Consider the following 57,671-nt stretch of genomic DNA (forward strand, 5'->3'; position numbering starts at 1 on the left):
ACATTAAGTTTAGAAAAAGGAAAGAGCGAAACATTAAAAGCAACAATATCGCCAAGTAATGCAAGTAATAAAGGAGTAACTTGGACAAGTAGCAATAGTAAAGTAGCAACAGTAGATAAAAATGGAAAAGTAAAAGCAATATCAAAAGGAACAGCTACAATTATAGTAAAAACAAAAGATAAGGGAAAAACAGCAAAATGTACAGTAACAGTGAATGATATAAGTAAAGCAAGACAAAAAATACTGGATAATGCAAGAAAGATGGTTTATTTTGAGTGGTCTCCTAAATACCAATTTAGTGCTTGGCGTGCACAGAAGACTTTTAAGCCTGGAACTAAGTATAAAGGAATACCATATACTCAAAATGTACAAGTCAAAAATACTAGTGAATTTATAAGTAAGATTAACTCTAGAAAAGATTTAACTGTAGTAATTGGAGGTATTACTATGCCTAGATATGGAAATGATTGTAGTGGATTTATTAGTGCTGTATGGCAAATACCAAGACAAACTACACCTAATCTTAAAAATGGTAATTATACGACTAAGTTAAATAATTTTAATGAATTGCAACCTGGAGATGCAATTGTTACTATTACTCCATGGGAAAAGAGACATGTAAGATTATTTGTTAGATGGGCTGATAGTTCAAAAACTAAGATGGTTGTATATGAACAAACACCGCCGCAAGCAAAAGAATCCACATATTCAGTTTCTGATCTTAAAGTCAAGGGATATACACCTATTCGTTTAAAGGATGAATATTTAAATAAAATAAAATAAATTAATTATTTGGCAAGTAGTGATGATAAAATAGCAATAAAAAAATGGTAGAAAATTAATTCTACCATTTTTCTATTTATCTAATCTTAGCCTAGATTAAAAATTATTTAATTTTATTTTCGTATTGTTCTACCATTCTTTTTACCATTTCTCCGCCAACGCTTCCGCATTGTTTTGAAGATAAGTCTCCGTTATAGTCTGTAAATGGTACTCCCATTTCATTAGCTACTTCATTTTTGAATTTTGCTAATCCTTCTTTAGCTTCTGGTACTAATTTTGTTGATGAACTTCTTCCCATCGTTCATTCCTCCTTATATATAATATGTTTCGTAAAGTTTATTTGATTTACTTTACACTCATATTTTGTGTCCTTTTAATTTTTATAAACTATAATGTTATAACCAATATTGGAAATAAAATATATATAAGGATAAAAGTTGATATAAAAATATATTAAATTAATATATCTTAGAAAAGAACTTTTTTATTATATGATTTTCTAATTATATTATTCTTAAAAAATATTATATTTTATAAATCATTAAAAGATAAAACACCATTTAAGGTTTTAGCTTCTTTAATTGCTCTTAAAACTGCTTTTTCCATGACATTAGCTGCAATCATACCGACAGTTGTTAAATCTGCATCAACCTTATTAGTAGCCATAGTAAAGATAGTGTCACCATCAAACATTGTATGTGCAGGTCTCATTGTTCTTGCAAATCCATTATGTGCCATTGAAGATATCTTTTTTGCTTGAGCTTTTGAAAATTTAGCATTAGTTACTATTAATCCAATAGTTGTATTACCCTTAAAAGGATTACTTGGATTTTCAAGATTATTTATTAATATTTTTTCACTATCTAAAAATTTATTTGTTTTTCTATCTAATGCTCCTGCAAGAATATTTAAGTTTTTAGGATCTACAACATCACCTAAACAATTTACAGCAACGATTGCACCAACTTTAAGGTCTCCAACTTGAACTGCATAAGTTCCAAGTCCACCTTTCATACAAGTAGAAGGACCAAGAATTTTTCCAACAGTTGCTCCATAGCCAGCGCCTATATTTCCATTTATATCATCTTTATAAGTTTCACTATTTAAACATGCTTTGTATCCCATTTCTTTATCAGGTCTTGCTTTTGGATTCCCAAAGGCTAAGTCAAAAAGTACAGCTGAGCAAACAATAGGCACTTTAGCTACATTAACATCAAATCCTATATCCCTTTCTTCAAGATATTGCATAACGCCAGATGATGCATCAAGTCCAAAGGCACTTCCACCTGCTAAAACGACTGCATGAATTTTTTCAACCATTTCAGATGGATCTAAAAGATCAGTTTCACGAGTTCCAGGTGCGCCACCACGAACATCAACACCGCCTGTTGCACCTTCTTCACATATAATTACAGAACAGCCTGTACAGCCATTTTCATTTTGTGCATGACCAAGTTTTATATCATCTATATCAGTAAATTTTATTTCTTTCATAAATTAAACCTCCGCTATATATTAAAAGCTCCTATATACATATAGGAGCATAAATTTATTACTTTTTAATCTTTTTTAATGTAGTAATTACTGGTATTGTAATTACAGCTGATAATATTGCTTCAGGAATACCATTTGTAACTCCAACAGTAGCAATAGCTGCTCCTGCTGCAGAAGGTTCTATACCTAAAACATGAGCATACTTGTCTAAATAAAAGACATAAGTTAAGCCTAAAACACCTATAGTATTAGTTAATGTTGCAAGCACTGAAGCTATACCAATTGCTAAAGATTCCTTTTTAAGTTTATTTTTTAAGAACTTATAAACATAATATGCAACGATTGCGATTAAAACTCTAGGAACAATTGCAATTATTGGATTATAAAAAATAAATGATGTTGGCATTGGAGCTGTAAATGCTTGATATATTGAAAATAATCCAAATACCCCTCCGACTAATGCTCCTACAATAGGACCTTCAACTATTGCACCAATTATAGCTGGGATATGCATTATAGTAGCTTTCATAAATGGTAGAGGAATAAATCCAAGTCCTGTTAAACCCATAAATATTGATATACCTGATAGCATACCTACTATAACCATTTGTCGAAGACCTAATACCCTTTTTGTTGTACTTCTTTCCATCTTGTACCTCCGTTCTTATTCCATTTTTAGGATATAATTCGGCAAAAAACAATTATAATTTTTTGATTTTTGCGTTCAGTTTCTTTGTAAGAATACCGACAGTATATATTTTACAATGAAGAATATATAGTTTCAATAGATATTGTTAAAAATTTATCGAATTCATTTATAAATAAAAATAAAATGAGAGAATAAGCTAAATAGAGGGGGAAAAGAAAATATATTCTGAAAATTTAAAAAAGATAAAGTAGTATTGAAAATATATGTATGAATAAATTGGTTTTCTATAGAGTTTTATGGAGAATATTATTTTATGAAAGTTTTTTAGAGAGTATAATATAAGTTATATGGTAATTATGGAGGATTATATGAAAAGAGAAAGTTTTTTAATTAAATCGTATCCAGAAAAATCTTGGAGCACATCAAGAATGAAAAGTATAAAGTCTTGTTTAAGAGAATATTATTATAGTTATTATGGCTATTATAGGGGTTGGGATTATGAGGCTTCAGAAGATAGAAAAATAACTTGGAGATTAAAGAAGCTAACAAATATATGGATTGCTTTTGGAGATGTAATTCATGAAGGAATAAAGGCTGTAATTAAATATAAAATTAATAATAAAGATAATGAGATAGATATAGATAAATTTAAAGAGTTTATAAGAAAAAGATTAAACAATATTGTTTTTAAAAGTAGTAGAAGAGATAGTAAATTTAAGTGGGATGAATATCCAAGTGGGGAGATGTTACAAGAATATTATTATGAAGGTAAATTGGATAAAGAAGATATAGATGAAATAAAAGAAAGAATAGAACAATGTGTAGAAAACTTTTTTGAAAGCAAGACGTTTTTAGATATAAAGCAAGGAAATTATTCAAACATACTTGAAGTTGATGAAAAGACTTTTAATTATATACTTATAGATAAAGTTAAAATTTTTGCTATAATAGATATGCTTTATATTGATAATTCTGGAAATTGTATTATAGTAGATTGGAAAACTGGAAAATATGATGAAGATCATGAGGAGCAATTATTAGTATACTCACTTTATGTTATGGAAAAGTATAAAATTCCGGTTGAAAATATAAGAGGAAGGATAGAATATCTATTAACAGGTGAAAATGTTGAATTTAATGTTACTAATGAAGATATTGAAGCTATAAGATCTAGAGTAAGACAAGAGATTAATGTTATAGATGCTATGCTTTGTGATAAAGAACTTAATAAGCCACATGATAAAAGTATGTTTATAATGACAGATCAAGATTATAAATGTAAAAGGTGTAAATATAAAAGATTATGTGAAGAGGAAAAAGGAGAAGGTTATGAAGAGGTTAGGAATTAAAAAACAAACAAATAATAAGTATTTAAATATGTATGAATTAGATCTTGAAAATAAAAAGGGAAATTTAAAAAAATACTTCTTTGCAAGTAGAAGAAATGATGATGAACTTGCATGCAAAACTAAAGATCATACAAAAGCAGATGGTGTAATGATAATACCAATCACAAAAGAAGGAGAGGTTGTTTTAGTTAAACAATTTAGACCTGTAATTGATGATTATATATATGAGTTCCCAGCTGGCATTATAGATCCAGGAGAAAGCATGGAAGAAGCTGCAAAGAGAGAATTATTTGAGGAAACTGGGCTTACTGCAACAAGCTATGAAGTATTTTTAAAACCAAGTTATACTTCTGTTGGAATGACTGATGAAACAACAGCAATTGTAAAAATGGATGTATGTGGAGAAATTAGTACAGAGAATATAGAAGAAAATGAAGAAATAGAAGTTATTAAGGTAAATATTAAAGATTGTAAGGAATTTGCTAAAAATAATAATATTTCAATAAAGGGCGGTATAATATTAAGTTTAATAGATAGCGTAATATAAAATATTAATTATGAATGTATTTAAATAAAATACAGTTGTATTTTTATAGAGAGCATGTTACTATTGAAAAAGAACTTTGGCAATAAGCAATGATATACTTAATTATATCTTAAATAATGAGGGCGCTTTGTTATAAAAGGTGGTAATTAATGAAAGGTAATTATTTAGTTGTAGACAAAAAGGTTTTACCTGATGTATATGAAAAAGTGTTAGAAGTTAAGAATATACTTAAAGAGGGAAAAATCAAAGAAATAACAGAAGCAACAAAAGTAGTTGGAATAAGTAGAAGTGTATATTATAAGTATAAAGATCATGTATTTGAATTTTCAGAAAGTATACAAGGTCGTAAGATGACTTTTAATATGATTATAAATCATAAAAAAGGTGTTTTATCAGATGTTTTAAACTACATTTCAGATAAAGGTGGAAATGTACTCACAATAAACCAAAGTATACCTATAAATGATTCTGCAAATTTAAGTATAACAATTGATATGTCAACTTTAGAGTGCGATATATCATCACTTCTAGATGGATTGGAAAAAATGCCTAATACTTTAAAAGTTAGTTTTATAGCAATGGAATAAGAGTTTAAAAAAGTAATGCATACGTGTATTACTTTTTTATTTTAAATTGTAAATATTAGAATTAATAGTTTGAATTTAATTGAATTAGCTTTATAAAAATAGTAGTATTTAATAGTAATTTATATTTTATTATTAAGGAGAATATCAGTGAAGTGAAAAGAAAGGTTATAATTATAGCAATTGTAATACCAGTATTTTTAAGTGGGATATATTTTATAAATCATAGTAAAAATTTAGGCAAAGTATTTGAAAATACCGATAATAAAGAAAAAGTTGTACAAGCATTACAAAATTATAATAAGATTGATGGAAATACAAATAAGCAAAATGTGAAAAATATATCATTTAATACTGAAGAGATATTAGAAAATATTAAAGGTATATGGGGAAATGGTGTAATCTGTAGTTATAAGCTAGATTCTAAACCAACAAATGATGTCATTAAAAAATATTCAAATTTAGCTAAAAAAAATATTATAATATCAAATAAAAGATATTTTAATGTTTTCGATAGTGTTTCTTATAATAAAGTTTTTAAGAATCCATGTTATAAGGTAAGTAAAATAAATGATAGCCTTATAAATTATAATAATAAGGATTTAAATATAATAAAATCATCACTTGATGGCTTATATACTGATGGAGATGTATATAAAATAACTGTTAATAGTAAAAATTTAGAATATGTACCTGTGTTCTATACTAATGGGAATGTACTTAGAGTTGATTATAAAGATTGTTCTTTTATATATACAAAGCTTAATTAAATGAATTTTTATATAAAATAATGAGAAAAATAAGCTTTGAAAGGAGCGTGGTGATATGCCAAAGAAAGATAACCTTGGAAATCCTATGCAAAAAGGTAAAAGAAGACAAAGATTACATGAAAATCAAAACAATGTAGGTAATCAAAAAAATCCACCAAAATATAAAAGTTTTGATGGCGAATACCTATAAATAGGCAAATAAAGTAGTGTATATTATTTATACACTACTTTTTATATGCAAATTGTTTACTATTTATCTTTTATCACTTATTATTATATAATTATATTAGTAAGTAGAAAAGTTTTATAATTGCTCAGTATAATTGAAAATATAGTAGGTGATAAATTTGATTAAAATATATTATTTTACATCTACAGGCAATAGCTTGTATGTTGGAAAAGAAATTAAGAAAAAGATAAATGAAGTAGAATTAATATCTATTAAAGAAGCAATGAAGGAAAAGAATTTTGTGTGTGATAGTGATATTGTAGGTATAATATATCCATTACATTGCATGTGTCTTCCAATCATTGTTGAAGAATTTTTAGAAAATCTAGAGTTAAAAGGTAATCCTTATATATTTGCTATTCAGGTTACAGGTGGAGGGAAATCTAGAAATGGATTTATAAGAATAAATGAAATATTAAGCACTAAAGGTTTTAAGCTTAATAATTTTGAAGAAATAAAATATATTTCTAATTATACAAGGATGGGGAAAAATCCAACAAGAGAAAGAGCTATAAAATCTATAGAAAATGAAAAAGATAAACTTGATAACTTTATAGCATCAATACAAAATAAAGAAGATAAGAACAAAAAACTTAGAAAACAAGCTGTTAATAGTTTGCTTTATTCTCTTTGGAAAAATAAATATAAAAATAAGGATAAGCATTTTAATGTAAATAGTAATTGTACAGGCTGTAAGACTTGCGAAAAGATTTGTCCAGTAGATAACATAAAATTAAATGAAAACAAACCAACTTGGAATGGAAACTGCATAGATTGTATGGCATGTATAAATATATGTCTAAGTAAAGCAATCAATATAGGAAATAAAACAGTTAAAAAGAATAGATATATTAATCCATACATAAAAAGAAGTGAATTAATTAGATAATAAATGGCGAGGGTATTATGGAATGGAAAAAGCAAATAGAAGAATATGTTCCTGTAAATGAACAAGAAACTAAGGATAAAGAAAGTATTCTTATGTGTATAAATAATTTTAATGATGTATTTACGAGAGAAAATGTAGTTTGTCATCTTACAAGTTCAGCATTTGTAGTTAATAAGCAAAAAGATAAGGCTCTTATGATATATCATAATATTTATAAGTCATGGTCATGGACAGGCGGACATATAGATGGAGATACAGATTTTTTAAAAGTTGCATGTAAAGAACTTGAGGAAGAGACGGGTTTAAAAAATGCAAAACTTCTTTATGATGGAATAGCTTCTTTAGATGTGCTTACTGTAAATGGACATATAAAAAGAAATGAATTTGTTTCACCACATTTACATTTATCAATAGCTTATCTTTTTGAAGGTGATGAAAGTCAAAAGATTAGAATTAAGGAAGATGAAAATAGTGGTGTGAAATGGATTCCTATAAAAGACCTTAAAAAATACACAGAAAAAGAACCATTTATGCAAAAAGTATATCAGAAGATTTTATATAGAATAAATGTAAAAATGTAAAAAAAACCTAACACAAAAGTGTTAGGTTTTTTTATTGTAATACTGTCTCTTTTAACTTTTCTATTTCTTTATATGAAGATAGTATATCAGTTATTAAATTATGCATGATTCTACCTATCTTGTAGTATTCATAGTCATCTAAATTAGCAAGAGATACTCTAACTGACCATTCTGAATCATCAAAACCACTTCCAGGTAATAAGACAACAGAATAATCTCTAGCCAAATGATAAAGTATATAAACTAAGCTATAGTTTTTAGAAAGGTAGTTTGCAAACTCAGCTCCAAAACTTTTTTCTACCCATTCTAGTATATTAAATTCTACATAATAATAAGCACTATATGGATCATCTTTTAATTTAAGATCTAATCCATCAAATAATAATTGTTTACGACGATGACAAATATCTATTGTTAAGTTTTTATAATTATCATCTTTATCTAATAAAGCAAATGCACAGAAAAAGGCCATTTGTACTTGTTGAGGAGTTGAAAGTCCTGCTGTATGGTTAAGGGCAACTTGTCTACTATCTGCAACTATTCTATCTATAAATGGTATATTTTCATAATCAGTACATAAATTTTCATAACGTGATTTTATAAGTTCTTTTTTATCATGAGGAAGTTCCTTTATTAATTTATCAATTACATTATCTTTATGAAGTGCTATCGTTCCAAGTCTATATCCAGTTACACCAAAATATTTTGAGAATGAATAAACACCTATTGTGTTATATGGAAGATCTGCCATTAATGATCTAAAGTTAGGTACAAATGTTCCATAAACATCATCAGATATTATTATTAAATTTGGATTATCTTCATTAATTATCTTAATTAAATCATTCTTACATTTAGCAGTTAATTCTACTGATGAAGGATTACCAGGATTTACGATAAATAATGCTTTTATTGAATTATCTTTAAGTTTTTCTAATTCACTTTCAGAAACTCTCCAAGAGGGTATTCCCTTATCATTGGATTCAGTTGCTCTTACCTGCACTATATCAAGAGTATATCTTGGTAGATTCGGGATTTCTAAATAAGGGGTAAATACTGGAGTCATTATTGCAATTTTATCACCCTTACACAATAATTCATTAGCTTTTAATGAATCAAATATATAGCACATTGCAGCAGTAGCACCTTCTACAGCAAAGATGTCAAAATTATTATCACTCATATCTCCAGAACACATTTCTTTTACTAGATAATCATGAACTATACTTTCTATATGAGTCAGCATTCTATCAGGGAATGGATAATTATCACCAATTATTCCATCAGTTAATTCATAAACATAACTATCAGGATCAAATCCTTTTTTTATTCCATATTCAATTATATTTATTAAAAGATCCATGCCAGGAGCATTTATATTTTGTTCAGAAAACTCTTTAAATCTATTATATATTCCATATTTATTAGGCATGCCAGCAAGGTCATTTTCTTGCCAAACTCTTTGTGTTTCAAGAACAGCAAATTGTCCAAATGTAAAGAATGATTGTCTTGGAGTAGCAGCAGTCCAATTGGGATTACCTCTACCTGCATCAAGTAATGGACGATTATTTTCATTAAATTCTTTCTTGGCAATATTTATTAGTTCGTTTTTAAATTCAAAAGGACTTATTTTAGTATATATATCCTCTATTTTTCTAAGTTCTTTATTGTAATTCATTTGCTATCCTCCTAAAGGCTTAATTGACTTTAATCTAAAGAAACTATACAACAATTTTTTACGAATAAAAAGAATAAAGTGTAAATAAACTATTAAGATTTACAAAATATACATAAGCACCTATAGAAATTGATAAAAAATAAAGATATGGTTTATTTATAATTTGTTAATATAAATATAATATACTATATGTTGAATTAGAAATGTAAATTATATATTTTTAAAAAGGAGGATTACATATGGAGAATGAATATAGCTATAGCAAAAAAACGCAGAGTGCTCTTATGGTAATGTTTTTGCTTGGAATATTCATTGGAGGAATGGATTCTGGTATTATTTCACCTGCTAGAACAGTTATTGCAGATTCGTTAAATGTAGATGCAAGCAATTCTATCTGGATGGTAACAATTTATACATTAGCTTATGCAGTTATAATGCCTATTTCAGGTAAGTTATCAGATAGGTACGGAAAGAAAAAATTATTTTTATTCTCAATAATTATATTTGGCGTTGGTTCAGCACTATGTGGTGTATCAGATTATGTAGGAGGATATAAGCTTTTACTAATAGCTAGAGTTATACAAGCTATTGGTGGTGGTGGAATAATGCCAATTGCAACAGCATTTATAGGACAAAGTTTTCCAAAAGAAAAAAGAGGTGCTGCATTAGGTTTAGTTGGTGCAACTTATGGTATTGCAACAACTGTTGGTCCATCAATAGGTTCAGCAATTATACAATCATTTGGAACAGATAATTGGGGATTATTATTCTTTATAAATGTTCCAGTATGTATAGTAGTTGTCATAATGGCACTTAAAATTAAAATAGTAGAATTAGAATATGCAAAAAGAAAAATGGATATTAGAGGTAGTGTAGTTGTATCAATAATGATTTTAGCACTTATGTATGCACTTACAAATTTAAAATTCCATAACTTTATTGAATCAGTAAAATCAATTGATGTTTACCCTTACTTAATTATATTTATTATATTATTACCTTTATTTATATATCTTGAAAATAGAGTAGAAGATCCAATAATAAACCTAAACTATTTTAAACATAGAAATATATGTATTACTTTAATATTAAGTTTAGTTGTTGGTTGCGGAATGATGGGAGTTGTATTTATACCACAGTTTGGAGAAAATACATTAAGATTAAGCCAAGGTTCAGGTGGATATCTAATAACTATAATGGCCATTTTTGCAGGAATATCAGCACCGATTGGTGGTAAATTTATAGATGAATATTCAGCAAAAGCAGTAATGCTAGTAGGATTTACTTGTACAATAGTTGGAGATCTTATTTTGGCATTAGTTGTATCAAAAAATTGTAATATGCCACTTTTAATTATATGTCTTTGTATATTAGGGACTGGTATGGGGCTTTCAATGGGTACTCCACTTAATTATTTAATGCAAACATATGCACCACCAGAAGAAACTGCATCAGCACAATCAACATTATCTCTTGTAAAGAGTATTGGGATTGCAGTTTCACCTAATATATTAATAAATTTTGTATCTCAAGCAGGACAAGAAATGCCATCAAAGCTTATGGCTGTTATGCCTAAAATTAAAGGAGTCAACTTATCAAATTCAATGGGAAGCTTTGATATACCTAAAAATATATTAGACTCACTTCAAAATGCAGATGTAACAAATATCACATCAGTTATGAAAAATCTTGCAAGCTTTATGTTTGATAAAGCAAAACCTATGATAGAAAAGAGCTTTGTTGGTCATGTGCCATCTAATGTTAATGTGGATACAATATTTAATGGAATGAAAGCAGATTATTTAAGTAAAGTAGAAGGTGCAAGAGGTGCAATAGAAAGTACTTTCCAACAAACATTAAATAATGGATTTGCAAATTTATTTATAGCTTCAGCTATTATAGCTGCAATTGGATTTATATTCGCATTATTCTTAAATAATAAAGAAAAGCAAAGCAATTAGAAAGGAGAGGTTTTATGAAATTTCTAAAATATTTATTGATATTTATACCTATAAGTATAATTGCTGAATTTATGCACTTATCACCTACAATAATATTTATATTATCAGCACTTGCTATAATTCCACTTGCAGGGCTTATGGGAGAAGCTACAGAACAAATATCATTTTATACAGGTCCAAGTCTTGGTGGATTTTTAAATGCTACTTTTGGTAATGCGACTGAACTTATAATATCATTTTTTGCGTTAAAAAATGGTCTATTTGACGTAGTTAAAGCATCAATTGCAGGATCAATAATAGGAAATACGTTGTTAGTTTTAGGAGCAAGTATGTTAATTGGAGGGATTAAGTTTAAAGAACAAACTTTCAATAAGAAAGTAATAGATGTAAGTTCAAGTATGCTTTTCTTTTCAGTTATAGGTTTAAGCATACCTGCAATATTTACTCATACAGTTAGCCCAGAATTATTAAATACAAAATATGAAGGATTAAGTTTAATAGTTGCAGTTATTATGTTTATAATATATATATTAAGTTTAGTATTTACGTTCTTTACTCATAAAGATATATATAGCGTAGATAATTCTGAAGAAAATACAGAAGAAGCAAAATGGTCAGTTAAAAAATCTATATTAGTTCTTGCTGTTGCAACTATATTAATTGCAATAGAAAGTGAACTTTTAGTTGGTGCAGTTGAACCTATGACACAATCAATTGGACTTAGTGAATTCTTTGTTGGAATAATCTTAGTACCTATAATAGGAAATGCAGCAGAACATAGCACAGCTATTGTAATGGCTCTTAAAAATAAAATGGATGTATCAGTTGAAATCGCTATTGGATCAAGCCTTCAAATAATTTTATTTGTTGCACCAATTTTAATATTCTTAAGCCTTTTATTTACTCCAATGAGTATTGTATTTAATGTATTTGAACTTGTAGCTTTAATTGTATCAGTAATTATTACAAATAAAGTTGCAAGCGATGGTAAATCAAATTGGCTTGAAGGGGTTCAACTACTTGCAGTGTATTTAATTATAGCTGCAGCGTTTTTTGTGATATAAGATTATAAAATAATGATTTTGATATTAGATAAATGGCTATACTATTAATTTAGTATAGTCATTTTAAATTTGAATATTAAAATAAATTTATATAGATGATATACTAAGTTTAGAAAATATAAAGGTACGAGAGGATGTGTATAATTTGGAAAAGTTATATTATATAGATCAATATATAAAAGAATTCACAGCAGAGATAGAAGAAATAATTGAGAAGGACAATAAATTTCATGTTGTTTTAGATAAAACTGCTTTTTTCCCAGGTGGTGGAGGTCAGCCTTGTGATTTAGGGTTTATAGAAGAACATGAAGTTTTAGAAACTTATGAAGATGAAGGAAATATATATCATGTTGTTTCTAAAAAACCTATAAAAATACATAAGGTTAAATGTAAGATAGATTGGAATAGAAGATTTGATTACATGCAACAGCATTTAGCACAACATACTCTTTCAGGATGCTTTTTTAAATTATTTAATCATAATACTGCAGGAATACATCTTGGAAAAGAAGTAAGCACTATAGATATAGTTGGAGAAGTTACAGAAAATCAAATAAGAGAAGCTGAATTATATGCTAATAAAATGATAAATGAAAACTTAAAGGTTGAATTTTTATTCCCAGAAAAGAGAGAACTTAAAAAGATGGGACTTAGAAGAGCTCTTCCAAAAACAAACGAAAAGATAAGAGTTGTGAAAATAGAGGATTTAGATATAAATGCTTGTTGTGGGGTTCATCCAAGTAGAACAATAGAGCTTCAAGTTATAAAGCTTGGAAGATTTGAAAAGCATAAAGGAAATACAAGAATAGAGTTTTTAGCTGGAAATAGAGCTGTAAATGATTATTTTAAAAAAGATAGTTTTACAAAGAATATATGTAATTTCTTAAGCTGTAATGAAGAAGAAGCTATAAATAGCATAAGTAATTTAAATAATCAATTAAAAGATGCTAATAACAAAAATAAAGCCCTTGCATTAGAAGTATCTGAGTATAAGAGTAAAGAGCTTATAGCAAATTCTTACAAGGTAAATGATATATCAATAATTAAAGAAATATACGAAAATGAGGATGTTAAATATATAAGTAAGATTGCAAATAGACTTACTGAAATGGATAAAGTTATAGCATTAATAGCAATAAAAAATGATGATAGAGTTAATTTAATATTTGCATCATCAAAAAATATAAACAATGTAGATATGAATAATCTTCTTAAAGATTCAATTAGTTTAATTGATGGAAGAGGGGGAGGAAATAAATTCCTAGCACAAGGTGGAGGAAAAAATAATAGTAACCTTGATTCTCTTCTTGATTATGCATTTAAAAAAGTAAAAGATTCAATACAGTAAAATAAAGATAATTAACTATATACTTGAAAAAATTCAAGGAGATGAATATGAAGTTTTTTAATAATAGTACATTTAAGATGGCTATATCTGCAACAATAGCTATATTTATAGCACAAGGCTTTAAATTAGAGTTTGCTGTAACTGCTGGGGTAATTGCTATACTTAGCATTCAAAACACAAAAAGAGAAGCATTAATAATAGGGGCAAGAAGAATTATTTCAGCAACAATAGCTGTAATATTATCTTATTTATTATATGTATTGCTTGGTAATAATCCTTTAGTGTTTGGCATTGTTTTATTAATTTTTATTCCTATTGCAAAAAAGTTAAAAATAGAAGAAGGTATAGCAGTTGGAGCAGTTTTATCAACACATCTTTTAGTAAACAATAATATAGATTTAGGTTGGATAGTTAATGAAGAAGCTATAACATTTATAGGTATTGGGGTAGCATCTTTATTTAATCTATATATGCCATCACTTGATGATAAATTTAATGAAAATAAAGAAACTATTGAAAAATTATATAGAGATATAATTTCTGATATGGCAAAAAGCCTTGTAACTAAAGCTATTCCAGTAAATGAGAAAAAAAGACTTGAAGAGGTTGAAAGTTTAGTAGAAGATACTAGAAGTTTAGCTTATAAAATTAACAACAATAATTTATTTAAGAAAAATCTTTATTTTGTAGATTATATAGAAATGAGATCAAAGCAATTAGAAGCAATAAAAAGAATGATGTCTCATTTTTCAAGATTTTCAATAACTTATGATCAAACATTAATAATGTCTAAATTTACAGAAAATATAGCTAATAATATATATGCAGATAATGATTGTGTAGAATTGATTTGTAAGCTAAATAACTTAAGAAATAATTATAAGGAAATGCAACTTCCAAAAACAAGAGATGAATTTGAAAATAGAGCAATGCTATTTCAATTTCTAAATGATTTAGAGGATTTCTTATTAATAAAAAAGGAATTTAAAAAGACATATTAAAATTTTATTTAGTAGTGCTAAATAATACAATTAAGCATTAAGTAATAAAAAATCTTATTGCTATATGTGGAAAGTAGATTATAAAATATCTAGGCCTATAAGCCTAGATATTTTATATATTAATAATATTCATCTTTCTTTCTTTAAAATAGACTGGAATAAGCCCAGTTTCTTTTAATACTCTCTTTGCAACTTCAAGATTAGCCCCTATACTTTCTTTATTATGAGCATCAGATCCGATTGTTACATATTTTCCACCTAATTCTTTATATCTTTTATATATTTTAGTTAATTCTTTTGTTGATTTTTCATTATTAAGACGCTTAGTGTTTAGTTCTATTACCTTGCCTTTTTTTATTATTATATTAAATATTTCATCAAAGTAATTTGAAAAGTCAGATAGGTATAATTCATTATCATCATATTTTAAATATCTACAAGGATAATCAATATGTGATAGTGAATCGAAATTATCAAATTCTGAGATATTTTCAATCATTTGCTTAAAATATTTAGATAAATATTCTTTCTTAGATAAAGTTTCCTTTCTTGGGTCTGAGAATATATCAATATCGTCTATTGAATGAGTAGATCCTAATATAAAATCAAAAGGATATGAATTAGATATTTTATTATTTTTATCAACTATGCTATGTGCAAGTCCAATTTCTATACCAAGTAGTAAAGTATCGCTTCTATAGTTAGAATATGTATTAAAGAATTCATCACAATTAACTCTAAATAAATTTTCTTTAGGGTAATTATAGTCCATATGTTCTGTTATTATAGTACCTATATTTAATTGCTTTCCTTTTTCTATTACTTCTTCTATTTTCATTTTGCTATCTGAAGAAAATTCAGTATGCATGTGAGAATCAAAAATCATAAATAACCTCCTTTAAAATAATGAATTGCTTTTTTATATTATAGCATAGTATTATAAACTATGATAAAACTACACATGGAGGAATGATTATGAAAGAATTATTTAAAATAAAAGATATGCCTTTTTATGAAGAGGATTTTCTAGATGAAATTGAAGAGTATGAAGATATAATTCCTATAATACAAGAATTAGCAGATAGTTTAAGTTATGAAAAAATTAGTTGTGTTGAAATTAATGAATGTTGTAAGGTAAGTAAAGATAATTACTATGTAGAAATTCATGGATATATAAATAGCCAAGATGAATTTATAACAAAAGAAGAAAAAGAAAAATTTGAAAATGTATTAAATAAAGAAAAACTAGATTTATTTGTTATAAGAATATATAAATGCGTTGACTGTGAAAAATGGATTATTGATATTCTAGAATAATATAATGAGGCATTATATAGATTTTAAAGTCTATGTGATGCCTTTAAATATATGCGTAAAAATAAAATATTGATTTTTAATATATAAATTTATTATTATATATTTAAGATTGAGGTGAAAAATGGGTATAAAAGCATATATAGTTAAGGTTATTGAAAAAATAAAAAAACTTTTTAAAGGGCATTTTAAGATATTTATTTTAGTTTTTATTATAGCTTTTTTATTTATAGGTTATTTTGTAGGGAGTATTAGAACTACAAAAGAACAAATTTTTAGGAATTTAGAAATAGGTCTTGAAGAGGGAAATACATCTAAGCTTACAGATATAATAAAGGTTAATGGTAAAAAAGTATCAAAAAAAGATTTACTTCCTCTGGTAAATTATTATAAAGGGCAAGATTCTTCAGTCAAAAATACAATTAATCAAATAAAAAGTGGTAGCGAAAACTGTATTTTTAGATTAGCAAATAAAAAAGGTATGTTTGGAGATAGTTATTATGTTGACTTAAAGACATTTAATCTTAAAGTATTGAGTAATCTTGAAGAGGCAGATATACGAATAAATAAAAATATAAAAATAAATTCTGGTGATACATTAAATAGTCTTATACCAGGTAAATATACTATTATTGGATCAGTAAGTAATAAATATGGGAAAATAAAAAAAGAAGAAGATATAATTTTGATGAAAGATGAAACAGTAAATCTTGATTTAAATGGAGTTAAGGTTACTATAGATAGTGATTTTAAAGATGCTGATGTATTTATAAACGGAAAAAATACTAAAATAAAAGTTTCAGATTTTAAAAATATAGGCCCAATACCAAGTGATGGGAGCGTAAAAGTTTCAATTGAACAAGAGCTACCGTGGGGAATTGTGAGAGGACAAGAGAAAGAGATTCTGAAAAATCCTAACATATCTCTAAATTTAGATATAATAAATGATAAACTTTGGAATGAGGTAAATAATACACTAGATGTTTTTTATAAAAGTGTTTTTGAATCTTTAAATAATGAAAATAAAAGTTTAATAAATAGTGCTACAGATGAAGTAAAAGATAAAGTATATAGAGTTTTAGAAGAACATTACTTTTTTATGAAAAATAAATATGAAATTGACTCTTTAAATATAGATAAAGAAAAAAGTAATTTTCAATATAAAAATGGAGAATATAAGGGGACTGTAGTCTGTGATGTGCAATATAATACTAGCAAAATTATATTTGGATTTGGGAAAAAAGAAAATAGTAAAAAATTCTTAACTAAAGTTTTATATAAAGATGGAAAATGGATTATTTATGATATAGAAAATTTTTCATTGTAGTTAAAAATAGATATTTATAACCGTCTAATTTTTAGATGGTTATATTTTTATATAATAAAAAACCTGCACCAAAAAGCGCAGGTTAAAGGGTTATGTTCATTTAAGAAAGGGAATAAATGAACATTTTGTGGGGTTTATTTAAACTCTATAGCATTTGCTAATAGAGTGGTATGGGCTTAATTAAAATTTCATTTATTTGTTGATTTAATTATACTAAAGTTTAAAAAGAAATTAAATAGCTTAAGATAAACTTTACTTTTTATTAAGAAATAGTTAAAAAAATGTTTAAAAGTGTTGAAAAAAGAAGTAATAAAGTTTTAAATATAAGTAGTATTATATTTATAAATATATGCTAAAATATATTTTGGAAATTAATCATAAGATTTTTAAGATTATATTTTTTAATTAAAAACATAGTACATAAATTACTAATTTAATAAAGGAGAATTGTTATGTTGAGATTAGAAAAAAAGACTCTTTTAAAAGATACTCCAGAGTATGAAGAATATTCAGATAATGTAGCTAAACTTACAGATAATGAAAAACGAGAACTTGGAATAAAAGTATGTAATTGTAAATGTAAAAATAAAGTTAAATAAAAAAATAATTAAAAAATAATAAATGGGCGTATTATTTTAATTAAATAGAATGTATACTATATGTATTATTTAGTAAGTTTAGGAGGTAAATATTTTGGCTAAACCAAGTATTTTTAGTAAAGATTATGAAAAAAGGATGAAGCGTAGAAGGCTTAGGATTATTATAGCGGTTGGTTTAATAATTGTTGTTGCCGGATTGTTTGTTTATAAATTCAAGATACAAAACATGGATTTTTCTAATGTGAGAAATAAGCTTCAAGCATGGGTAGATAGCGATAATCCAGATTTGCAACCACAAAAAACTCAAGAATCTGAAAAAGTACAAGTAAAAGATACGGAAATTAAGGACACAGAAAGTAAGCCTGAACCTCCAAAGAAAGCTTATATAGAAGCAAAAATTAGTGATAAGGTTGTAGCTAAATGCGAATATAAAGTAGTCGATAAAAAGAAAGAATTTGTTAGCATGAAAAAGATTGATGGCGCAAGTTATGATATATCACCTAATAAACAAATGTTGTTAATATTAGATAAAGATCAAAATATGAAATTAGTAGATATAGATGGAAAGGTTACAGATATAACAAAAGGCGAATATGTATCTACAAAAGGAGCTAAATTTTCAAAGGATACTATAATAAAGAATGATAAAAACTATGTATGGCATAATCAAGCTAAATTTTTAGATGATGAAAATATTGTTTATGTAAGTAATTTACCTTATTTCGGAACAGCATCAACTAAACAATATGTATGGATGTATAATATAAAAAATAAAACTCATACTTTAGGAAGATTAGCAGGAAAAGAAATCACTATAGGAAAAGTTGTTCCTAAAAAAGGAATAGAAATTAAAGTAGATAAAAATGAATATATACTTAATAATAAGGGAAGTATTGTAAAGTAAGTTATACCAAAAATACTAATAATACAAAGCATTTGAAAATGTATGGAAACCTATGTTATAATAACGTAGTTAATAAACGAGAATAAAGCACTGTTTTAGGAGGAAAAATAGAAATGGAAGCTAAAATGGAAAAAATAGAAGCTAACGTTGTTAAATTTGAAGTAAGAGTAGAAGCAGAAAAATTCACTGCTGCTTTAAATAAAGCTTACAACAAGAATAAGAAAAACTTTAATATACCAGGGTTCAGAAAAGGAAAAGTACCTATGGCAATGGTTAAAAAGCACTATGGTGTAGAAGTATTATTTGAAGATGCTATAAACACAGTAATTAGTGAAACATATCCAAAGTTAGTTGAAGAAAACGACTTAAAGCCAGTTGATTTCCCAAAGATAGATGTACTAGAAGTTGGAGAAGGTAAAGATTTAGTTTATACAGCAGAAGTTACTGTATACCCAGAAATCGAACTTGGACAATACAAGGGATTATCAGTTAAGAGAAAAGAAGCTAAGGTTGAAGATTCAGAAGTTGAAAGCCAATTAGAAAGCATGCAAGCTCAAAATGCAAGAATAGAAACTAAAGATGGTGGATCAGTTGAAAAAGGTGATATAGCTGTTATAGATTTCAAAGGATTCATCGACGGAGTTGCATTTGCAGGTGGAGAAGGACATGACTACTCATTAGAAATCGGATCAGGATCATTTATAGATAACTTTGAAGATCAATTAGTAGGAATGAGCGTTGATGAAGAAAAAGAAGTTAAAGTTACATTCCCAGAAAACTATGGAACAGAAGACTTAAACGGAAAAGAAGCTACTTTTGAAGTTAAAGTTAAAGAAATAAAAGTTAAAGAATTACCTGCTTTAGATGATGAATTTGCTAAAGAAGTATCAGAATTTAACACATTAGATGAATTAAAAGCTGATATAACTGGTAGATTAGAAGAATCTAAGAAAGCTACATTCGAAAGAGAATTCGAAGATGAATTAATAACAGCTGTTATTGAAAACTCAAAAATGGATATTCCAGAAATAATGGTTGAAAAAGAAATAGATAACATGGTTAGAGATCTTGAAGCAAGATTAAACCAACAAGGATTATCATTAGAACAATACATGCAATTTACTGGAAACACAGAAGACAAAATGAGATCATACATGAAAGAAAATGCTGATAAGAAAGTTAAAGCTGACTTAGTATTAGAAGCTATTGCAAAGACTGAAAACATTGAAGCTACTGAAGAAGAAGTTAAAGAAAAAGCTACTGAAATAGCTAAGATGTATGCTGGAGATGAATTTGAAAAGATGGCAGAAATGCTAGTTCAAACTCAAAAAGGTATGATCGAAAGAGAAGTAGTTGTTGTAAAGACAATCAAATTATTAGAAGATAACTGCAAATAGTTAATAATAAATAACTATATATAAAAAGTTAATAAATGTAACGATAAATTAATTGCCAGAAAAGTATTTTCTGGCAATTATTACAAATAAAAGATTAACAAAAGAGAAATGTTGAGGTATAATTTTATTTAAGGTTACATTAAAAAAGGAGGGAACAACAATGAGCTTAGTTCCAATGGTTGTTGAACAAACTAATAGAGGAGAAAGAAGTTATGATATCTTCTCAAGATTATTAAAAGATAGAATAATAATGATTAATGGTGAAATAAATGATGCAACTTCAAACTTAGTAGTTGCACAACTTTTATTCTTAGAAAGTGAAGATCCAGATAAGGATATATATATATATATAAATAGTCCAGGTGGATCAATAACTGCAGGTATGGCTATATATGATACAATGCAATATATTAAGCCAGATGTTTGTACTATATGTATTGGATTAGCCGCATCAATGGGATCTTTCCTACTTTCATCAGGTAAAAAGGGAAAAAGATATGCACTTCCAAATGCAGAAATAATGATACACCAACCTTTAGGTGGATTCCAAGGTCAAGCAACTGACTTTGATATACATGCAAAGAGAATTTTAAGAATAAAAGATAAATTAAATCAAATACTAAGTGAAAATACAGATCAACCTTTAGAAAAAATAAAAGCTGATGTAGAAAGAGATTACTTCTTAGATGCAGATGAAGCTATGGAATATGGATTAGTTGATAAGGTTATAACTAAGAACGAAATCGAAAATGCATAATAATAAGTAATTATCATTAGTGAGGTGAAAATATGGCTAAATACGAAGAAAAGAAACAGTTAAAGTGTTCTTTCTGTGGCAAAACTCAAGATCAAGTTAAGAGATTAATAGCTGGTCCTGGCGTTTATATATGTGATGAATGCATTGAATTATGTTCAGAAATTATAGAAGATGAATTTGAAGAAACTAGTGAAGCAGTTTCTCAAGAATTACCTAAGCCACAAGAAATAAAGGAATATCTTGATTCATATGTAATAGGTCAAGATGGAGCTAAAAAATCATTAGCTGTTGCAGTATACAATCATTATAAGAGAATAAATTCTAAAAAAGTATCAAATGATGATGTTGAATTACAAAAGAGTAATATTTTATTATTAGGTCCAACAGGTTCAGGTAAAACATTACTTGCTCAAACACTAGCTAAGGTTTTAAATGTTCCATTTGCAATTGCAGATGCAACAACATTAACAGAAGCTGGTTATGTTGGAGAAGATGTAGAAAATATCTTACTTAAATTAATACAAAATGCTGATTATGATATAGAAAGAGCAGAAAAAGGTATTATTTATATAGATGAAATAGATAAGATTGCTAGAAAATCAGAAAATCCATCAATTACAAGAGATGTTTCAGGGGAAGGTGTTCAGCAAGCACTTCTTAAAATACTAGAAGGAACAACAGCTTCAGTGCCACCACAAGGCGGAAGAAAGCATCCTCATCAAGAGTTATTACAAATAAATACTTCAAATATATTATTTATTTGTGGTGGAGCTTTTGATGGAATTGATAAGATAATTGAAAAGAGAACAAGAAAAAGTTCAATTGGATTTGGAGCAGATATTCAATCAAAGCAAGAAAAAGATTTAGGAACAGTATATAAAGAAATAATGCCAGGGGATCTTTTAAAGTTTGGGTTAATACCTGAGTTTGTAGGAAGACTTCCTATATTAGTAACTTTAGAATCTCTTAATAAGAAGGCTTTAGTAAAAATATTATGTGAACCTAAAAATGCTTTAGTTAAGCAATATAAAAAATTATTTGAACTTGACAATGTAGATCTTGAATTTACAGATGGAGCATTAGATGTTATAGCTGAAGAAGCAATAAGTAGAAGTACTGGTGCTAGAGGATTAAGAGCTATAATTGAAGAAATAATGATGGATATAATGTTTGAAATTCCTTCAGATGAAAGAATAACTAAAGTAGTTATAACAGAAGACACTATCAAAAAAGGTGGAAAACCAGAGGTACATAGACTACCAGAAGGTGAAGTAAGACCTATGCTTGTTGATAAGTCATCAAAAAATAAAGAAGGTATGGAAACTGCATAAATAAAAAACACTCTTTGCTTAGAGAGTGTTTTTTTATTTGTAATATTACAATTATTGAAAAAAGTTATGGTTATGGTATACTTATTAAGTCTAATAAAATAAAAAAATTAAGTTTGGAGGAAGCTACGTATGACAAACGAAAATATTCTTCCTTTAATTCCTCTAAGAGGGATAACTATTTTTCCAAATATGGTTACTCATTTTGATGTTGGAAGAGAAAAATCAAAAGCAGCAGTTGAAGCTGCTATGCAAAATGGTGAAAAGATTTTTTTAGCACCACAAAAAAGTATTGAAATAGATGATCCAAAGAAAAACGATATAAGTAAATTTGGAACAATATGTGATATAAAACAGATAATTAAATTACCTAATAATGATGTTATAAGAGTTTTAGTTGAAGGGAAACAAAGAGCTAAGATAAAAAAATATCAGGCAAAGAGAATTTATTTAGAAGTTGAAGTAGAGAGAATTGAAGAAGAAGAAATAAATAATATTGAAATTGAAGCTTACATAAAGTCTTTAAAAGATAAGTTTATAAAATTCATGAAACTTACTGGAGAAAATTCAAAAGATATTATTAAAGCTGTAGAAGTTGATGATAAAGTCTATGAATTTATAGATATGGTAAGTTCTGTAGCAGTTACAAGAGAAGATTATAGACAAGAATTACTAGAAATAGTGAGCTTAAAGAAAAGAATTGAAAGACTTCTAGAAATGATAGAAGAAGAAATTGAAATAATAAAAATTCAAAAGAAAATAGCCAAGAAAGTTAAAGAAAAAACTGATAAAAATCAAAAAGAATATTTCTTAAGAGAACAGTTAAAAGTTATACAAGAAGAACTTGGCGAAGATGATGAAGCAAAGCGTGAAATAGATAAATATGCATCAAGAATTGAGGAAGCAAACCTTCCAAAAGAAGTTAAGGAAAAGGCAGAATATGAACTTAACAGATTAAAAGGAACAGGAGCATCAAGTTCTGAAGAAGCTGTTATAAAAACATATCTAGATTGGATATTGGACATGCCTTGGAATAAAGCTACTCAAGATACTTTAAATATAAAAGATGCAGAAGAAGTTTTACAAAATGAACATTATGGCTTAAATGATGTTAAAGAAAGAATTATAGAATATTTAGCAGTAAAACAAATGAGCAAAAATATGAAAGGCCCAATATTATGTTTAGTTGGACCTCCAGGGGTTGGAAAAACTTCTATTGCAAGATCAATAGCTAAAGCAATGAATAGAAATTATTCTAGAATAGCTTTAGGTGGAATGAAAGATGAATCAGAAATAAGAGGACATAGAAAAACTTATGTTGGAGCTATACCAGGTAGAATAGCTTATGCATTAAAAGAAGCTAAGACAAATAATCCTCTTATATTATTAGATGAAATTGATAAGATTAGTTCAAATTATAAGGGTGATCCTTCAGATGCTTTACTTGAAGTATTAGATAGTGAACAAAATTTTAATTTTAGAGATAATTATCTAGAACTTCCAATAGATTTATCTAATGTATTTTTCATAGCTACATCAAATAGCTTAGATACAATACCAAGACCATTATTAGATAGAATGGAAGTTATAGAAGTTTCAGGTTACACTTATGAAGAAAAATTTGAAATAGCTAAAAGATATTTAGTACCTAAAATCTTAAAGGAACACAATATTGAAGAAGATAAGATAAAAATAAGTGATTCTGCTATTAAAGATGTTATTGAAGGATATACTCTTGAATCAGGAGTTAGAAGTTTAACTAGAGTTATAGCTTCATTAATTAGAAAAGCTGTAACAGAAATGCTTAAAAAGAATAAAGATAGCATAAGTATAAATTCTAAAAAAGTGGAAAGCCTATTAGGTAAAAAGACTTTTAATTATGATAGAGTAGATAAAGAAGATAAAATAGGTGTAGTTACTGGAATGGCATGGACTGCTTATGGTGGAGATACATTACCTGTAGAAGCTATGGTTATGGAGGGTAATGGAAAACTTCAATTAACAGGCCAACTTGGTGATGTTATGCAAGAATCTGCAAAGGCTGCATTTACTTATGTAAGAGCTAATGCTTTTAAATATGGAATAGATGTAGATTTTTATAAAAATAAAGATATTCACATACATGTTCCAGAAGGAGCGGTACCAAAAGATGGTCCTTCAGCTGGGGTAACTATGGTTACAGCATTAGTTTCAGCTTTATCAAATAAAAAAGTTAAACATAATGTTGCTATGACAGGAGAAGTAACATTAACAGGAAGAGTTCTACCTATTGGAGGACTAAAAGAAAAATCACTTGCAGCTGTTAGAGCTGGAATTGATACTATAATTATTCCAAAGGATAATGAAAAAGATATAGATAAAATACCAGCTTCAATTAAAAAAGGTTTAAAGATAATATCAGCAGAGCAAATTGATACGGTATTAAATAATGCAATAATGCAATAGTGGAGACGTGATACCTATGAGGATAAAACAATCGGAATTTATTATATCAGCAGTTAAAAAGCAACAATATCCAACAGATAATAGAGTAGAAATTGCTTTTGTTGGAAGATCTAATGTTGGAAAGAGTTCTATAATAAATGCTCTTACAAATAGAAAAAAATTAGCAAAAGTGAGTCAAACACCAGGAAAGACAAGACTTATAAATTTCTTCTTGATAAATAATGATTTCTATCTTGTTGATTTACCAGGATACGGATATGCTAAAGTATCAAAGGCTGAAAAAGCAAGTTGGGGTCAAACTATTGAAAGATACTTAAATGGAAGAGAAGAATTAAAGAGAGTTGTTCTTTTAGTTGACTCAAGACATAAGCCAACAGCAGATGATGTAATGATGCATGAATGGATAAAACACTATGGATATGATGTGATAGTAGTTGCTACAAAGAGTGATAAATTATCAAACAATAATTTAAGAAAAAGTGAGAAGGTAATTAGAGAAACTCTAAAATTAGATAAAGAAGATAAGCTTTATTTCTTCTCATCACTAAATAAAAAAGGTAGCGAACAATTAATTGACAATCTTTTTGGAGATTTAGCACAAGATACTGAATAATATCATATTAATATAAGGTTCTAGTAAAAGTTATATAAACTTTTACTAGGGCCTTTTTGTTTTGTAGAACTTTGAACTAATTTTAAAATTTAGTGTCAAATTATTTATGAAAGAATAATATATAGTATAAAAACTAAAAAAATCAAACAAGGAGGTCAGGAATAAGCATATGAAGGATGAATTGAATGATATCCTAAATGGATATGATAACGGCAATTGTGATTATGGACCTGAATGCGATTGTGATTGTGATGACATTAATTGCAATGATAGCTTCAATTGTAGCGATGACTTTGATTGCCATAACAACTTCGATTGTAATGGAGACTTGAATTATGATGATGACTTTGATTGCGATTGTGGCTTTGACTTTGATGATTGTGATTTCGGATTTAATAATAACAATTGTAACTGTGGAAACTGCGGATTCAATGGCTTCGGTGGATGCGGAAACAATTCTTGGTTTTTATTAATTATAATATTATGCTGCTGTTGTGGAAATGGTAGATACAGTGGCGGATATGGAGGATATAAGAATATGGGATATAATGATTGCTGTTGTTGTTGTTGTGAAAAACCTAAATTTAAGAAATGTAAACAAACAGTTTATGTACCAGAATGCATGGATTCACTAGGTGCTTATAACTATCCTATGTATGACGGTGGTTATGGCGGCTATGGTGGATATGGTAACTGTGGCGGTTTTGGCGGCGGAAATTGCTTATGGTGGATAATAATATTATTAATCTTCTGCGGTGGTTTCGGCGGAAACTGTGGATTTGGAAATAACGGATGTGGATGTGGAAATAACGGATTTGGAAATTGCTAATTTAGATTATTAATTAAATAAAAGATAAAATATAGGAGGAATTTAATATGTCACACAGAAAATGTTGTTGCGATAAAACAGTTGTAGTTTCACCTTATCAACAAGTACCTTATTATTATGATCGCGGTGGTTGTAGTGGCTTCGGTGGCGGAGACTGCTGGTGGTGGATAGTAATATTATTAATCTTCTGCGGCGGATTTGGAAACAATGGATGCGGATGCGGAAACAACGGATGCGGAAATAATGGATGCGGAAATAATGGATGTGGAGGATTTGGAAATAACAGCTTAATCTTCATCTTAATAATCTTAGTATGTTGCTGCGGCTGCGGTGGATATGGAAGATACTAATTAATCAATTATATATAATTGATAATTATTGGAGGGTTTTTAACCCTCCAAAAAATTGCTTTAAAATAATAACCAATATTAATATTATTACATACTATATAACTAGAACAATCTCTTAGGAGGAGTAGAAATGTCAAAGAAGAGACATAAAAGCAGAAATGATTCATATGATAATATGCAATCTCCATTTAATAGTAATATGTCTAATAATCCATTTGGTATAGATCCAAATCAGCTTATGAATATGTTAGGTAATATTGATCAAGATAAATTAAATAACATAATGAAATCCTTAGAAAAAGAAGGTGTGGATTTAAGCTCATTTCAATCATTAAATAATATGAATGATATAAATAATAATACTAATAATCAAAATAATATGAATAACAATATGAATGGTAGCAATTTAAATAACCAAAATAACTTTAATAATCAAAATAATTTTAATAACCCTAATATGAATCCTATGGAATTACTAAATAATATGGCTATGAATATGAATAATAATGGTATGGGGCAGATGGGACCTGCAGGACTAAATCCATTAGCTATATTAAGTCAACTTGCAGGAATGAATAACTTTAATAATAACAACAATAATAGTCCAAATAAGAAAAAGAGAAATAAGTTTAATACAGGAGATCCTAATATGGATATGCTCCTTACATTAAGAAATTCTGTACCAAATGAAAGAGTAGGGTTTGTTGATAAAATAATAGGATTATATAAAAAGGGAGATTTAGATTAAAAAAGTGTATAAAAATTTTTTAAAAGGTTAATAATATAATTGTAACGGAGAAGAGTATTCTCCTATAAGCTATATAAAATATAGCAACCCCCCATCCCCCTTTTAGGCCGCATTAGCGGCCTTTTATTTTAAGCAAATATTAGATATCTTAAAATTTTTACTATCTTCTCTAGATAGGTCTAACTCAAATATAATCTCTTCTTTTTTTAGTGATGCTTTATTAGTTTTTTCAAATGTTACATTCCATCTGATATTTTGAAGTATACCATCACTATCTACCTCATTATCATAAAAAAAACCATCTTTAAATGAATATTTAAAATTATCCTTATCAAGTTTATATAATACCGAAATATTAGATTCTTCAATATATTTATGGAATATATCAGGATAATCTGTAATTTCATAATCAAGTGAAACTATATTAATAAAACTTAAAATTTTATCATAATCAGCTATTATTTTTGAATTTTTAGTTATATCTATAAGTTCATCATTTATAAGCATAAAATTTTTAAAAGATTTTTTTGTATTAATTCCATTTAAAAGATATAGCTGAGGTGTTCTATTCATATTTGAATCTATCAAACCTACAATTGGAGTTTTGGAAGAATATTTTAAAACAAATTTATTTTGTTCATATGTGAATAAATATGTTATTGGAGAATTCTTTTTATAACCTTGAATTAATATTTCAGGTTTATTGTCTCTTGATATGTTTAATATAAGAACATTCATATTATAAGAGTTGCTATAATCTGATATATAATTATCAGAAGTTAATGAACTTAATAAAATAGTTTTTTTAAATGTTGTTATTTGAAGATCACTATGATTTTTATTATTTATAATTTTTATGTTTTCAGGTATTCCATCTCCTGTTAAATCTATGTTTGCATCGCTATTTATGATTGTAGGAGAATTTACTTCAGTTATTGGTTTGTTTATAATACAAAAAATATATATTAAAAATAAAACTATAAAGATTAAAGATGTTAATATAATATAGTTTTTAGAATTTTTTCTTCTCATTTTCTTAAACCTCCTCAATAAAGTATATGAGACATATATAATTTAATGAATAACTACGCAAACTATAATAACGGAGGTGTTAAATTTGAAGAGAAAAATAATTCCAGTATTAATTTTTATATGTTTTTGTTCGTTTTTAATAGGTTGTAGGAACAAAAAAAACAATGATATTAAAGAAGTGAATTTGTATTATAATACACAAAGCGTAAAATCAATAAGTTATGTATCTGATTTAATAAAAAGATATGAGGAAAAACAAGGTGGTAAGATTAATATTATTCCAGTAAATGATGTAAGTGAAATAGAAAAACACATAGACGCTAAAAAAGATTCTTTTTTAGTGCTATTAGATGGATATGATTTTATTGATTATAAAAATAAAAATTATTTAAGAGATTTAAGTTTTTTATTTAAAGAAAAGAGTATAAAAGAAAAATTCATAGACATAAATAACTTATATGGAATTCATGAAGGTAAATATTATGGTCTTGGTCTTACTCCATATTCATTAAGTCTTTTATATAATAAAGAGGCTCTTAAAGATTTAGGTATAGAAATAAAAGAAAACAACTATATAGAGATATTAACGAAGTTAAGAGAAAAAAATATAAAAATACCTACTCATATAAAAAGTGAATATAGTAAAGAACTTCTTTTTAGTTGTTTGATTGCTAATGATACAATAAATTATGATTTATATAAAACAGATAAAATAAATAAACTTTCAGAAAAGATTAATAATATAGAAAATGGACAAAAGATTTTTGATGTAATGCATGATTTATACAATAAAAATATATTAAGGGAAGATATGTTTTTAGAAGATAATAAATCAGCAATAAAAGATTTTAATGAAGGAAAGATACCAGTTCTTTTAACAACAACATTATCGGCGCAAGATATAACAAATAAAGAAGGTATAGATATAGTAGATAAGATGCCGATACAAAATAAAATTGTAAATACAAATGTTGGAATGGATGTTACATTATGTTCTGTTATTGGAACAACTAATATAGATCATGTAGATAATTTTTTGAGATTTCTTATTGAAGAAAATCCATTTGAAGTACTTAGCAAAAAGAATTGTATCACTGGTAATATAGAAGCTGATAGCAATTTAAAAGGTGTGCAAATAAAGATGGCAAATGATATAGCATCAGCTGATGAAATAAATAAGTTTTATATAAATATAATATCAAATGAAGATATAAGTAAAATAGATAAAGAATGTAAAAAAGTTCTTAGTGGTAAATATGACGGAAAAGAATGGAGTAGGGTATTAGAAAAATAAAAAATAAAAGCAAATCTATTATTAGATTTGCTTTTTAAAGGTTTATTGACAATCCTTGCAAAGACCGTAAAAATAAGTTTGATTATATGAAATTTTAAATTCTGAATTTTTTTCTACTTCAGAATTTAAGTGGTCAAAAGAAAGATTTAATAAATCATCAACTCTTCCACAATTTACACATTGTACATGAGGATGAGAGTTTACATTTCCATCATATCTAAAGTTTCCTTCTCCAACGTTTAGTTCTTGCACTAAACCAACCTCAACTAATGTTTTTAATGCTTTATAAACAGTAGCTAAACTCATAGTTGGAAAATCAGCTTGGATAGCTTTATATATAACTTCAGCTGATGGATGTTTTTTTGTGTTCATCAAATATTTATATACTGCAAGTCTTTGAGGTGTTAATTTAAGCTTTTTTTCTTTAAAAATAGCACTAATGTTATCCAATTTAATACACTCCTTAACTTGTTGATAATGATATTATATCTTTTAAGGCATACTAAGTCAATTAATATTATTAGATTATTATAACTTGTTAATAATAGATATTTGTTAAAATGATAGTATTAGTTCGTTATAATTTGTTAATAATTAATATTTATTAAAAAATAGCTTGATATATAAAGTGAAAAATGTTAAAATATAAACAAGGTTGTTAATTCATTAACAAACTTCATGTTCATTTCATTTATATAGAACAGATTATCTGTTCTATTTTTTTTTCAAAAAATTTAAAGTTTATATAATAAATTGTTAATTTTGTATAATAAGTTAATTAATAATTGAAAATAATAATATAAAATGCTAAAATATTACTAAGATGAACTTGAAGTAAAGACAAAAAGGAGGAATTTTTATGTCTAAGTATAAAGTTGGAGATGAACTATTAATAGTAAATAATCCTAATGAAGAAAAAGAAAAGTTAAAACAATTAACAAAGTTAAGTATAAATAATGATTTTGCACAAATTTCATGGGGTATAAAAATATTAGAAGTAGAATATGAAAAGCCAAATGTTACTCTTACTTATAGAAATATAAATGGGGAAGTTAACAAAGTATTTGCTGTATGCAAAGATATAGAAAATTTTGATCAACAAAAAGTTCTTGAAAAGGCTTTATTAAAGGCTTTCCAAAATGAAATAATAGATATATCAGTAGGAAAAAATACTGGTTTAAAATAATAAGCTAATAAAAAATAATAACCGCTTTTTATGGTTATTATTTTTTTATTATTAAGAAATAAATACTTTATTTTTTTGATTAGATATTATATAATTTATTTGTAAAAAAGTGGTATAAAAATGAATTTTTTAGTAAGGTAGGGATAAAAATGAAAATATGTCCGTTTTGGTCTTCAAAGGAAAAGACAATAAAATGTAATAATGAGTGTTCTATGCATGAAGATTTAAACAATGGAGAAGAATGTGCATTTACAGAGTATTTGCAAGATATAGATTTGAAATTTAACGATGTAATTGAAAATGAAAATTTTGAAAAAGTATTATTTTACTAGATATGAGATTATATAAAAATGCGGTATTAATATAAAATATAAATACCGCATTTTTATATAATTTTTTATTATTAAAGATTATTTTATGAATAATAATTTGTTGTTGAATGTAGTAAAGTTTGTTTTAATGACCAAAGCTTATCAGATAAATCAATATAATAATCATGAGGGTTTTCAAATCTTAAAACTTCAGACCAAAGCTTTTCAGTTTCAGAAATAGCAAATTCTCTAATATCCATAACTGATGGTGATTCATATACTAGATTACCCTTATCAAATATTTTCACCATTAAATCTTTTACATAGTAATTTTTTATAGTCTTCTTTTTCCAAGTATGTATAGGATGGAAAATAGTTAATGGAAGACTTTCATCTATAACTTCATCATGAAGCATTAATAAATCTGCTATAGCCTTATGAGTAGCTTTATCAAAAATTCTAACTGTTTTTTTAAATCCAGGGTTAGTGATTTTTTCATTATTTTCACTGATTTTTATTTTAGGAATAATTTTACCGTCTTTTTCAACTGCAACTAATTTATAAACTCCACCAAAAACAGGTTCTGATTTTGCAGTTATAAGTCTTTCACCAACACCGAATGAATCTATACAAGCACCTTGACTTAATACATCTCTGATAATATGTTCATCAAGAGAATTAGAAACTATTATTTTACAATCACTGTAACCTGCCTCATCTAGAATTTTTCTACATTCTTTAGTTAAGTAAGTTATATCACCTGAATCAATTCTTATTCCTGTAGGACGTTTTCCTTGAGGGTTTAATATTTCATCAAATACTTTAATTGCATTAGGTAACCCAGATTTTAATACATTGTATGTGTCTATTAAAAGCAAGCAATTATCAGGATATATCTCTGCCCAAGCTTTAAAAGCTTCATATTCTGTATCAAATAATTGAACCCAACTATGAGCCATAGTTCCAATTGCAGGAATATCAAAACTTTGATCTGCTATAGTACATGCAGTTGAATGGCAACCTCCAATCATAGCAGCTCTTGCACCATATATAGCACCATCATATCCTTGAGCACGACGAGAACCAAATTCCATAACAGTTCTTCCATCAGCAGCTCTACATATTCTATTTGCTTTTGTAGCAATTAGAGTTTGGTGATTTACAGTTAAAAGAATCATTGTTTCAATAAATTGAGCTTGAATAATAGGACCTCTAACAGTAACTAAAGGTTGATTTGGAAATACAGGATTTCCTTCAGGTACTGCCCAAACATCACAGGCAAATTTGAAATTTTTAAGATAGTCTAAAAATTCTTCTGAAAATAAATTTTTAGATCTTAAATAATCTATGTCATCTTGTGTAAATTTTAAGGAAGTTAGGTATTCTATTATTTGGTGTACACCAGCCATAATACAATATCCACCACCATCAGGTACTCTTCTGAAATACATATCAAAATAAGCTATTTTATCTTGAATATTTTTTTCAAAATAACCATTTCCCATGGTTAATTCATAAAAATCAACAAGCATGGTTAAGTTTCTATCATCTTTAACATTAAATGATGTTGTTTTATTCATAAGTCAACTCCTCTAAAAAAATATTTAAAACTATTGTACAACTTAAATAGAATTATTACAATATAGTTATTCCCTGTGAAATTAGGTAATAATCAAGAAAATAGGAGGGGATTTTAGTGAAATTAGATTCATTTCAAAAAGAAGCAGTAAATGCAAAAGAAAGAAATATACTAGTAGTTGCTGCTCCAGGTTCTGGAAAAACAACGGTTATAATAAATAGAATAAATTATCTTGTCGATAAATTAAGAGTACACAATAAAAATATAATAGTTATAACATTTACTAAAGCAGCAGCACTTAATATGAAGAATAGATATACAAAAACTTTTAATTTAGATAGATCTCCGTTTTTTGGCACTTTTCATGGACTATTTTATAAGATTCTACTTAGAGAAGGATATCAAATAAATATAATAGAATCTTATAAAGCTCATAGATTAATAGAAGAAGTTTTAAAAAAATATTTTGATGATATAAGCGAAGATAAAATAAAAGAAGTATTAAATAATATATCTTTATTTAAAAACTCAAGGATGAGTTTACAAGAATTTAAGCCTTCAATGACAAGAGAAATATTTGAAGACTGCTTATTTAAATATAATAAATACAAAGAAGAAAATAATCTTTGGGATTTTGATGATTTAGCTTTAAAGGTAATAGAAATATTAAAAACAAATAAAACTTTAAGAGATGGATATAGAGGATTATTTAGATATATATTGGTAGATGAATTTCAAGATTGTGATGAACTTCAAATAGAGTTTTTAAAGATAATGAATGAAGATACAGAAAATTCTCTTTTTGCGGTTGGGGATGAAGACCAATGTATATACTCATTTAGAGGATCTAAGCCAGAATATATGGTTATATTTAATGAAATATTTAAAGACAGCAAAAAATATTTTCTTTCTAAAAATTATAGAAGCTCAAAGAATATAATAAATGGAGCTAAAAATGTTATAGAACATAACAAAGAAAGAAATAAAAAGAAAATAATAGCTAATAAAAAAGAAGATGGTATTATAAAAGTTTCAACTCCTTATGATGAAAAGATACAAGGAGAAGAAATTGCTAGTGAAATAAACTCTCTTATAAAAAATAAAGGATATGTTTATAAAGATAATATATTACTTTATAGAACTAACATGGAAGCTATGACTTTTATAGATGTATTTACTAGAAAGAAAATCCCCTTTACTTTATTGGATAAAGAATATAATTTTTTTGAACATTTTATATGCAAAGATATATTAACATATCTAAAGCTGTCTATAGATTTATATGACAGAGATGCATTTATAAAGATTATAAATAAACCATTTAGATATATAAGTAAAAGTAGCATAGAGTATATAAAAAGATTTAAAGAATATAAAACACCATTTGATATATTAATGGAAAAAAAAGATATACCTCCATTCCAGATTAAGAAATTAGATAATCTAAAAAAAGATATACATTATTTATCTAAATTATCATTAAATAGTGCAATACAATTTGTAATAAGTGATTTAGGGTATTTGGATTATCTAAAAACTTACTGCGAAAAGTTTAGTCAAAATATAGATGATTTAGAGGAAATTCTTGAAGAATTTAAAATATCAGCAAGTGGATTTAAGACTATTCCAGAATTTTTTTCTCATATAGATAGTGTAAAAGAAGAAATTGAAAATTCAAGAAACAAAACAGATGAAGATAGAGTAATATTAAGCACTATACATGGAGTTAAAGGGATGGAATTTAAGAATGTCTTTCTTGTAAATTGTGTTGAAGATACAATTCCATATGCTTCTCCTGAGGATGAAAATATAGAAGAAGAGAGAAGATTATTTTATGTTGGAATAACAAGGGCTATTGATAATTTATATATATCATCACCAAAAACAAAGGCTGGAAAATTTAAAGAAGTATCTAGATTTATAAAAGAAACAGAATTTAAAAGTAATGAAGAAGTTTCGCACAATTTAAAAAAAGGTGTAAGTGTATATCATAATGGTAGAAAGCAACAAGGTGTTGTAGAAGAATGCTTAGGAGATAAGGTTAAGATATTATTCCAAGATGGTATAAGCAGAACTTTTTCTATAAAGGTTCTTTTAGAACGAAATTTAATAATGATCATACAATAATAAATGTATATTAAAAATAATTTTATTTAATTAGTAAGAAAATGTTATACTTAATATATGTGTAAATTAGGTGAAATGAAAGATAATAATAATTATGGGAGGAGATTAAATGATTAATTTTAAAGATGAAGCAAATAAAATAAAAGATCAGCTTATAACTATTAGAAGAGATATACACATGCATCCTGAAGTTGGATTTGAAGAAGTTAGAACTTCCAATTTAATAAAAGACTTCTTAAAAAATGAAGGAATAGAATATAGAGAAGTTGCAAAAACAGGGGTATGTGCAATCATAAAAGGAACAAAAGAAGGAAAAGTTAAGACTGTAGCATTAAGAGCTGATATGGATGCATTACCAATACAAGATAAAAAGGTATGTGAATACAGCTCAAAGGTACCAGGTAAAATGCATGCTTGCGGACATGATGCTCATACAACAATATTATTAGGTGTAGCTAAGATATTAAATAAAAATAAACATTTATTTAGTGGAAATGTTAAATTATTATTTGAGCCAGCTGAAGAAACAACAGGTGGGGCAAGTTTAATGATAGAAGAAGGTGTGCTTGAAAATCCAAGAGTAGAAAAAGTATTTGGACTTCATGTAACTGAAGACTTAGAATGTGGGAAGATAAAAATAAAAAAAGGAGTTGTAAATGCAGCTTCAAATCCTTATAAGGTTAAGATTATAGGAAGTGGTGGGCATGGAGCATCCCCTAATACTACTGTAGATCCAATCGTTATTGGAGCAAATATAGTAACTACATTACAAACAATAGTAAGTAGAGAAATTTCACCAGTTAATCCATCAGTTATAACAGTTGGAAGTTTTCATGCAGGAACAGCACAAAATATTATTCCAGGAGAAGCTGAAATAACAGGTATTATAAGAACAATGACTCCGGAAGATAGAGAATTTGCATGCAAAAGACTTGTAGAAGTATCAGAAGGAATAGCTAAGGCTTCAAGAGGTAGTGCAGAAGTTACAATTGAAGAAAGTTATCCGTGCTTAATAAATAATGATGAATGTGTAGATATAGTTAAAGAGGCAGCAAAAAAGGTTCTTGGAAACGAAAATGTTGTAGAACAAAAAGCACCAAGTATGGGAGTTGAAAGTTTTGCTTATTTTGCAATGGAAAGAGATTCAGCATTTTATTTCTTAGGAACTGCAAATGAAAGTAAAGGAACTTTTAAAGCAGCACATAGTAATCTATTTGATATAGACGAGGATGCTATACCTTTAGGCGTTGCAATTCAATGTGAAGCGGCTTTAAGTTATTTGACAATGGAGTAAATAAATATTAATCTATAAAAATGTAGAAAAAGATTCACGAAAGAAGTTTTATTAAGTAGGAGTGATTATATAGTGAGAATAGAAATAAGCGCTAATGAAGCAGGGCAAAGATTAGATAAGTTTTTAAGAAAATTACTTAAAGATGTTCCATTAAGTGCAATTTTCAAAGCTTTAAGAAAAGGTGACATAAGAGTAAATGGCAAGAAACAAAAGGAAAAGTATACATTAGAAATAAATGATGTTATAGAAATAAGATACATACAAAGCCAAAAGATGAAAGAAAAGAAAGAAAATTTTGTAAAAGTTGATCCAAGTGGCCTTAAGATAGTATATGAAGATAGTAATATGCTTGTTGTTGAAAAGTGGCCAGGAGTGTTAGTTCATCCAGATAGCAACAAGAAAACACCTACTCTTACTGATTATGTTTTATCATATCTAAATGAAAAAGGCGATTATCTTCCAGAAAAGGAAATAACATTTACGCCAGCACCATGCAATAGACTTGATAGAAATACATCAGGATTAGTTGTTTTTGGTAAAAACTTTGAAAGTTTAAGACAATTAAATGAAATAATTAGAGAAGGTAAAGTAAAGAAATATTATAATGCTTTAATTAAAGGAAGAATAAAAGATGGACTTTATACAGGCTACATATTAAAGAATGAAGAAGCTAATATATCAAGAATATATGATAAAAAAGTAAAAGATTCAAAGGAAATTTCTATGGAAGTTAAAACTATCCAAAGTGATGGAGCCTTCTCACTTATAGAAATTGACTTAATAACAGGAAGAAGTCATCAAATTAGAGCACATCTTGCACATATAGGTAATCCTATAATAGGCGATAATAAATATGGGGATAGAAAATTAAATTCATACTTCTTAAATAAATATGGATTAGATTATCAATTCTTATATGCATATAAATTAAATTTCAAAAATGTAGATGGAAAACTTGATTACTTAAAACATAAAATTATAACAGTATCATTACCACCTATATTTAAAAAGATTAAAAATGACACATTTAAAATTAGATTATAGATAGGGGATTAAAAATGAGTGAAGGGTCATCATCTACCAAAGGCTTTATGATACTTTCTCTTGCTGGGATATTTGCCAAAGTTTTATCAGCATTTTATGTTCCGTTATTAAATAAAATAATTGGTGTAGAAGGTGTTGGTATATACTCAAGAAGTTATGACATCTTCATGTTTGTATATGCTATAACAAGCATGGGATGTCAACCAGCAGTAGCAAAGGTTGTAGCAGAACTTAGAGCTTTAGGTAATGAAAGAGATGCGATTAAAGCCTTAAAGGTTTCAAGAAAAACTTATGGAATAATTGGTGGAGCATTAACTATAATATTAATGTTACTAGCTTATCCTATTGCAAAAATAGGTGAAATACAAAATTCTACTTTTGCAATAATGTTTTTAGCACCAAGTATTTTTTTAACTGCTATATTATCTGCATATAGAGGTTATTTCCAAGGAAAGAATGAAATGACTGGTATAGCCATTTCACAAGTATTAGAGCAATTTTTAAATATATTTATAAGTTTATTATTTGCTTTCCTTTTATATAAAATAAGCATACAATTAGGTGCAGCAGGAGGAACTATTGGTACTTCAATTGGTGCAGTAATAGCTATATTCTATCTCATATATGTATATGATAAAAAGAAATTTGAAGATATAGCGTATAATACTACAAATCATGAAAAGAAGGTTTCTTCAAAAGCTATATTAAGAAAGCTACTTAGATATGCACTTCCAATAACATTAAGTGCTGGTATACAAAATTTTGGTGGAATGATTGATATGATGAATGTTAGTCGTAGATTAATACATGCAGGTTTTACACAAACTCAATCAGATTCACTTTATGGATTATTATATAATTACAAGGTTTTAATAGGTGTTCCACTTATTATTGTAACTGCACTTACAACAATAGTACTGCCTGCAGTTTCAAGAGCTTATGCCTTAAGAGATAGAAAGGCTATAAGAAAAAATGCAAATTTTGCATTTAGGATTGCATTTGCAATAACTATTCCAGCAGCTGTAGGACTAGCAGTTTTAAATAATGATGTATATACTCTATTATATCAAAGTGATAGAGGTGCATATATTATGCAATATGGTTCATTTATATTAATCTTTACTGCAATTGCGCAACTTCAAAGTGTAATACTTCAAGGGATAAGTCAATTCTATCCAATGATATTATCATTTTCAGTGGGGATTATTCTAAAAATTATTGCAAATTATATTTTAGTTGGAATTCCATCAATAAATATACTTGGTGTTTTAGTTGGTAACTTCTTATGTTATCTTGCACCGGTTATAATAAATCACAAAATACTTACAAAGAGTATTAGATATAAGATACCACTTATAAGAAATTGTGTTAAGCCAATAATTGCATCAATAGTTATGGCAGTTGTTATAATTGTTTTAAAACAACCTATAGCAATTATAAGTGTATTTATTGGAGCTTCAAGAGCACTTATGTATTTATATACATTGGTATACACACTTATATTAGTTGGAATAGGTGGTTTAGTATATCTATATATAATGATTGCATTAGGTGGAATAAGAAAATTAGATGTAGAAGCGATGTCACCAAGAATATATACAAAACTTCCTAGATTTATAAGAAAAAAATTAAAATAAACAAAGTGTAGGGCTTAAAGCTCTACACTTTTTATGTTTCTCCAAAGTGTGAATAATAAATAAATATGATAAATGTAACAACTACTACTAATAATATTTCAAGTGTATTAAGTGGGAATAAGAATTTTTTTATGATTATGTTTAAAATCAAAAATGTAAGTACAGATAACAATACAAAAATTATTATATTTATCAAACAAATATCTACATTAATCTCTTTTTTTACTTCGTATAAATTAATAAGTAAACATATAGAAGAAGTTATAAATAAGCTTAAGCTATACCCATAAATATTTATGCTTGGAATAGAAGTAAAAACAAATAAGCAAATTAAATCAATGAAAGCTATTATAAGAGAGTTTCTTAAAATAACACCTTGCTTATTTAAACCATTTAAAATTCCAAACATAATTGAAGAAGTGAAAAATATAGGTGCTGATAGTGATGCCATAAATATATAATTACCAAGATCATCTCTACCATAAAATAAATTTCCAAGTTCATAAGGAATTAAAGAACAAATTACAGTTGTTGATAAACCAAGTAAAAATGCTATTTTCATAACTTTTTTTATTCTTATAGATGCAAAATAATTATCACCTCTACTTAGAGATTGAGATAAGTCTGGTATTAATAATGAATTTATAGATCCAACTACTATAAGTGGTAAAGCGATTAATGTACATGCCATACCTGTATATTTACCTATAAGTGATAATGCTTCTGAATATGAAAAACCGGCAACTATAAGACGTCTTGGCACAATTAAAGTTGATAAAGTAGAAAAAATGTTATTTAAAAACCCATTAAGACATAATGGAAGTGATATAACTAAAACATTGAAAAGTAATTGAGCCCTACTATCTGCTTTTTTATTTGATTTAGGTAATTTTGAAACACATCTTCTATAATAAAAGAATAATAGTATCAAGCTTTGAAGTTCTCCAATTGCTAGAGATACATAAGCTAAGGTAACGAGAGTAGTTAAGTTATTTGTACTAAAAGCATACACTAAAAAAGAAATTGTAATTATTCTCATACCTTTTTCAAATATATCGATAAGAGCTGGAATTTTTATTTTAGATATACCTAGAAAATATCCTTTTAATATGTTACTAAGAGAAATGAATACCATAGCTGGACAAGTAACCTTAATTGCATTTATAGTTCTAACATCATTTATTCCATATTTGCCAATCAAAGGCGCACAAAAAAATACTATAATTCCAATAAAAAGTGCCCATATAATATTAAATATAGCAATTGAATTAATTGTTTTTGTAAGATTATTTATTTCTCTACGTTCATAATACACCGAAGATACTTTAGATAAAGCAGCTACAATTCCAGCTGTCATAAGACATATAAATAAGTTGTAAACCGGCATAACAAGATTATAAAGTCCTATACCTTCTGCTCCTAAAGTTTTAGATAAATATATAGAAAATGCAAATCCTAATAAACCTGTAGTGATATTAGAAGCTGTTAATATAAAAGAATTCCTAAAAAAATTATCTTTAGCCAAAACAAATCTTCACCCCTTTAAATTACAGTAAAGCATATTCAATAAAATTATAAATTATACGATTTATTTAATAGAAATTATAAATTAAAATAGTAGGAATATTCTAAGCGCCTAATCAAATATAAATCAAATATAATATTGATGGATGGGAGAAGATATGAAAAGATTCTTTAAATTTTTTATTTGCTCAATTTTTATAGTTACTTTAGCTCTCTGTATATATGCTTATTCAAATAGATATAAATTAGATATTATTAAGGAAGGAATAGAGAGTAGTTTATTACTTAAAGGGTGCGAAGATGCTACAGCTATAACAGGTGGAGATGATTTAGACGTATATATATCATTTAAAAATGAAATTGTAAGGATTGATAAAAATACAAAAATAAATAAAGTATATAAAGATTCAAGTTTTAACATACAAGATATAGCATATAAAGATAGAAATTTATATGTATTATCTGATGGAAATTTAATACTTATAGATTCTAATGAAAATATTAAAGTTTTAAGGACAGATTTACCATATGGAGAAAATGTATATAGAAACCTATTGGTTAATGGTGATTCTATTTTAATTTCAATAGGCTCTAAAACAAATTCGGGAATAGCAAAAGAAGGAGAAGAAAAAGATATATCTCCTATTAATTTAATATTAAATGGAGTTAATTATGGGGAAAAAAATACAGGTGCATTTAAAGATTATGCAGTGAAAAGCAAAAAAGGTGAAAAAATATTAGGTGAAGAGATAGGAACTGCATCTATATTTGAATTTAATACAAAAAATGAAGAGTTTAGTTTGTTTGCATCAGGAATAAAAAATGTAAAAGGATATGATGTAAATAGTAAAGGCGAAATTATAGCTACAGTTGGTGGGATAGAAGAAGGTGGAGAAAGGGGAGTTATTAGAGATACAGATTATATATATAAAATAGCTAAAGGTCTTTGGTATGGATGGCCTGATTTTAGTGGAGGAGATCCGATTTCATCACAGAGGTTTACAAATGATAAAAGAGTAAAGCCACTAATAAAAAATCCACCAGAAAAGATAGGGCAAACACCTAGTTATCAGCATAATTCAGTTAATTCATTAGGAAAGCTTGTTGTAGATAGAAATGGAAGTCTAGTAAGTAAGGATTCTATAATATTTAGTGATTATAAAACAAATACAATCTATTTATTAGATGATAAAAAAGTTTTATCAAAGATATTAAAGATGGAAGATGATAGTTATATAAAAGATATGATGTTTTTAGGTGATGAGTGTATAATTTTAGATAGTAGCAAGGGATGTATATATAAGTTGTCAAAAAACGAAAAAATAATAGGGGTAAATATACCTTATGGAGTTGTTGCAGTTTCTTTAGTGATAATGTTAGCGTTACTTATTATATTATTTAATAAAATAAAGAGAAAAAATATATAATAATAAATTTGATGATTAGCAAAATTGCTAATCATTTTTTCTTTATATAGATGTAAATAAATGGTAATATATAAATATATTATTTTTGAGGTGAATTATAATGAAAAAAACAATAATATTAAATTTTGAAAATATAAAGATAGAAGGAAATGTATTAGATGTTGCATGTGAGAGCTTAGATATTATTAGTAGTATCTCAGAAGAGGTACAAAATGAAGTTGCAGTAGATTATGTAGAAAAAGAAGAAAGTAATAAACTTAAAAATAACAAATATGATGCGTGTACATTTTTCTTTAATTTACATTCTTTAAGAAATGTAAATAAGAGAGATAAATTGATTGATGAGATATCAAATTATATGGAAAAAGATTCGAGTATATATATATGGGATATAAATAAAAATATAGGTGAATTAATAGATATTAATCTTAGAATATTGTTGCCTAAAGATGAGGTAAGGGAATACAATGTAAAAAATAACAATCTATTTTCTTCATCTAGTTTTGAGGAAACAAAAAAGATTATAGAGAAGACATTTGAAATAGAAGAAGCAAAGGTATGGGAAGATTTATATTTCATTAAAGGTAAAAAGAAATAATCAGTTATTTAAAAGATAAAAATAGATTAATTTGAAGTGAATAATATAAAATATTTTTATATTAAGTTAGAAAAACTAATTCTATTATACAAAAAATTAAATTAACAATAATATATGATGATTAGTTACATAATAAGATATATTATACTAAATATATATATAATACAAATAAAAGAGTGTTGAAAAATAAAGTAAAATTATATATTTTCATAAAAATAGATGAATAAATATATATGAAAATGTATTTATGTTAAAATAAAATTTAATTTTTTAACATTGTTTTAATATTATGATGTATAAAAACAAAGAATTTTATTGAAATTATCTCTAAAAAGTGTATAATTAAGATAGAAATTAAAAAGTAATTAATACTATATTAAGTATTAATTCATATATTATTACACATTTAAGTGCAAAGGTGGTGAGATTTTGGCATTAGAAGCAATAAAAGAAATCAAAAAAGCAGAAGCAGAAGCAGATGAAATGATTAAATCTGCAAATGTAGAAGCAAAAGATATCATTCAAAAGGCTACCATGGAAGCTACTGAAAGCTACAATAAAGCTATAAGTATAGCTAAAGATAAGTGCAATAGTATAATTAATGATGCTGTTGAGGCTGGTAACAAAGAGGCAGAACCTATTTTATCAAAAGGAAAGAAAGATGCCCAAGATATCTATGATATCAAAGAAAATAAAAAAAATGATGCTGTAAAATTAGTGATTGAGAGGATTGTGAAGATTCATGGCAATAGTTAAGATGAACAAATTCACTTTGCTTGCTTTTGAATCAAAAAAGGATGCTCTCTTAGAAAAGTTACAAGGCTTTTCAGAAGTAGAGTTTATAAATCTTCAAAATGAAGATTATCTTGAAGATAACAAAGAATTAAAAGAGTTATTTAAAGATAATGTTGATTCAGGGTTTGCAAAATGTGAAGACGAACTATCAAAAGCTAGATTTGCCCTAGACTTTTTAAGGACTTACGTACCTCAAAAATCAGGATTAAAAGCAATGCGTGAAGGTAAAAAAACTTTAACTTTAAGCGAATTAAAAGAATCAGTTGACAATAGTAATTGGCAAGATTTGTATGAAAAGCTTAAACAAAAAGAAGTTGACCTTGCAAATCTAGAAAATGAAAAAACTAAGTTAGAAGGAATTATAGAATCTTTAAGACCTCTAGAAGGATTAGACGTATCTTTTGAAGACTTAAAGAGCATAAAGAGTTCTTATTTCTTAGGAAGTGTTTCTAAACAATATGAAAATGAATTAATGACTAATTTATCTGATTATTATGTAGAAACAATATCAATGAATAATGATGATATTTTCTTCTTAGCTTTAGCTTACAAAGAAGATAAAGAAAAAGTTGAGGAAATATTAAGAGGATTTGGATTTAGTTCATATAAAACTGATCAAAAAGATACTCCAATAAGAATTATTCATCAAAGCACAGAAAGAATTAGTGAAATAGAATCAGAAAAAGCTTCAATAAAACAAGAATTATCAGGTTTTGAAAAAGAAGCTGAACTTCTAGAATTAGTATTTGAATATTATTCAAATGTTTATGAAAGAAAAACTGTAAAAACTAATTTCTTAAAGACAGATAAGGTAAGTTTAATTCAAGGATGGATTGCAATATCTGACAATGATGATCTTTGTAAAATCATAAAAGATACTTTAGGAGAAGACTATTACCTTACTTTTGAAGATGTAAAAAGTGATGAGATAGATGATGTTCCTATAAGATTAAAGAATAATGATTTAAATACATCATTTGAAAATATAACTGAAATGTATAGTATGCCAAAATACGATGAAATTGATCCAACACCACTTTTAGCACCATTCTTCTTAATATTCTTTGGAATGATGGTTGCAGATATTGGTTATGGATTATTAGTACTTATAGGTTCACTTGTTGCATTAAAGAAATTTAATTTAGATAAAGAACAAAAGAGATTTGCTAAGTTCTTCTTCTATTTAAGTTTCCCAACAATAATATTTGGTGGTATATATGGAGCCTTCTTTGGAGATTTACTTCCATTACCTAAGCTTATAGATACAAACAAAGATGTAACAACTATCTTAATCTTATCAATTGTATTTGGGGTAATTCAAATATTCTTTGGATTAGGAGTTAAAGCTTATGTACTTATAAGAAACGGTAAAGCATTTGATGCTTTCTGTGATGTAGGATCATGGGTTATTACATTAGTTTCAATAGGTGTATTTGGTTTTGGTGCATTTGCTGGAAATAATACTGTAAAAACAGTAGGTATGTGGTGCATGATTATTGGTATGGTACTAATAGTTCTTACACAAGGAAGACATATGAAATCTGTTGGTGGAAAATTAGGTCAAGGTCTATATTCATTATATGGAATAACATCATATGTTGGAGACTTAGTATCTTACACAAGACTTATGGCTTTAGGACTTGCTGGGGGATCAATAGCTGGAGCATTTAATCTTATTGCAAGTATGTTCCCAGGTGTAGCATTATTTATACTTGGACCAGTAATATTTATTATAGGTCAAGTATTTAACTTAGGATTATCATTACTAGGTGCATATGTTCACACATGTAGATTAGAATATGTTGAGTATTTCTCAAAATTCTATGAAGGTGGCGGAAAAGCATTTAAGCCATTTAAGCCATTAGATAAATATATTGATATTAAAAAAGAAATTTAACTTTTAAAGTAAATAGGAGGATTTTAAAATGAATACGTGGATAGAATTTTTTACACAAAATGGAGGATTTATATTTGCAGCTTTAGGTGTTGCACTAGCAGTAGGTTTATCAGGAATAGGTTCTGCTAAAGGAGTTGGATTAGTTGGACAATCAACAGCTGCATTAATGACAGAACAACCAGAAAAGTTTGGTAAAGCGTTAGTACTTCAATTATTACCAGGTACACAAGGTTTATATGGATTCGTTATTGGATTATTAGTTTTCTTAAAGATAACACCTGATATGTCATTCCAAAATGGTTTATACTTATTACTTGCTTGTTTACCAATTGCTATAGCTGGATTATGGTCAGGTATCGCTCAAGGTAAAACAGCTGCAGCTGGTGTTCAAATATTAGCTAAGAAGCCAGAACAAACTACAAAGGGTATCATCTTTGCAGCAATGGTTGAAACTTATGCATTATTAGGATTCGTTGTTTCAATCTTATTAGTATTTAAGTTTTAATATTTGAGGAAGTGAAATTATGTCAGACGTAAAAAATCTTACTTCTAAAATCTTAAAAGATGCAGAAGAGAGAAAGGAAAGTATTCTTAAGGCTGCAAATGAAGAGAGAGCTAAAATAATTGCTAAAAAAGAAGCCATTGCTAAACAAGAAGAAGAAGCAATGATTGAAAAAGCAAAAAATGAAGCTAAAACAAGACATGAAAGAATTGTTTCAGGTGCAGAACTTAAGGCAAGAAATGAAAAGCTTGCAGCAAAGCAATCTGTAATAGATTCAGTTTTTAATCAAAGTATAGAAGAATTATGTAAAATGTCAGATGATGATATGAAGAAATTCATTAAAGATATGATATTAAACTCAGATATAACTGGGGATGAAAAAATCATTTTAAATCAAAAAGGTAAATCATTACTAGATAAATCACTACTTAACACTATAAATAGTGAATTAAAAGCAAATGGAAAAAAAGGTGAACTTACTGTAAGTGATGAAGTAAGAACATTTAAAGGTGGATTTATCTTAGAAAAGGATGGTATAGAAATAAACAATACTTTCGAAGATCTAGTTAATTCATCAAGAGATGATTTAGAATTTGAAGTAGCAAATGTTTTATTTAATTAAGGAGGAAAGCAAATGGATTCAATGCAATTTGCTCAAGTTATACCAAGACTTAGAGTATTAGAAACAAGACTCCTTGATAAAGCTAAAATCGATAGAATGATTGATGGAGATTCTGCAAATGAAGCACTGAAAGTGCTTCAAGAATCTGAGTATGCCAATGTAATGACAGGTGTTAAAAGAGCTGAAGATTACGAAATAGTACTTTCAAAAGAACTTAAAAGAGTTTATGAACTTATGTATGATATATCACCAGAAAAGTCTTTAGTAGACCTTATGGCTATAAAATACGATTATCATAACGTTAAGGTACTTTTAAAAGGAATTTTCTTAAATAAAGATGTAAGCGATATGTTAATCCCTGTTGGAAAGATTAATCTTTCATTTTTAAAACATAGTATAGATAATAATAACTTAAGTGATCTACCTTCTTTTATGAGAAGTGGTATAGAAAAAGCCAAAGAAGTTTTTGAAGGAACAACAGATCCACAACAAATAGATATTATCTTAGATAATTCAATGTTTGAAGAGATGAAAGAAATTTCTAAAGAATTAAATGATAGATTTGTTGATAAGTATGTTAGTGCTTTAATTGATTTAACAAATCTAAAAACATTACTAAGAGTTAAAAAGCAAAATAAGGCTAGAGATTTTCTGCAACAAGTTATCATAAATGGAGGAGCAATAGGTGAAGATACATTAGTAGCTTTATTAAATGATGCTCCAGAGAACATATCTAATAAGTTAACTTTTACTGATTATAGTGAAGTAATAAAGAGCGGTTTAGAAGATTATATAAAGACAGGTTCATCAAGTCTTTTAGAAAAACTAATCGATAATTATATTATGGATATGATGAGAGAAGCTAAATTTATTCCTTTTGGAGTTGAACCTTTATTAGCTTACATTTATGCAAAAGAAACAGAAATTAAAGTAGTTAGAATTATAATGGTTGGTAAACTCAATAATATTTCAGGGGAAGTAATCAGAGAAAGGCTGCGTGATATTTATGTATAAGAAGATCGGTGTAGTTGGAGATAAAGATTCAGTTTTAGCTTTTAAAGCTTTAGGAATCGATGTATTTCCAGTAGTAGAAGCTGATGAAGCTAGAAAAACTGTAGATAGATTAGCAATGCAAGAATATGCAGTTATCTTTGTGACAGAACACGTAGCTAAGGAAATAGAAGAAACTATTGAAAGATACAATAGAGCTGTGCTTCCAGCTGTAATATTAATTCCAAGTAATCAAGGATCATTAAATATAGGAATGCAAAGGATCAGCGATAATGTAGAAAAAGCTGTTGGCGTTAATATCTTATAGGAAGGAAGGTTTTACATGGTAAAAACTGGAAGAATAATAAAAGTTTCAGGACCTTTAGTAGTTGCTGAAGGAATGGAAGAAGCTAACATATTTGACGTATGTAAAGTTGGTGAAAAAGGTCTTATCGGTGAAATTATTGAAATGAGAGAAGATAAGGCATCTATACAGGTATATGAAGAAACTTCAGGAATAGGACCTGGAGATCCAGTTGTAACAACTGGAGAACCACTAAGTGTTGAACTTGGACCAGGACTTATAGAAGCAATGTTTGATGGAATACAAAGACCTCTTGATGCTTTCATGAAAGCAGCAGGATCAGATTTCTTAACTAAAGGGGTTTCTGTTAAATCATTAGATAGAGAAAAAGTTTGGGAATTTGTTCCTACAGTTAAAGTAGGAGATGAAGTTGAAGCTGGAGACGTTATTGGAACAGTTCAAGAAACACCAGTAGTACTTCACAAAATAATGGTTCCTTTCAAAGTATCAGGTAAAGTAAAAGATATAAAGAGTGGAAAATTCACTGTAGAAGATATAGTTTGCACAATTGAAACTAAAGATGGAGACAAAGAAGTTTCAATGATGCAAAAATGGCCAGTAAGAAAAGGAAGACCTTATGCAAATAAGTTAAATCCAATAGCACCTCTTACTACAGGTCAAAGAGTTATAGATACATTCTTCCCAGTTGTTAAAGGTGGAGCAGCTGCAGTACCAGGACCATTCGGAGCTGGTAAAACAGTAGTACAACACCAAGTTGCTAAATGGGGAGATGCAGAAATAGTTGTTTATGTTGGATGTGGAGAACGTGGAAATGAGATGACAGACGTTCTTAATGAGTTCCCAGAACTTAAAGACCCAAAGACTGGTCAAAGCTTAATGAAGAGAACAGTTCTTATAGCAAATACATCAAACATGCCAGTTGCAGCTAGAGAAGCATCTATATATACAGGAATAACAATAGCTGAATACTTCAGAGATATGGGATATTCAGTAGCTATCATGGCAGACTCTACATCAAGATGGGCAGAAGCTTTAAGAGAAATGTCAGGTAGACTTGAAGAAATGCCAGGTGATGAAGGTTACCCAGCATATTTAGGATCAAGACTTGCAGATTACTATGAAAGAGCTGGTAAAGTTGTTTGTCTTGGAAAAGATGGAAGAGAAGGTGCAGTTACTGCAATCGGTGCGGTATCACCTCCAGGAGGAGATATTTCAGAACCAGTTACTCAATCAACTTTAAGAATAGTTAAAGTTTTCTGGGGACTAGATGCACAACTTGCATATCAAAGACACTTCCCATCAATTAACTGGTTAAACTCATATTCATTATATGCAGATAGAATCGGTAAGTGGATGGATGAAGAAGTTGCAAGTGATTGGTCAGAACTTAGAATAGAAGCTATGGCTTTATTACAAGAAGAAGCTAGCTTACAAGAAATTGTAAGACTTGTTGGTATAGATGCGCTTTCAGAAGGTGATAGATTAAAACTTGAAATAGCAAAATCAATAAGAGAAGATTATCTTCAACAAAATGCTTTCCATGAAGTTGATACATACACTTCATTAAATAAGCAACATAAAATGTTAAAGTTAATACTTCAATTTAAAACTGAAGCTGAAAGAGCTTTAGAAGCTGGAGTATACCTAGATAAAATTTTAGGTATGGATGAAATGAGAGATAGAATAGCTAGAGCTAAGTATATCTCAGAAGAAAATATAGCAAATATTGATCAAATCGGAGTTGATTTAACATCTGCTATTGACAAATTAATCAGCGAAGGAGGGGTTCTAGATGCCTAAGGAATATAGAACAGTCACAGAAGTAGTAGGACCTTTAATGGCTGTTGAAGGTGTTGAAGGTGTTAAATATGATGAACTAGTTGAAATAGAACTACAAAATGGAGAAAAAAGAAGAGGTAAGGTACTAGAAGTTAATGGTTCAAAAGCTATGGTACAAATCTTCGAAGGTTCTTCAGGAATTAACTTAAAAGGAACTAAAGCAAAATTCTTAGGAAGACCTCTTGAACTTGGGGTTTCAGAAGATATGCTTGGAAGAGTCTTTGATGGTATGGGTAAGCCAATAGATAATGGTCCAAAGATAATACCAGAAAAGAGACTTGATATAAATGGAGAAGCTATAAATCCAGTTGCTAGAGATTATCCATCAGAATTTATTCAAACAGGAGTATCAGCAATCGATGGACTTAACACTTTAGTTAGAGGACAAAAACTTCCTGTGTTCTCAGCATCAGGACTTCCACATGCAGAACTTGCAGCACAAATTGCAAGACAAGCGAGAGTTTTAAATTCTGATTCAAAGTTTGCCGTTGTATTTGCAGCGATTGGTATTACATTCGAAGAAGCTCAATTCTTCGTTGATGAATTTAAACAAACAGGTGCTATAGATAGATCAGTTCTATTTATGAATTTAGCATCTGACCCAGCTATCGAAAGAATAGCTACTCCAAGAATGGCATTAACTACAGCTGAATATTTAGCATATGAAAAAGGAATGCACGTTCTTGTTATAATGACAGATATCACAAACTATGCAGAAGCTCTAAGAGAAGTTTCAGCGGCTAGAAAAGAAGTTCCAGGTAGAAGAGGATATCCAGGTTACCTATACACTGACCTTTCAACATTATATGAAAGAGCAGGAAGACTTAGAGGTAAAGAAGGATCAATCACTCAAATTCCAATACTTACAATGCCTGAAGAAGATAAAACACATCCAATTCCAGACTTAACTGGATATATAACAGAAGGACAAATAATACTTTCAAGAGAACTTTATAAGAAAGGTATTATGCCTCCAATAGATGTTTTACCATCACTTTCAAGACTTAAAGATAAAGGTATTGGTAAAGGAAAGACTAGAGAAGATCATGCTGATACAATGAACCAATTATTCTCAGCATATGCTCAAGGTAAGCAAGCAAAAGAATTATCAGCTATCCTAGGGGAATCAGCTCTTTCAGATACTGATAAAGCATTTGCTAAATTTGCAGAAGCATTTGAAAATGAATATGTTTCACAAGGACTTGAAGCAAATAGAACAATTACTGAAACTCTAGATTTAGGATGGAAGTTATTAAAATTACTTCCAAGAACTGAACTTAAGAGAATTAGAGATGAATATCTTGAAAAATATATGCCAAGAGAGGAAGAATAGGCTATGGCTAGATTAAATGTGAATCCTACTAGAATGGAGCTCACAAAGCTGAAAAAGAGATTAACAACAGCTACTAGAGGTCATAAGCTTTTAAAAGATAAGCAAGATGAGTTAATGAGACAATTTATTAATCTTGTTAAGTATAACAATAATCTAAGAAAAGATGTTGAAGAACAACTTGAAGGCTCACTTAAAGATTTTGTTATGGCAAGAGCCGTTATGAGTTCAGAGTTTTTAGAAGAAGCAATTGCTTATCCAAAAGAAAGTATCTCTGTAGAAGTTGGAAACAAGAACATAATGAGTGTTAATGTTCCAGTTATGAACTTTAAAAGACAGCTTGAAGGTGACGAAGGTAGTATCTTCCCATATGGATTTGCAAACACATCATCAGATCTTGATGATGCAATAACAAAGCTTTATGGAATATTACCTAAGCTTTTGGAACTTGCAGAAGTAGAAAAGTCATGTCAACTTATGGCAGATGAAATAGAAAAGACTAGAAGAAGAGTTAACGCTCTAGAATATATGACAATTCCTCAACTTCAAGAAACAATCAAGTATATAAGAATGAAACTTGATGAAAATGAAAGAAGTGCTTTAACTAGACTTATGAAAGTTAAGAGCATGATAGAACAAAGAGGATAATAGATTTAAATACACCTTAGATGTTCTAAGGTGTATTTTTTTACATAAAATTAGGCTTATTCCTAAATCTTAAAACTAAATAAATTTTATATCAATATAATTGATAATATAGTATATTAATAGTATAATTCTAATAGATTCAGATTTTTTTACATATAATTAACAATCTAGTCTAGTTTAGGAGAAGGAATATATGAATTATTTTATAGAGTTTATAATTTCTTTCTTATTAGTAGCAATTTTATTACCGATCTTAATGAAGCTATCAACTAAAATTGGCTTTACAGATAAACCTACGAAAAGAAAGAAACATAAGAAAGTAACACCATTATGCGGTGGACTTGCGATGTTTATAGGATTTTTTGCATTATATTATTTTGTAGAAAAAGAGAATGGATATCAAAGTATATGGATATTTATTAGTTCATTATTAATTTTAATTATAGGGCTTGTAGATGATTTTTATAAATCAAAAGGAAAAGAGTTCCCTATATTTCCAAGACTAATAATTCAAATTTTAGCTGCTGTATTAGTATTTAATGCAGGTGTTGCATTTAAAGGGTTTACCAATCCTTTTACTGGACAATATGTAGTTCTTAGCACATTTTTACAATTTGTCTTAAGTATAACTTGGATGTTTGGAGTTACAACAGTAATAAATTGGTCAGATGGAATGGATGGACTTGCAGGTGGAATTTCATTAGTTTCATCAACTACATTTTTTATTGCAGCAATTATTTTAGGTCAGGTTTATTCAGCATCTATATCAATAATAATTGCAGGAAGCATATGTGGATTTTTAATTTATAATAAGTATCCAGCAAAAGTATTTATGGGGGATTCTGGAGCAAATTTTTTAGGGTTTATTTTGAGTATTATAGCATTAGATGGTGCATTTAAGCAGGCTACGGTTCTTAGCTTATTATTACCAATATTAGCACTAGCAGTACCTATATTTGATAATTTATTTGTTATATTTAAAAGATTTAATGAAGGAAAACCAGTGTATCAAGCAGATAGAAGTCAGATGCACTTTAGATTAGAGGAAAAAGGATTAACAAAACCACAAATAGTTAACTTTATAGTTGGAATAAGCATAGTTTGTGCATGTCTATCTATAATTTTATTATTTTATAATCATCCATAGAAATTTAAAGCATTACTTTTTAGTAATGCTTTTGTTTTTATAATCATTAATGTATAATATAATTTAAAAATACAATTTGGGGGCTAATTATATGTATATAGGAACTAAAGTTTTACTTAGAGCTTATAAGGAAGAAGATATTGAAAAGATATTAAGTTTTGTAAATGATTTTGAGGTGAAAAAACTTCTAGATTCAAATACACCATTTCCTATAAGTAAATGGGAAGAAGAAGTATGGATAAAAAAGAATAGAGGAATAGATAGCTTAACTTATGATTTTGCAATAGAAGAAATAAGTACTGGAAATATTATAGGCGGGTGTAGCATAAATTCTGTTAATGTAAAAAATAGAAATTGTACTATTGGAATTATGATAGGTGATAAAAATTATTGGGGCAAAGGTTATGGATATGATGCATTATCTATATTAATTAAATTTATATTTGAAGAATGTAATATTGAAAAAATAAAACTTAGTGTTTTTTCATTAAATCCAAGGGCAATAGCTTGTTATAAAAAGCTTGGATTTAAAGAAGAAGGACGATTAAAAAGAGAAATATATAGAGAAGGAAAATATCATGATGAGATATTAATGGCTCTATTTAGAGAAGAATATTTTAATAATATAAAAGACAATAATTAGAATGTATTTACAAATAATCATTTTTAAGGTATAATTACATAAAATAGAATATAGAACTTATCAAGAGTGGTGGAGGGACTGGCCCTATGAAACCCGGCAACCTATATATACTATGAATTTATAGTACTTTTATATATAAATTTATTATAGAATGTGGTGCTAATTCCAGATAGATAAGGATATAAATTTGAGGTTAAAGTCTTAGGTATAGTATCCTAAGACTTTTTTGTTTTTTAAAGTTTACAATATAAACAAGGGGGCATTATGAATATTAGAGAGATTTTTGATAAAAAGAAATTAGTTTTTTCTTTTGAGGTATTCCCACCAAAAACTAATTCACCAGTTAAAAGTATATATAAGGCTTTAAATGAACTTTCAGAATTAGAGCCAGATTTTATTAGTGTGACTTATGGGGCAGGTGGAAGTTTAATAAATAATAAAACCACAGAAATATCATCACTTATAAAAAATGTATATAATATAGAGCCTTTGGCTCATTTAACATGCATATCTTCTAAAAAAGATGATATAGATAAAATAACAGAGAGATTAGAGCTTGAAGAAGTTAGAAACATACTTGCATTAAGAGGTGATGATATTGGTAATTCCAAAAAAGATTTTAATTATGCAAGTGAGCTTATAAGTTATATAGAAGAAAAAAAGAAATTTAATATAATTTCAGCATGTTATCCAGAAGGTCATATAGAAAATAAGAGAATAGATATAGAAATAGATAATATGAAAAGAAAGATAAATTCAGGTACATCAAGTTTTATTTCTCAGTTATTTTTTGATAACAATATATATTATGATTTTTTAGATAAAATAAATCAAAATGGAATAAATACACCTATTCAAGCAGGCATTATGCCAGTAATAAATAAAAAGCAGATAGAGAGAATAACAAAGTTATGTGGAGCAAAAATTCCAGTTAAATTTTCTAAAATAATGAAGAGATATGAATATAGTCCAGAAGCTTTAAGAGAAGCGGGAATTGCATATGCAGTTGAGCAAATTATAGATTTAGCTTCTAGTGGAGTTCAAGGAATTCATATTTACACAATGAATAACCCATATGTAGCAAGAAAGATTAAAGAAAATATAAAAACAATTATTAAAACAATCAATAACTAGGAGGTAAATATATGAAAAAAGTAGAAAGTTTTGAATTAGATCATACTAAAGTAAAGGCACCATTTGTAAGAAAATGTTGTGTATATGAAGGAGAACATGGTGATAAGATAAGTAAGTTTGATATAAGGTTTTTACAACCAAATAAAGAAGCCTTTGGAACAGCAGCTATGCATGCTCTTGAACATTATTTAGCTTATAATATTAGAAATGAATTAGATGGAGTGATTGATGTATCTCCAATGGGATGTAGAACAGGCTTTTATTTAACTACATGGGGTAATAAGGAGTCTATTGAAATAAAAGAAGCTGTTGAAGTAGTCTTGAAGAATTTATTAAAAGCAGAAGATATACCAGCAAGCAATGAAGTTCAATGTGGAAATTATAAAGATCTTTCTCTTTTTGGAGCAAAAGAATATGCAAAGGATGTAATAAGAAAAGGATTTTCTCTTAATGTATATGGAAAGTAGTGATAAAAATCTTACTCTTCATGAATCAGAAATTTTAAGATATTTAGGATATAGAAGGCAAAAAATACCTCAAAATATTATTGATAAAATTTTAGGTGTAAAGAAAGAGTGTGAAGATTTCTTTACACCTAAATATATTTATGAGGAGTATAACTTAAATAAAAGAGAAGATGGAATTGAACTTATAGGAACTAATTTGATTTTAAAAGGAAATGATATATATAATTTATTAAAAGAGTGTGATAGATGCATACTAATGGCTGTAACACTTGGAAATAATGTTGAAAGACGTACAAGATTTTATGAAAAAGTAGATTTAACAAAGGGTTTAATATTTGATGCTTGCGCTACAACATGTGTTGAAGAGGTTTGTGATTTACTAGAAGAGGAGATAAAAGCTAAGTATATAAGTGAAGATGAAGAATTAACATTTAGGTATAGTCCAGGTTATGGGGATTTGGATTTAAGTATCCAAAAAGATTTTATAAATGTATTAAATTGTGAAAAAAGAATAGGAATTAAGGTTTCAGAGCATATGATTTTATTTCCAAGAAAATCAGTAACAGCTATTTTAGGTATAAAAAAATATAGTGGAAAAAAGAAAGAGAAGAGCTGCATAAATTGTAATAACTACGATAGATGTGCATATAGAAAAGAGGGAATAGATTTTGAATGTAAGAGAGTATATTAAAGATAACATTTTAGTTTTTGATGGAGCTATGGGAACAATGCTCCAAAATTCAGGTTTAAAACTTGGAGAATATCCAGAGATATTTAATATAACCCATAAAGAAGAGATAATAAAGATACATAAAAATTATATAAATGCTGGAGCAAAAGTTATAACAACAAATACATTTGGGGCAAACGAGCTTAAATTAAAGAATACCAAATTTTCTGTAGAAGAAATAATAAAATCTGGAGTAGATTTAGCTAAAAAAGCAAGAGGAAATAAAGATTGTTACATTGCTCTTGATATAGGACCAATTGGGGAATTATTAGAACCTATGGGCACTTTAAATTTTGAAAAAGCTATTGATATTTTTAAAAGACAAATTAAAATCGGAGAGCAAAGTGGAGCAGATTTAATACTTATTGAGACTATGACTGATTTGTACGAGATGAAAGCTGCAATAATTGCGGCAAAAGAAAGTTGTAGTTTGCCTATATTTGCAACAATGACATTTGAAGAAGATGGGAGAACTTTTACAGGATGTCTTCCGGAAAGTATGGCAATTACTTTAGAAGGACTAGGTGTAGATGCTATTGGAGTGAATTGTTCACTTGGACCTAAAGAGCTTAAGGGAATTGTAGAAAAAATAATTAATAATACAAATTTACCTGTAATAGTTCAACCTAATGCAGGACTTCCAAATATGATAAAAGGAAAAGCTAGGTATGATATAAATGAAGAAGAATTTGCAAATTTTATTAGAGAATTAGTGGAACTTGGAGTATCAATTATAGGAGGATGTTGTGGAACCACTCCTAGATTTATAGAAGAGATTAGTAAAATAGCTAGAAGTAACCATAAAATAAATAGAAAAAAGATGATAAAATATGCAGTAACGTCACCTTTTAAAGTTGTTGAAATTGATGAGGTAAGAGTAGTTGGGGAACGAATAAATCCAACAGGTAAAAAAAGATTCAAAAAAGCTATCATAGATAGAGATATGGATTATATATTAAAACAGGCAATAGAACAAATAGAAGGAGGAGCAGAAATATTAGATGTTAATGTTGGGCTTCCAGAAATAGATGAAGAAACATTAATGGAAAGCACAATAAAAGAATTACAGAGCATTGTGGATGTTCCACTTCAAATTGATTCAGCTAAAAAGAATGTTATTGAAAGTGCTTTAAGAGTATATAATGGTAAACCAATAGTAAATTCAGTAAATGGAGAAGATGCGGTATTAGATAGTATTCTTCCTCTAGTAAAGAAATATGGAGCATCAGTAGTTGGGTTAACACTTGATAATAATGGTATACCTAAAGATTATGAATCTAGATTTAAAATAGCAGAAAAAATAGTTGACAGAGCAGTAGAATATGGAATAAAGAAAGAGGATGTATATATAGACTGTTTAGCTTTAACTGTTTCAGCTCAACAAGAAGAAGTTATGGATACATTAAAAGCTTTAAAAATAGTTAAAGAAAGATTAGGTGTTAAAACTATTCTTGGTGTTTCAAATATATCCTTTGGTCTGCCAAATAGAGATATTATAAATGAAACATTTCTAGCATTAGCTTTAGGAGCTGGATTAGATCTTCCAATTATGAATCCTAATAGAGAAGGAATGATGAATGTAATAAATTCCTTTAAAGTTTTAAACAATAATGATCGTGGAGCTAAAAGATATATAGAAAATTATGGAGATAAAAAGATAGAGAAAATATTAGTGACTAAAGAAAATATAAATTATTCTAATGAATTAGATAATAGCGAAGAATCTTTAGATAAATTAATACTTCAAGGATTAAAAAATAGTACAAGAAAAATAACAGAACAATTATTACGAGAAAAGACAGAACTTGAAATAGTAAATGAGGATTTAATACCTGCTCTTGATAAAGTAGGTAAAAAATATGAAAATGGAGAAATATTCTTACCACAGCTTATACAGGCTGCAGAAACAGTAAAAGTGTCATTTGATTTAATTAAAGATAGATTGGCTAGGTTAAATAAAAGTGAAGTAAATAAAGGGAAAATCATACTTGCAACTGTAAAAGGTGATATT

Annotated in this window: 57 protein-coding genes and 1 riboswitch (1 of these 58 running past the window's edge); of the genes, 48 read left to right on the top strand and 9 right to left on the bottom strand. The window is 27.6% G+C overall.

Annotation, left to right across the window (positions count from 1 at the left end):
- Window positions 1-783 (top strand): Ig-like domain-containing protein (locus tag SPJ33_RS06930; protein WP_321117239.1); only part of this gene is annotated, 783 nt, incomplete at its 5' end.
- Window positions 784-886: 103 nt separating this feature from the next.
- Here SPJ33_RS06930 and SPJ33_RS06935 read toward each other — a convergent pair.
- The 3 genes from SPJ33_RS06935 to SPJ33_RS06945 form a co-directional block, all read right to left on the bottom strand.
- The gene (locus SPJ33_RS06935) at window positions 887-1,081 is read right to left on the bottom strand and encodes an alpha/beta-type small acid-soluble spore protein (protein WP_321117240.1); all 195 of its coding nucleotides are present in this window, start codon (window positions 1,079-1,081) and stop codon (window positions 887-889) included.
- Window positions 1,082-1,314: 233 nt separating this feature from the next.
- Window positions 1,315-2,277, bottom strand: a complete 963-nt coding sequence (locus tag SPJ33_RS06940) for a P1 family peptidase (protein WP_321117241.1) — start codon at window positions 2,275-2,277, stop codon at window positions 1,315-1,317.
- A 58-nt stretch (window positions 2,278-2,335) separates the two neighbouring features.
- Window positions 2,336-2,926: an ECF transporter S component gene (locus SPJ33_RS06945; RefSeq protein WP_321117242.1), complete on the bottom strand. Its 591-nt coding sequence runs from the start codon at window positions 2,924-2,926 to the stop codon at window positions 2,336-2,338.
- Window positions 2,927-3,294: 368 nt separating this feature from the next.
- Between SPJ33_RS06945 and SPJ33_RS06950 the strand changes: the two genes are divergently transcribed.
- The 7 genes from SPJ33_RS06950 to SPJ33_RS06980 all read left to right on the top strand — a co-directional run bounded on the left by SPJ33_RS06950 (window position 3,295) and on the right by SPJ33_RS06980 (window position 7,875).
- Window positions 3,295-4,275: a PD-(D/E)XK nuclease family protein gene (locus SPJ33_RS06950; RefSeq protein ID WP_321117243.1), complete on the top strand. Its 981-nt coding sequence runs from the start codon at window positions 3,295-3,297 to the stop codon at window positions 4,273-4,275.
- The gene (locus SPJ33_RS06955; RefSeq protein ID WP_321117244.1) at window positions 4,256-4,822 is read left to right on the top strand and encodes an NUDIX hydrolase; all 567 of its coding nucleotides are present in this window, start codon (window positions 4,256-4,258) and stop codon (window positions 4,820-4,822) included. Before SPJ33_RS06950 ends, SPJ33_RS06955 begins: the two co-directional genes overlap by 20 nt.
- Before the next feature lie 149 nt (window positions 4,823-4,971).
- Window positions 4,972-5,409: an ACT domain-containing protein gene (locus SPJ33_RS06960; RefSeq protein WP_321117245.1), complete on the top strand. Its 438-nt coding sequence runs from the start codon at window positions 4,972-4,974 to the stop codon at window positions 5,407-5,409.
- 152 nt (window positions 5,410-5,561) lie between these two features.
- On the top strand, window positions 5,562-6,176 hold the full coding sequence (locus SPJ33_RS06965; protein ID WP_321117246.1) for a hypothetical protein: 615 nt from the start codon (window positions 5,562-5,564) through the stop codon (window positions 6,174-6,176).
- A 55-nt stretch (window positions 6,177-6,231) separates the two neighbouring features.
- A complete protein-coding gene (locus SPJ33_RS06970; protein ID WP_321117247.1) occupies window positions 6,232-6,366 on the top strand; it encodes a clostri-philic family protein in 135 nt (44 codons plus the stop codon).
- A 157-nt stretch (window positions 6,367-6,523) separates the two neighbouring features.
- Window positions 6,524-7,294 (top strand): EFR1 family ferrodoxin, encoded by a 771-nt coding sequence (locus tag SPJ33_RS06975; protein ID WP_321117248.1) that lies wholly within the window; start codon window positions 6,524-6,526, stop codon window positions 7,292-7,294.
- Between the two features lie 17 nt (window positions 7,295-7,311).
- The gene (locus SPJ33_RS06980; protein WP_321117249.1) at window positions 7,312-7,875 is read left to right on the top strand and encodes an NUDIX hydrolase; all 564 of its coding nucleotides are present in this window, start codon (window positions 7,312-7,314) and stop codon (window positions 7,873-7,875) included.
- Window positions 7,876-7,906: 31 nt separating this feature from the next.
- Here SPJ33_RS06980 and aspD read toward each other — a convergent pair whose 3' ends face one another.
- Entirely contained in the window at window positions 7,907-9,553 is a 1,647-nt protein-coding gene (gene aspD, locus SPJ33_RS06985; protein WP_321117250.1) for an aspartate 4-decarboxylase, read from the bottom strand.
- A 239-nt stretch (window positions 9,554-9,792) separates the two neighbouring features.
- Here aspD and SPJ33_RS06990 point away from each other — a divergent pair, with 239 nt between their 5' ends.
- The 4 genes from SPJ33_RS06990 to SPJ33_RS07005 all read left to right on the top strand — a co-directional run bounded on the left by SPJ33_RS06990 (window position 9,793) and on the right by SPJ33_RS07005 (window position 14,927).
- Complete coding sequence (locus SPJ33_RS06990; RefSeq protein ID WP_321117251.1) at window positions 9,793-11,514, top strand: MFS transporter; 1,722 nt, start codon at window positions 9,793-9,795, stop codon at window positions 11,512-11,514.
- Window positions 11,515-11,528: 14 nt separating this feature from the next.
- On the top strand, window positions 11,529-12,578 hold the full coding sequence (cax, locus tag SPJ33_RS06995; RefSeq protein ID WP_321117252.1) for a calcium/proton exchanger: 1,050 nt from the start codon (window positions 11,529-11,531) through the stop codon (window positions 12,576-12,578).
- Window positions 12,579-12,723: 145 nt separating this feature from the next.
- Window positions 12,724-13,926 (top strand): alanyl-tRNA editing protein, encoded by a 1,203-nt coding sequence (locus tag SPJ33_RS07000; protein WP_321117253.1) that lies wholly within the window; start codon window positions 12,724-12,726, stop codon window positions 13,924-13,926.
- A gap of 47 nt (window positions 13,927-13,973) precedes the next feature.
- On the top strand, window positions 13,974-14,927 hold the full coding sequence (locus SPJ33_RS07005; protein ID WP_321117254.1) for an aromatic acid exporter family protein: 954 nt from the start codon (window positions 13,974-13,976) through the stop codon (window positions 14,925-14,927).
- Window positions 14,928-15,039: 112 nt separating this feature from the next.
- Here the strand turns inward: SPJ33_RS07005 and SPJ33_RS07010 are convergent, their stop codons facing one another.
- The gene (locus SPJ33_RS07010; RefSeq protein ID WP_321117255.1) at window positions 15,040-15,813 is read right to left on the bottom strand and encodes a histidinol phosphate phosphatase; all 774 of its coding nucleotides are present in this window, start codon (window positions 15,811-15,813) and stop codon (window positions 15,040-15,042) included.
- An 89-nt stretch (window positions 15,814-15,902) separates the two neighbouring features.
- On the opposite strand from SPJ33_RS07010, the gene SPJ33_RS07015 reads away from it, so the two are divergent.
- The 12 genes from SPJ33_RS07015 to SPJ33_RS07070 all read left to right on the top strand — a co-directional run bounded on the left by SPJ33_RS07015 (window position 15,903) and on the right by SPJ33_RS07070 (window position 27,538).
- Window positions 15,903-16,244 (top strand): hypothetical protein, encoded by a 342-nt coding sequence (locus tag SPJ33_RS07015; protein ID WP_321117256.1) that lies wholly within the window; start codon window positions 15,903-15,905, stop codon window positions 16,242-16,244.
- A gap of 121 nt (window positions 16,245-16,365) precedes the next feature.
- The gene (locus SPJ33_RS07020; RefSeq protein ID WP_321117257.1) at window positions 16,366-17,568 is read left to right on the top strand and encodes a TcaA 3rd/4th domain-containing protein; all 1,203 of its coding nucleotides are present in this window, start codon (window positions 16,366-16,368) and stop codon (window positions 17,566-17,568) included.
- 452 nt (window positions 17,569-18,020) lie between these two features.
- Complete coding sequence (locus tag SPJ33_RS07025; RefSeq protein WP_321117258.1) at window positions 18,021-18,167, top strand: hypothetical protein; 147 nt, start codon at window positions 18,021-18,023, stop codon at window positions 18,165-18,167.
- Window positions 18,168-18,261: 94 nt separating this feature from the next.
- On the top strand, window positions 18,262-19,071 hold the full coding sequence (locus tag SPJ33_RS07030) for a hypothetical protein (protein ID WP_321117259.1): 810 nt from the start codon (window positions 18,262-18,264) through the stop codon (window positions 19,069-19,071).
- Window positions 19,072-19,184: 113 nt separating this feature from the next.
- Window positions 19,185-20,468 carry a trigger factor gene (gene tig / locus SPJ33_RS07035; RefSeq protein WP_321117260.1) on the top strand — a complete coding sequence of 428 codons (1,284 nt, stop codon included), beginning with the start codon at window positions 19,185-19,187 and terminating at the stop codon, window positions 20,466-20,468.
- A gap of 160 nt (window positions 20,469-20,628) precedes the next feature.
- The gene (gene clpP / locus SPJ33_RS07040) at window positions 20,629-21,225 is read left to right on the top strand and encodes an ATP-dependent Clp endopeptidase proteolytic subunit ClpP (protein WP_321117261.1); all 597 of its coding nucleotides are present in this window, start codon (window positions 20,629-20,631) and stop codon (window positions 21,223-21,225) included.
- Window positions 21,226-21,257: 32 nt separating this feature from the next.
- Complete coding sequence (clpX, locus tag SPJ33_RS07045; protein ID WP_321117262.1) at window positions 21,258-22,556, top strand: ATP-dependent Clp protease ATP-binding subunit ClpX; 1,299 nt, start codon at window positions 21,258-21,260, stop codon at window positions 22,554-22,556.
- Between the two features lie 129 nt (window positions 22,557-22,685).
- Window positions 22,686-24,998 (top strand): endopeptidase La, encoded by a 2,313-nt coding sequence (gene lon, locus SPJ33_RS07050; RefSeq protein ID WP_321117263.1) that lies wholly within the window; start codon window positions 22,686-22,688, stop codon window positions 24,996-24,998.
- Window positions 24,999-25,014: 16 nt separating this feature from the next.
- Window positions 25,015-25,611, top strand: coding sequence for a ribosome biogenesis GTP-binding protein YihA/YsxC (yihA, locus tag SPJ33_RS07055; protein WP_321117264.1), 597 nt, complete (start codon window positions 25,015-25,017; stop codon window positions 25,609-25,611).
- A 169-nt stretch (window positions 25,612-25,780) separates the two neighbouring features.
- Window positions 25,781-26,440: a hypothetical protein gene (locus SPJ33_RS07060; RefSeq protein WP_321117265.1), complete on the top strand. Its 660-nt coding sequence runs from the start codon at window positions 25,781-25,783 to the stop codon at window positions 26,438-26,440.
- A 47-nt stretch (window positions 26,441-26,487) separates the two neighbouring features.
- The gene (locus tag SPJ33_RS07065; RefSeq protein WP_321117266.1) at window positions 26,488-26,790 is read left to right on the top strand and encodes a hypothetical protein; all 303 of its coding nucleotides are present in this window, start codon (window positions 26,488-26,490) and stop codon (window positions 26,788-26,790) included.
- Window positions 26,791-26,920: 130 nt separating this feature from the next.
- On the top strand, window positions 26,921-27,538 hold the full coding sequence (locus SPJ33_RS07070) for a hypothetical protein (protein ID WP_321117267.1): 618 nt from the start codon (window positions 26,921-26,923) through the stop codon (window positions 27,536-27,538).
- Window positions 27,539-27,661: 123 nt separating this feature from the next.
- Here the strand turns inward: SPJ33_RS07070 and SPJ33_RS07075 are convergent, their stop codons facing one another.
- Window positions 27,662-28,570, bottom strand: coding sequence for a hypothetical protein (locus SPJ33_RS07075; protein WP_321117268.1), 909 nt, complete (start codon window positions 28,568-28,570; stop codon window positions 27,662-27,664).
- 85 nt (window positions 28,571-28,655) lie between these two features.
- Here SPJ33_RS07075 and SPJ33_RS07080 point away from each other — a divergent pair, with 85 nt between their 5' ends.
- Entirely contained in the window at window positions 28,656-29,864 is a 1,209-nt protein-coding gene (locus SPJ33_RS07080; RefSeq protein WP_321117269.1) for an ABC transporter substrate-binding protein, read from the top strand.
- Between the two features lie 42 nt (window positions 29,865-29,906).
- Here the strand turns inward: SPJ33_RS07080 and SPJ33_RS07085 are convergent, their stop codons facing one another.
- Window positions 29,907-30,314, bottom strand: coding sequence for a Fur family transcriptional regulator (locus SPJ33_RS07085; RefSeq protein WP_321117270.1), 408 nt, complete (start codon window positions 30,312-30,314; stop codon window positions 29,907-29,909).
- A 409-nt stretch (window positions 30,315-30,723) separates the two neighbouring features.
- Here SPJ33_RS07085 and SPJ33_RS07090 point away from each other — a divergent pair, with 409 nt between their 5' ends.
- Window positions 30,724-31,050, top strand: a complete 327-nt coding sequence (locus SPJ33_RS07090; protein ID WP_321117271.1) for a hypothetical protein — start codon at window positions 30,724-30,726, stop codon at window positions 31,048-31,050.
- A 149-nt stretch (window positions 31,051-31,199) separates the two neighbouring features.
- Entirely contained in the window at window positions 31,200-31,382 is a 183-nt protein-coding gene (locus SPJ33_RS07095) for a hypothetical protein (protein ID WP_321117272.1), read from the top strand.
- Between the two features lie 83 nt (window positions 31,383-31,465).
- Here the strand turns inward: SPJ33_RS07095 and SPJ33_RS07100 are convergent, their stop codons facing one another.
- Complete coding sequence (locus tag SPJ33_RS07100) at window positions 31,466-32,941, bottom strand: nicotinate phosphoribosyltransferase (RefSeq protein ID WP_321117273.1); 1,476 nt, start codon at window positions 32,939-32,941, stop codon at window positions 31,466-31,468.
- 110 nt (window positions 32,942-33,051) lie between these two features.
- Between SPJ33_RS07100 and SPJ33_RS07105 the strand changes: the two genes are divergently transcribed.
- The 4 genes from SPJ33_RS07105 (at window position 33,052) to SPJ33_RS07120 (ending at window position 39,042) form a co-directional block, all read left to right on the top strand.
- Entirely contained in the window at window positions 33,052-35,067 is a 2,016-nt protein-coding gene (locus tag SPJ33_RS07105) for an ATP-dependent helicase (RefSeq protein WP_321117296.1), read from the top strand.
- A 109-nt stretch (window positions 35,068-35,176) separates the two neighbouring features.
- Complete coding sequence (locus SPJ33_RS07110) at window positions 35,177-36,361, top strand: M20 family metallopeptidase (RefSeq protein ID WP_321117274.1); 1,185 nt, start codon at window positions 35,177-35,179, stop codon at window positions 36,359-36,361.
- Between the two features lie 72 nt (window positions 36,362-36,433).
- Complete coding sequence (locus tag SPJ33_RS07115) at window positions 36,434-37,405, top strand: RluA family pseudouridine synthase (protein ID WP_321117275.1); 972 nt, start codon at window positions 36,434-36,436, stop codon at window positions 37,403-37,405.
- Window positions 37,406-37,419: 14 nt separating this feature from the next.
- The gene (locus tag SPJ33_RS07120; RefSeq protein WP_321117276.1) at window positions 37,420-39,042 is read left to right on the top strand and encodes a polysaccharide biosynthesis protein; all 1,623 of its coding nucleotides are present in this window, start codon (window positions 37,420-37,422) and stop codon (window positions 39,040-39,042) included.
- Between the two features lie 31 nt (window positions 39,043-39,073).
- Here the strand turns inward: SPJ33_RS07120 and spoVB are convergent, their stop codons facing one another.
- Window positions 39,074-40,567, bottom strand: a complete 1,494-nt coding sequence (gene spoVB, locus SPJ33_RS07125) for a stage V sporulation protein B (RefSeq protein ID WP_321117277.1) — start codon at window positions 40,565-40,567, stop codon at window positions 39,074-39,076.
- Window positions 40,568-40,724: 157 nt separating this feature from the next.
- On the opposite strand from spoVB, the gene SPJ33_RS07130 reads away from it, so the two are divergent.
- The 17 genes from SPJ33_RS07130 to SPJ33_RS07210 form a co-directional block, all read left to right on the top strand.
- Window positions 40,725-41,993: a hypothetical protein gene (locus SPJ33_RS07130; RefSeq protein ID WP_321117278.1), complete on the top strand. Its 1,269-nt coding sequence runs from the start codon at window positions 40,725-40,727 to the stop codon at window positions 41,991-41,993.
- A gap of 100 nt (window positions 41,994-42,093) precedes the next feature.
- Window positions 42,094-42,591 (top strand): hypothetical protein, encoded by a 498-nt coding sequence (locus SPJ33_RS07135; protein ID WP_321117279.1) that lies wholly within the window; start codon window positions 42,094-42,096, stop codon window positions 42,589-42,591.
- A gap of 429 nt (window positions 42,592-43,020) precedes the next feature.
- Entirely contained in the window at window positions 43,021-43,347 is a 327-nt protein-coding gene (locus SPJ33_RS07140; protein WP_321117280.1) for an ATPase, read from the top strand.
- On the top strand, window positions 43,334-45,283 hold the full coding sequence (locus SPJ33_RS07145) for a V-type ATP synthase subunit I (RefSeq protein ID WP_321117281.1): 1,950 nt from the start codon (window positions 43,334-43,336) through the stop codon (window positions 45,281-45,283). The genes SPJ33_RS07140 and SPJ33_RS07145 overlap by 14 nt, the downstream gene beginning before the upstream one ends.
- Before the next feature lie 28 nt (window positions 45,284-45,311).
- The gene (locus SPJ33_RS07150) at window positions 45,312-45,788 is read left to right on the top strand and encodes a V-type ATP synthase subunit K (RefSeq protein WP_321117282.1); all 477 of its coding nucleotides are present in this window, start codon (window positions 45,312-45,314) and stop codon (window positions 45,786-45,788) included.
- Window positions 45,789-45,807: 19 nt separating this feature from the next.
- Window positions 45,808-46,407 (top strand): V-type ATP synthase subunit E, encoded by a 600-nt coding sequence (locus SPJ33_RS07155; RefSeq protein ID WP_321117283.1) that lies wholly within the window; start codon window positions 45,808-45,810, stop codon window positions 46,405-46,407.
- Window positions 46,408-46,419: 12 nt separating this feature from the next.
- Window positions 46,420-47,421 (top strand): V-type ATP synthase subunit C, encoded by a 1,002-nt coding sequence (locus SPJ33_RS07160; RefSeq protein ID WP_321117284.1) that lies wholly within the window; start codon window positions 46,420-46,422, stop codon window positions 47,419-47,421.
- Window positions 47,414-47,725 (top strand): V-type ATP synthase subunit F, encoded by a 312-nt coding sequence (locus SPJ33_RS07165; RefSeq protein ID WP_321117285.1) that lies wholly within the window; start codon window positions 47,414-47,416, stop codon window positions 47,723-47,725. The genes SPJ33_RS07160 and SPJ33_RS07165 overlap by 8 nt, the downstream gene beginning before the upstream one ends.
- A gap of 15 nt (window positions 47,726-47,740) precedes the next feature.
- On the top strand, window positions 47,741-49,522 hold the full coding sequence (locus tag SPJ33_RS07170; RefSeq protein ID WP_321117286.1) for a V-type ATP synthase subunit A: 1,782 nt from the start codon (window positions 47,741-47,743) through the stop codon (window positions 49,520-49,522).
- Window positions 49,515-50,894, top strand: coding sequence for a V-type ATP synthase subunit B (locus SPJ33_RS07175; protein ID WP_321117287.1), 1,380 nt, complete (start codon window positions 49,515-49,517; stop codon window positions 50,892-50,894). Before SPJ33_RS07170 ends, SPJ33_RS07175 begins: the two co-directional genes overlap by 8 nt.
- A 3-nt stretch (window positions 50,895-50,897) precedes the next feature.
- Window positions 50,898-51,539, top strand: coding sequence for a V-type ATP synthase subunit D (locus SPJ33_RS07180; protein WP_321117288.1), 642 nt, complete (start codon window positions 50,898-50,900; stop codon window positions 51,537-51,539).
- A gap of 193 nt (window positions 51,540-51,732) precedes the next feature.
- Window positions 51,733-52,686, top strand: a complete 954-nt coding sequence (locus SPJ33_RS07185) for an MraY family glycosyltransferase (RefSeq protein WP_321117289.1) — start codon at window positions 51,733-51,735, stop codon at window positions 52,684-52,686.
- 91 nt (window positions 52,687-52,777) lie between these two features.
- On the top strand, window positions 52,778-53,329 hold the full coding sequence (locus SPJ33_RS07190) for a GNAT family protein (protein ID WP_321117290.1): 552 nt from the start codon (window positions 52,778-52,780) through the stop codon (window positions 53,327-53,329).
- A gap of 54 nt (window positions 53,330-53,383) precedes the next feature.
- Window positions 53,384-53,509, top strand: a riboswitch (SAM riboswitch).
- A gap of 84 nt (window positions 53,510-53,593) precedes the next feature.
- A complete protein-coding gene (metF, locus tag SPJ33_RS07195) occupies window positions 53,594-54,463 on the top strand; it encodes a methylenetetrahydrofolate reductase [NAD(P)H] (protein WP_321117291.1) in 870 nt (289 codons plus the stop codon).
- Window positions 54,464-54,474: 11 nt separating this feature from the next.
- Complete coding sequence (locus tag SPJ33_RS07200) at window positions 54,475-54,930, top strand: S-ribosylhomocysteine lyase (RefSeq protein ID WP_321117292.1); 456 nt, start codon at window positions 54,475-54,477, stop codon at window positions 54,928-54,930.
- Window positions 54,914-55,621, top strand: coding sequence for a vitamin B12 dependent-methionine synthase activation domain-containing protein (locus SPJ33_RS07205; RefSeq protein ID WP_321117293.1), 708 nt, complete (start codon window positions 54,914-54,916; stop codon window positions 55,619-55,621). Before SPJ33_RS07200 ends, SPJ33_RS07205 begins: the two co-directional genes overlap by 17 nt.
- Window positions 55,599-57,671: the 5' portion of a homocysteine S-methyltransferase family protein gene (locus tag SPJ33_RS07210; protein ID WP_321117294.1), read on the top strand. 330 nt of this gene lie beyond the right edge of the window; the window shows 2,073 of its 2,403 coding nt (coding positions 1-2,073); its start codon is at window positions 55,599-55,601; its stop codon lies beyond the right edge, outside the window. The genes SPJ33_RS07205 and SPJ33_RS07210 overlap by 23 nt, the downstream gene beginning before the upstream one ends.

Origin of the sequence: Clostridium sp. (assembly GCF_034179595.1) — a bacterium.
Taxonomy (GTDB): domain Bacteria; phylum Bacillota; class Clostridia; order Clostridiales; family Clostridiaceae; genus Clostridium.

Excerpts from the sequence above, each read along its gene's own strand:
- SPJ33_RS07090 (WP_321117271.1), top strand. The coding sequence starts at position 30,724 with ATGTCTAAGTATAAAGTTGGAGATGAACTATTAATAGTAAATAATCCT.
- SPJ33_RS07175 (WP_321117287.1), top strand. The coding sequence starts at position 49,515 with ATGCCTAAGGAATATAGAACAGTCACAGAAGTAGTAGGACCTTTAATG.
- lon (WP_321117263.1), top strand. The coding sequence starts at position 22,686 with ATGACAAACGAAAATATTCTTCCTTTAATTCCTCTAAGAGGGATAACT.
- SPJ33_RS07205 (WP_321117293.1), top strand. The coding sequence starts at position 54,914 with ATGTATATGGAAAGTAGTGATAAAAATCTTACTCTTCATGAATCAGAA.
- SPJ33_RS07185 (WP_321117289.1), top strand. The coding sequence starts at position 51,733 with ATGAATTATTTTATAGAGTTTATAATTTCTTTCTTATTAGTAGCAATT.
- SPJ33_RS07025 (WP_321117258.1), top strand. The coding sequence starts at position 18,021 with ATGTTGAGATTAGAAAAAAAGACTCTTTTAAAAGATACTCCAGAGTAT.
- SPJ33_RS07005 (WP_321117254.1), top strand. The coding sequence starts at position 13,974 with ATGAAGTTTTTTAATAATAGTACATTTAAGATGGCTATATCTGCAACA.
- SPJ33_RS07095 (WP_321117272.1), top strand. The coding sequence starts at position 31,200 with ATGAAAATATGTCCGTTTTGGTCTTCAAAGGAAAAGACAATAAAATGT.
- SPJ33_RS06955 (WP_321117244.1), top strand. The coding sequence starts at position 4,256 with ATGAAGAGGTTAGGAATTAAAAAACAAACAAATAATAAGTATTTAAAT.
- SPJ33_RS07170 (WP_321117286.1), top strand. The coding sequence starts at position 47,741 with ATGGTAAAAACTGGAAGAATAATAAAAGTTTCAGGACCTTTAGTAGTT.
- SPJ33_RS07150 (WP_321117282.1), top strand. The coding sequence starts at position 45,312 with ATGAATACGTGGATAGAATTTTTTACACAAAATGGAGGATTTATATTT.
- SPJ33_RS06945 (WP_321117242.1), bottom strand. The coding sequence starts at position 2,926 with ATGGAAAGAAGTACAACAAAAAGGGTATTAGGTCTTCGACAAATGGTT.
- SPJ33_RS07180 (WP_321117288.1), top strand. The coding sequence starts at position 50,898 with ATGGCTAGATTAAATGTGAATCCTACTAGAATGGAGCTCACAAAGCTG.
- SPJ33_RS06980 (WP_321117249.1), top strand. The coding sequence starts at position 7,312 with ATGGAATGGAAAAAGCAAATAGAAGAATATGTTCCTGTAAATGAACAA.
- SPJ33_RS07135 (WP_321117279.1), top strand. The coding sequence starts at position 42,094 with ATGAAAAAAACAATAATATTAAATTTTGAAAATATAAAGATAGAAGGA.
- clpP (WP_321117261.1), top strand. The coding sequence starts at position 20,629 with ATGAGCTTAGTTCCAATGGTTGTTGAACAAACTAATAGAGGAGAAAGA.
- aspD (WP_321117250.1), bottom strand. The coding sequence starts at position 9,553 with ATGAATTACAATAAAGAACTTAGAAAAATAGAGGATATATATACTAAA.
- SPJ33_RS07200 (WP_321117292.1), top strand. The coding sequence starts at position 54,475 with ATGAAAAAAGTAGAAAGTTTTGAATTAGATCATACTAAAGTAAAGGCA.
- yihA (WP_321117264.1), top strand. The coding sequence starts at position 25,015 with ATGAGGATAAAACAATCGGAATTTATTATATCAGCAGTTAAAAAGCAA.
- SPJ33_RS06990 (WP_321117251.1), top strand. The coding sequence starts at position 9,793 with ATGGAGAATGAATATAGCTATAGCAAAAAAACGCAGAGTGCTCTTATG.
- clpX (WP_321117262.1), top strand. The coding sequence starts at position 21,258 with ATGGCTAAATACGAAGAAAAGAAACAGTTAAAGTGTTCTTTCTGTGGC.
- SPJ33_RS07155 (WP_321117283.1), top strand. The coding sequence starts at position 45,808 with ATGTCAGACGTAAAAAATCTTACTTCTAAAATCTTAAAAGATGCAGAA.
- SPJ33_RS07070 (WP_321117267.1), top strand. The coding sequence starts at position 26,921 with ATGTCAAAGAAGAGACATAAAAGCAGAAATGATTCATATGATAATATG.
- SPJ33_RS07145 (WP_321117281.1), top strand. The coding sequence starts at position 43,334 with ATGGCAATAGTTAAGATGAACAAATTCACTTTGCTTGCTTTTGAATCA.
- SPJ33_RS07190 (WP_321117290.1), top strand. The coding sequence starts at position 52,778 with ATGTATATAGGAACTAAAGTTTTACTTAGAGCTTATAAGGAAGAAGAT.
- SPJ33_RS07010 (WP_321117255.1), bottom strand. The coding sequence starts at position 15,813 with ATGATTTTTGATTCTCACATGCATACTGAATTTTCTTCAGATAGCAAA.
- SPJ33_RS07065 (WP_321117266.1), top strand. The coding sequence starts at position 26,488 with ATGTCACACAGAAAATGTTGTTGCGATAAAACAGTTGTAGTTTCACCT.
- SPJ33_RS06960 (WP_321117245.1), top strand. The coding sequence starts at position 4,972 with ATGAAAGGTAATTATTTAGTTGTAGACAAAAAGGTTTTACCTGATGTA.
- SPJ33_RS06970 (WP_321117247.1), top strand. The coding sequence starts at position 6,232 with ATGCCAAAGAAAGATAACCTTGGAAATCCTATGCAAAAAGGTAAAAGA.
- SPJ33_RS07060 (WP_321117265.1), top strand. The coding sequence starts at position 25,781 with ATGAAGGATGAATTGAATGATATCCTAAATGGATATGATAACGGCAAT.
- cax (WP_321117252.1), top strand. The coding sequence starts at position 11,529 with ATGAAATTTCTAAAATATTTATTGATATTTATACCTATAAGTATAATT.
- SPJ33_RS06940 (WP_321117241.1), bottom strand. The coding sequence starts at position 2,277 with ATGAAAGAAATAAAATTTACTGATATAGATGATATAAAACTTGGTCAT.
- SPJ33_RS07020 (WP_321117257.1), top strand. The coding sequence starts at position 16,366 with ATGGGTATAAAAGCATATATAGTTAAGGTTATTGAAAAAATAAAAAAA.
- metF (WP_321117291.1), top strand. The coding sequence starts at position 53,594 with ATGAATATTAGAGAGATTTTTGATAAAAAGAAATTAGTTTTTTCTTTT.
- SPJ33_RS06950 (WP_321117243.1), top strand. The coding sequence starts at position 3,295 with ATGAAAAGAGAAAGTTTTTTAATTAAATCGTATCCAGAAAAATCTTGG.
- SPJ33_RS07100 (WP_321117273.1), bottom strand. The coding sequence starts at position 32,941 with ATGAATAAAACAACATCATTTAATGTTAAAGATGATAGAAACTTAACC.
- SPJ33_RS07015 (WP_321117256.1), top strand. The coding sequence starts at position 15,903 with ATGAAAGAATTATTTAAAATAAAAGATATGCCTTTTTATGAAGAGGAT.
- SPJ33_RS07120 (WP_321117276.1), top strand. The coding sequence starts at position 37,420 with ATGAGTGAAGGGTCATCATCTACCAAAGGCTTTATGATACTTTCTCTT.
- SPJ33_RS07075 (WP_321117268.1), bottom strand. The coding sequence starts at position 28,570 with ATGAGAAGAAAAAATTCTAAAAACTATATTATATTAACATCTTTAATC.
- SPJ33_RS07160 (WP_321117284.1), top strand. The coding sequence starts at position 46,420 with ATGGATTCAATGCAATTTGCTCAAGTTATACCAAGACTTAGAGTATTA.
- SPJ33_RS07130 (WP_321117278.1), top strand. The coding sequence starts at position 40,725 with ATGAAAAGATTCTTTAAATTTTTTATTTGCTCAATTTTTATAGTTACT.
- tig (WP_321117260.1), top strand. The coding sequence starts at position 19,185 with ATGGAAGCTAAAATGGAAAAAATAGAAGCTAACGTTGTTAAATTTGAA.
- SPJ33_RS07165 (WP_321117285.1), top strand. The coding sequence starts at position 47,414 with ATGTATAAGAAGATCGGTGTAGTTGGAGATAAAGATTCAGTTTTAGCT.
- SPJ33_RS07110 (WP_321117274.1), top strand. The coding sequence starts at position 35,177 with ATGATTAATTTTAAAGATGAAGCAAATAAAATAAAAGATCAGCTTATA.
- SPJ33_RS06935 (WP_321117240.1), bottom strand. The coding sequence starts at position 1,081 with ATGGGAAGAAGTTCATCAACAAAATTAGTACCAGAAGCTAAAGAAGGA.